Here is a 55,360-nt window from a genome sequence, read left to right as displayed (position 1 = left end):
CTATGCCGAGATGCACCGCAACCGCGAACGCCTCGTTAATGCCCGTGCGGAAATCGCCACGGGCGCGATCTCCGGCGCCGTCGGCACCTTCGCCAATATCGACCCGCGCGTTGAAGAACATGTCTGTGCCAAGCTCGGCCTCATCCCCGAGCCGGTCTCCACGCAGGTCATCCCGCGTGACCGCCACGCCATGTTCTTCGCCACGCTCGGCGTCATCGCCTCGTCGATTGAAAACGTCGCTATCGAAATCCGCCACATGCAGCGCACCGAGGTTCTGGAAGCGGAAGAATTCTTCTCGCCGGGCCAGAAGGGCTCGTCCGCCATGCCGCACAAGCGCAACCCGGTTCTGACCGAAAACCTGACCGGCCTTGCCCGTCTGGTGCGCATGTCTGTCGTCCCGGCCATGGAAAACGTTGCGCTCTGGCACGAGCGCGATATCAGCCACTCCTCCGTTGAGCGCGCCATCGGCCCCGACACCACTGTCACTCTCGATTTCGCGCTGAACCGTCTGGCCGGCGTCATCGAAAAGCTGGTGATCTACCCGGACAACATGCTGAAGAACATGAACAAGTTCCGCGGCCTCGTGCATTCGCAGCGCGTTCTCCTGGCGCTGACGCAGGCTGGCGTATCGCGTGAAGACGCCTACCGTCTGGTACAGCGCAACGCCATGAAGGTCTGGGAACAGGGCGCCGATTTCCTTGAGGAACTGCTGGGTGACGAGGAAGTGCGCGCCGCACTTCCCGAAGAGGTGATCCGCGAAAAGTTCGACCTCGGCTACCACACCAAGCATGTCGACACGATCTTCACCCGCGTCTTCGGAAACGCCTGAGACTTGAACTGAGTTTGAGACCTTGAAGTTAATGCCGCCGCGACCTTGATCGCGGCGGCATCACAACACAGATATGGGCGCATGAAAGTTTCAGAAGCAGATATCCTGATCGTCCCCGGTTATACCAATTCCGGCCCCGACCACTGGCAGAGCCGCTGGGAGCGCAAGCTTTCCACCGCACGCCGCGTCGAGCAGGCCGAATGGTCCAAACCCGTGAAGGAAGACTGGGTCGCCCGGCTGGTGGAAGAGGTCAATGCCTCCACCAGACCCATCGTCCTCGTCGCCCATTCGCTTGGCGTGCCAACCGTCATCCACGCCCTGCCGGAAATCGGCAAGAAGGTGTCCGGCGCGCTGTTCGTCGCGCCGCCCGATGTCGCCAATCCCGATATCCGGCCGAAGCACCTGATGACCTTCGGGCCTTACCCGCGCGACCCGCTGCCTTTCCCGGCGATCACCATCGCCAGCCGCAACGATCCTTTCGGCTCCTATGAACATGCCGATGACATTGCCGCCGCCTGGGGCTCGCTTTTGATCGACGCCGGCATGTCCGGCCATATCAACACCGAGTCGGGCCATGGTCCGTGGCCGGAAGGGGGTATGGTCTTCGCGCAGTTTTTGAGCCGGCTGAAGGCTGTCGAGCCCTGACGGCGCCGGCACTGCGGACTGCCTCCCCTTCGATCAGCCCCGGAAGCCTAATTTCAGGGCGCAGCGGTTTCCCCGGCCTGTCACAAGAATTGAAGGGAAATATGCGAGCCGCATTGTAGAATGCACTCTTTTCCTTTATGGGACCGCTTCAAAGACCAAACGCAACGCCACCAGAATCGGCGTCAACCAAGAGACCTGCAATTATGAACCGTCGCCGCCGTATTTACGAAGGCAAGGCCAAGATCCTCTACGAGGGTCCGGAGCCAGGCACGCTTATCCAGTTCTTCAAGGACGATGCGACCGCCTTCAACAAGAAGAAGCATGAAGTCATTGACGGCAAGGGCGTGCTGAACAACCGTATCTGCGAATACGTCTTCACGCATCTGAACAAGATCGGCATTCCCACGCACTTCATCCGCCGCCTCAACATGCGCGAGCAGTTGATCAAGGAAGTGGAGATGATCCCGCTCGAAGTCGTCGTGCGCAATGTCGCTGCCGGCTCGCTGTCGAAGCGCCTCGGCATCGAGGAAGGCGTGGTTCTGCCGCGCTCCATCATCGAATTCTACTATAAGTCCGATGAGCTCGAAGACCCGATGGTCTCCGAAGAGCACATCACGGCTTTCGGCTGGGCCAACCCCGCCGAGCTCGATGACATCATGGCGCTCGCCATCCGCGTCAACGACTTCCTCTCCGGCCTGTTCCTCGGCGTCGGCATCCAGCTTGTCGATTTCAAGATCGAATGCGGCCGTCTTTTCGAAGGCGACATGATGCGCATCATCCTCGCCGACGAGATTTCGCCCGATAGCTGCCGCCTGTGGGACATCGAGACCCAGAAAAAGATGGACAAGGACCTGTTCCGCCGCGACATGGGCGGGCTTCTCGAAGCCTATTCCGAAGTCGCGCGCCGTCTCGGCATCATCAATGAAAACGAACCGATCCGCGGCACCGGTCCAGTCCTGGTAAAGTAATATCGGCCTCGTGAAGTAATATTGGCCTAACAAGGTAAAATCAGGAGAAGATCAGGTGATCAAGGCACGGGTGACTGTTACGCTGAAGAACGGCGTTCTCGATCCGCAGGGCAAGGCAATCGAAGGCGCGCTCGGCAGCCTCGGTTTCGGTGGCGTTGGCCATGTCCGTCAGGGCAAGGTCTTCGACCTGGAGCTGGAAGGCGCCGACAAGGCCAAGGCCGAGACCGACCTGAAGGCAATGTGCGAAAAGCTTCTGGCCAATACGGTCATCGAAAACTACGCCATCGCCATCCTCTGAAGCCCAGGAGCCGCTCCGATGAAATCCGCTGTCGTCCAACTTCCCGGCCTCAACCGCGACCGCGACATGATCGCGGCGCTGACGAAAATCTCCGGAAGCGCGCCCGTCACCATCTGGCAGACGGAAACGGATATTCCCGACGTCGACCTGATCGTCATCCCGGGCGGCTTCTCCTATGGTGACTATCTGCGTTGCGGCGCCATCGCCGCCCGCATGCCGGTCATGCAGGCCATTCGCGAAAAGGCCGAAAAGGGCGTCAAGGTTCTCGGCGTCTGCAACGGCTTCCAGATTCTGGTCGAGGCGGGCATGCTGCCGGGCGCGCTGATGCGCAACGCCTCGCTGAAATTCGTCTGCCGCGAAGTGAAGCTCGAAGTCGCCAACAACGACACGGATTTCACCCGCGCTTACGACAAGGGCCAGATTCTGCGCTGCCCCGTCGCCCATCACGACGGCAACTACTTCGTCGAAGCCGACGAGCTGAAGGCGATGGAAGACAACGGCCAGGTGGTGTTCCGTTATGCCGACGGCACCAACCCCAACGGTTCGCTGAACGACATCGCCGGCGTCATCAACGCCAGGGGCAATGTCCTCGGCATGATGCCGCATCCGGAAAACCTGATCGAAGCCGCCCATGGCGGCAATGACGGTCGCGGCCTCTTCGCTTCGGCGCTCGGCGTCGTCGCAGCCTGATAGACCGGGCGGGCCTCGAGCCCGCCTTTTTTGATGCCGGCTTTCGGCGCCGTTTCGGCCTCTCTTCTGGATGACCTGATGCCCCGTCTTCTTCGACACAATGCCTACAAGGCCACCGGACTGATCCTCGCTGCCGCCGCACTCGCAGCCTGCCAACCGAAACCGCAGCCTTCCTCCTCCGTCTCCCGCGCGGCCCTGCCGACCATGGAACGGATCGCGCTTGGCGCGAATGCCTGCTGGTTCAAATCGGGCGACGCGGCGTTCAAGGCCTATCGCCTGGCGCCGGAACTCAACTCCTTCTCCGGCCGTCCGCGCATCCTGCTCGTGCCGCGCAACAGCCCGGAATCGCGCCCCATGCTGGTGGTTCAGGCAGAAGGCAACCCGGCAAAGCTCGATGCTTTCGGCCCCGTGATGAACGAAGCCCTTTCCGGCCGCATCGCAACCGACGTCAAGCGCTGGGCGACCGGCGGCAAAGGCTGCTGATCGACAGGCACCGGCACCCCGTGAGAACGCGGCCGGCATAAAAAAACCCGCCAGCGCCGGTTGGGATTGGCGTGGCGGGTTGCCGAATGGCTGCTTGGCGCCGGGGAAAGAAGGCGCCGCTCTCCGACAAAAAATCAAAGCGGCCGCGGCGGCCAGGAAAACAGCCGGGATTTCGCCGCCTCCTTCAAGGCTTCATCCCGCGTAACGCCGATATCGTCCAGCAGATCGTCCGAAAGTTCCCGCAGGGCAAAACGTCCCTGACGTTTCCGCTGCCATGAGGACACGCCCGCAATCAGGCGACCAATAAGCGTGTGGGCGATCCTGGCCGGAAAGGGCGCCGGTGCGACCATGTCGCCAGCATCGCGGAACACGCGTTCCCGTTCGTAGCCGTCAGGATAGAGTGTATCCGCTGTCGAAAGGTATTGATCCATCTTGCGCATATTGCACCTATTGTCTCCGTGCGTTTGGCCTCATTCAATGCAGACAATAAATACAATTGACTTGAGAGTAGATACAATGCATAAATTGTCACCATGACAAATTGGCTTCCCGACATTACCGAGGGCGATGGCCCGATTTACCTGCGCCTCGCCGACAGTATCGAAGGCGCGATTTCCGACGGCATCCTGCAGGCCGGTTCGAAACTGCCGCCGCAGCGCAATCTTGCCTACGATCTCGGTGTGACAATCGGCACAATCAGCCGGGCCTATGCGCTGATCCATGAGCGTGGCCTCGTCAGCGGTGAGGTCGGACGCGGCACCTATGTCAATGAGCGCAAGACCCCTGCCCCGTCATTGCCCATGGAGCCGACAACGGCCGCCTTCGGCAGCACGCGCCACGCCGTCGACACCAGCGCCGAATTCCGGTTGAACACCACCGCCGCGCCGGATGTCGGCCAGAGCGGGCTGATCGCCCGGCACATCGAGGCGGTGACCAGAGAGCATCCCCACGACATTACCAATTATGCCCGCTCGTTTCCCGACAACTGGTGTATGGCGGGCGTTCGCTGGCTTTCCCAGAACGGCTGGTCGCCGAAGCCGGAAAACATCGTTTCGACGCTTGGCGCCCATGCGGCGGTGATGAGCGTGATGTCCGCGATGACCGCGCCGGGCGACCGCATCGTCTTCGAACCCGTCACCTATTCCCACATCAGCCGCAGCGCCGCCCTTGCCGGCCGGCGGGTGACGCTGGTGGAGGTGGATGAGAACGGTATTGTCCCGGATGATTTCGAACGCGTCTGCGCCCAGCAGCATCCCAAGATGATCTTCCTGATGTCGTCCGGCCAGAACCCGACCTGCGCCACCCTGCCGGAAGAGCGCCGCCGCGCGATTGCCGATATCGCGCGCCGCTACGGCGTGTGGATCGTCGAGGACAATCTTTATGGCGCGATGACGCGCGATGCGATCCCGCTGATTGCCGAATTCGCGCCCGACATTACCTTCGTCGTCGGCGGCCTGTCGAAATCCGTCGCCGCCGGCGTACGCGGCGGCTGGGTCGCCTGTCCCGCGCAATATTCCTCGCGCATCCGTATTTCCCACTCGATGATGACGGGCGGCCTGCCCTTCATGCTGGCCGAACTGAATGCGCGCCTCGTCAATAGCGGCGACGCCCACGATATCCGCAAGGATTGCATCGCCGAACTGAACGGGCGCGAGGCGATTGCCCGGCGCGTCTTTACCGGGCTGGACTTCAATTCGCTGCCCGATATCGCCTTCCTGTGGCTGAGACTGCCCGAACCATGGCTTTCCGGCACCTTCCGCAGCGCAGCGATGAAGGAAGGCGTGCTGATCGATGACGAGGACGAGTTCAAGGCCGGCCGGACGGACAAGGTTTTCCACCGCATCCGCATCAGCTTTTCCGGGCCCTCCACCCGCGAGGAGCTGACCCATGCCTTCGGCATCCTCCGCCACCTGCTGGATAACGGCTCCGCCGGCTATGAAAGCGTGGCCTGATACGGGTCGCAGCGTTGCGGGCACCGCCCGCAACGGGTGAATAACCGCATAAACCACCAATTAGCCGGCAAAGCGGCGCATTTTCCTGTCGCACCATGGAGCCTCTTGCGCTAAAGAACCGGAAACTTTCCTCGGCTCGAACCGCGTGAGACCTATGTCTATCTCAAACTCCATCAAGATCACCCCGGAACTCGTTGCATCCCACGGGCTGAAGCCCGACGAATACCAGCGTATCCTCGACCTGATCGGACGGGAGCCGAGCTTTACCGAGCTTGGCATCTTCTCGGCCATGTGGAACGAGCACTGCTCCTACAAGTCCTCCAAGAAGTGGCTGAAGACCCTGCCGACCAAGGGTCCGCGCGTCATTCAGGGCCCTGGCGAGAACGCCGGCGTGGTCGATATCGACGATGGGGACTGCGTCGTCTTCAAGATGGAAAGCCACAACCACCCGTCCTATATCGAGCCCTATCAGGGTGCGGCAACCGGTGTCGGCGGCATCCTGCGTGACGTCTTCACCATGGGCGCCCGCCCCATCGCCGCCATGAACGCGCTCCGCTTCGGCGCGCCCGACCATCCGAAGACCCGCCACCTCGTGGCCGGCGTCGTCGCCGGTGTCGGCGGTTACGGCAATTCCTTCGGTGTGCCGACCGTTGGCGGCGAGGTGGAATTCGACCCGCGTTATAACGGCAACATCCTCGTCAACGCCTTTGCCGCCGGTCTTGCCAAGTCCAACGCGATCTTCCTTTCGGAAGCCAAGGGCGTCGGCCTGCCGGTCGTTTATCTCGGCGCAAAGACCGGCCGCGACGGTGTCGGCGGTGCGACCATGGCGTCCGCCGAATTCGACGAATCCATCGAGGAAAAGCGCCCGACCGTTCAGGTCGGCGACCCCTTCACCGAAAAGTGCCTGCTGGAAGCCTGCCTCGAGCTGATGAAGACCGGTGCGGTCATCGCCATTCAGGACATGGGTGCGGCCGGCCTCACCTGCTCGGCTGTCGAAATGGGCGCCAAGGGCGATCTCGGCATCGAGCTTGACTTGAACGCCGTACCGGTGCGCGAAGAGCGGATGACGGCTTACGAAATGATGCTCTCGGAAAGCCAGGAGCGCATGCTCATGGTTCTCGAACCTTCCAAGGAAGAGGTCGCCAAGGCGATCTTCGTCAAGTGGGGTCTGGACTTCGCTATCGTCGGCAAGACCACCGATGATCTGCGTTTCCGCGTGCTGCACAATGGCGAGGAAGTCGCCAACCTGCCGATCAAGGAACTGGGCGATCAGGCCCCGGAATATGACCGCCCGTGGACACCCGCCAAGGTGCCCGCGCCGCTGGCGGAAAACGACGTCCCCGCCGCCGATATCGCCGATGCGCTGGTGTCGCTGGTCGGTTCGGCCAACAATTCCTCGCGCCGCTGGGTTTACGAACAGTATGACACGCTGATCCAGGGCAATTCGCTGCAGCTTCCCGGCGGCGACGCCGGCGTGGTTCGCGTCGAAGGCCATGACAAGAAGGCGCTCGCCTTCTCCTCCGACGTGACGCCGCGTTATGTTGAGGCCGACCCGTTCGAAGGCGGTAAGCAGGCCGTCGCCGAATGCTGGCGCAACATCACCGCAACCGGCGCTTTGCCGCTGGCGGCAACCGACAACCTCAATTTCGGCAACCCGGAAAAGCCCGAGATCATGAGCCAGCTGGTCCATGCCATCAAGGGCATCGGCGAAGCCTGCCGTGTGCTGGAATTCCCGATCGTTTCCGGCAACGTCTCGCTCTATAACGAGACCAACGGTCAGGCGATCCTGCCCACCCCCACCATCGGCGGCGTCGGCCTCCTGAAGGACTGGGGCCGCATGGCGCGCATCCGTTTCGCCGCCGCTGACGACGTGGTGCTGCTGGTCGGCGCCCCTGCCGGCCTCGGCACGCACATCGCCCAGTCGGTTTACATGCGTGACATTCATGGCCGCATCGATGGTCCGGCGCCGCATGTCGATCTGGCCGCTGAAAAGAACAACGGCGATTTCGTCCGCAGCCTCATCACCGACGGTCTTGCCACCGCCGTTCATGATTGCTCCTCGGGCGGTCTGGCACTTGCAGTCGCCGAAATGGCGATTTCGTCGGGCATCGGCGCGACCATCGACGCGGTCGAAGGCCACAACCCGGTCCTCACCTTCTACGGCGAAGATCAGGGCCGTTACGTTCTGACGGTCAAAAAGGCCGATCTCGACGAGGTGCAGACAGCGGCGAAGGCGGCGGGCGTTTCCTGCCCGGTCATCGGCGTTACCGGCGGTTCCACCGTAAAGCTGGGCACGGCGCGGGCTGTCGAGATTAAAGAATTGCACTTGGCCTATGAATCGTGGTTCCCTCAATTCATGGACGGCGAAACTTTGCTCGCCGCAGAATGAATTAAGGAGAAACACCATGCCCATGAAACCCGGCGACATTGAAGACATGATTAAGGCGGGAATTCCCGGGGCAAAGGTCACGATCCGCGATCTGGCCGGTGATGGCGATCATTACGCGGCGGAAGTCGTTGCGGAAGCATTCAAGGGCAAGACCCGCGTGCAGCAGCACCAGATGGTCTATGACGCGCTGAAGGGCAATATGGGCGGCGTTCTGCATGCCCTTGCCCTGCAGACCTCGGCTCCCGAATGATTGCGCCCGTGAAAGCGGTTCCGGCAACAGACCGTCTCTGTCCCGCCTGCGGCAGAGCGTGAAACCTGCGGAATAAATCAAGGCCCGCGTGATACTCTCACGCGGGCCTTTTTTCATGTCCGGCCGAATGGGTCGTCGCCGCTTACAAGGCGGGCGGCGTCTGCGAATCCAGAGCGGCGAAGGAGGCGGCAGGCAAAGGCCCCGCCGTCAGCAGGGTAAAATCGTAACCGGATCTGCGGTCCGGCCCCAGCACATATTGCCGGTGCATGCGCAGGAAGTTGCGCTTGTTCTTCTTATAACGATCCGGCGAGAGCGAATGCTTGAAACGGATCGGTACGATCTTCGGCTGCGGCGCATCCCTGTGACCGGTCAGGCCCACGGTATTGCACCGGTAAAGATGAATCGGATCGGTCAGGCATTGGATATCGAACCATGTCACCTCCGGGTGACGCGCAATCGAACCGACGCTCTCGCGAAGCCGGTCCGCGCTCGACAGGAACGCACATTGCAGCGCCGCGCCGCCCAAGGTCGCAAAGGACAGTTTCCGGCCATCCAGCGCATCCGGCTTCAGTTCCAGCACACGGCCAATCACGGCGAGCGCAAGGCTGGCGCCCATGCTGTGCGACACCACCAGAACCTCATCCGCGGGCTGCTCCAGCGCTGTCAGAACGAGCGCTGCCCTCTCCTCGATCCAGTCACGGGCCATCGGCTCATCGCGGCCGACCGCGAGCGCGAACCGCCAGTCCGCATAAAGATGCAGGGTATGAAACCGCTCCGCAAATGGCAGGAAAGCCTTCACGAAAAACAGGGCGGCGACGGGAAGGCTGATCGCCAAGAACCAGAGAGGTAGAGCGAAAATTAAGGGCACCAGGGCAATAGCCGCCGCAAGCGCACCGCCGACAAGCATCAGCAGAAACGGAAAGATGAAGAACAGGCCAAAACGCCAGGCGTGGCGGAAGTAACGCGCCGCACCGCCCTCGGCGATGATGCCGGCTCCGGCCTTGAAACCGAGCCAGATCTGCCGCCAGACGGGCTCATCCCGCAATTGCGATATCACCGCATTATGGTCGTAAACGAAAATGTCGGAGCGCGTCCGCCAGTCGCCCGCCGAGGCCTCCACCGTGAATGTTTCGCCCCCGGGCGCATTCTCCAGCGGCCCCACGGCATAATCGACATCCCATGTCTTGCCGGAGAGCGCCGCCGCCCGCTGGTAACGCAGATGATGGGCGGCCGCATCGAGCGGATCGAAACCGGGGAAATAAAGAACAAGTCGTGATTTGACGGCTGGCATGCATGAACCTTCGGCCGGAGCATTTCCAGTAAAAGCGCAATCGCTTTTACGTCAGGACAATGCGTAAAAACAAAGAGATAGCGCGCTTTTGCGTTTCGGAAGAAAGCAAATGCGCGCTAGAGACACCCGAAAGGATCGCTTGATACAGCGGGCGATGCACGTATAGTAAAAATCGCGACGGAAATGTGATTTATTTATCGGTGAGGGAAATTTGTCTGGCATCGTCGATCAAGTACTCAACGGCGTCGTCAAGGGCGCGCTGTCTGAAATACTCACCAAGACTGGCATCCGCAAGACCCGCCGCACGCGTCGGACGAAAAGCACCGGCTCGCTGGCCGGCGGCATCGTCGGCTCCGTTCTGGAAGCCGCGATCAACGCCGCCGTCAAACCCAAGCCAGCCAAGAAACAGGTGAGCAAAAGACGCACGGCCGCTGCCCGCAGCCGACAGAGATATAAATGATGCGTCGTCTCCGCCTGCTCCCCATTTTTTCGCTACTGGCGATTTCGGGACCGCTGCAAGGCAATGCAGAGGTTGAAGACGGCAAAGACGTTAAAGTCGGCTTCATCGTCACGCTTGCTAGCGCTGAGAGGATATCGGGCACAGCGCTGTGCAAAACCGGAAAAACTTGCCGGCTCGTAGAACAGGAAAACCCAAAATTAATTATCGATCTTAAAGCGGGTCGCTCCTATAGCGAGATCGAAATCCAGTGCGAGAATGACTGCTCGTTTAACAGCGGCCACGAAACCGTGATATTCGAGAACAAAAAGGAACTTGATTTCTACAACGGCAAAACAGGTGCCATAGTGAAGTCAGTCTGGAGGCGACGGGAGCCGATTGGAAAGATCATGCTCAACTTTTCTGATCCGTCTGGGATGACGCGCTGGTAGCCCGAGCTTCGAGCTGCAATCAGCAATGCCACATCAGTGTATTTTTTACGCTTTCCGGGTGGAAATCGCGCCGCGACATGTTATTTAGAGGCTAACAGAAAGCAGCGGCCTTGAACCGCATGTGAAAGGAATAGGCCTATGAGCGGCATTCACGACATGATCGACAGCGAAGTGAAGAGCAACGATATCGTTCTTTTCATGAAGGGCACCCCGCAATTTCCGCAGTGCGGTTTTTCCGGCCAGGTGGTACAGATCCTCGATTATCTCGGCGTCGACTACAAGGGCATCAACGTGCTTGCCGATGCAGATATCCGCCAGGGCATCAAGGACTACTCCAACTGGCCGACCATCCCGCAGCTCTACGTCAAGGGCGAATTCGTCGGCGGCTGTGACATCGTAAGAGAGATGTTCCAGTCCGGCGAACTTCAAAACCACTTCCAAGAACAGGGTATCAGCGTCCGCGGCGCGGCCTGATTTCGGCCGGTTCATCCGGCCCACCCTGATTGTCAGAAATTTATGCCAGGCGTTGCTTCATGCAACGCCTTTGCCGTTCTTTTTGGGGCAATCCTGTGACAAATCTTTCACAATCCACCGCTTCGCGCGCAGGCTCGATGGGGCGCACGGAATTCATCGCGCTTGCCGCGATGCTGATGGCGCTGAACGCGCTCGCCATCGACATCATGCTGCCCGGTCTTCAGGAAATCGGCGCTTCGCTGGGCGTCGAGAACGAAAACCACCGCCAATATGTGATTTCCGCCTATCTTCTCGGCTTCGGCATCGCCCAGCTTCTCTACGGACCGATTTCGGACCGCTTCGGACGCCGTAAGCCGATGTTCGTCGGGCTTGCCATCTACATCGTTTCAGCCATCGCCGTGGTCTTCGTACCGTCCTTCTCCGGGCTTCTGATGCTGCGCTTCATTCAGGGCATCGGTTCGGCGGCCACGCGTGTCATCACGGTCTCCATCGTGCGTGACATCTATGGCGGACGGCAGATGGCGGAAGTCATGTCGCTGATCATGATGGTCTTCATGGTCGTGCCGGTCATTGCACCCGGCACAGGCCAGATCGTGCTGTTTTTCGGTGACTGGCACCTGATCTTCGCTTTCATGGCGGCCATTGCCGCCGTGGTGACGGCCTGGATGTATTTCCGCCTGCCGGAAACCCTGCATCCGGACGATATCCGCCCCCTGACCGCAAGCTCGATCCTCGGCGGTTTCAAGATCGTGCTCACCAACCGTATCGCGCTCTGCTATACGCTCTCCAGCACCTTCATCTTCGGGGCGCTGTTCGGCTTCATCAACTCGGTCGAACAGGTCTATAAGGGCATTTACGGGCTCGGCGCATGGTTTGCGGCAGCCTTTGCGGGCGTGGCGCTGTTCATGGCCTTCTCGTCCTTCGTCAATGCAAGGCTGGTCGGCCGGTTCGGCATGCGCAAGCTGTCGCACGGCTCGCTGCTTGGTTTCATCGCCATCACCTTCGTCTGGCTGCTGGTGCAGGTGCTGGGGCCGGAACCGATGCCCTTCGCCATCTTCATCGTGTTCTTTGCGCTCGCCATGTTCCAGTTCGGCTGGATCGGTTCGAACTTCAACTCGCTGGCCATGGAGCCGCTCGGCCACGTCGCCGGCACCGCATCGTCCGTCATGGGCTTCATGGGAACCGTCGGCGGCTCGCTGATCGGCGCGGCCATCGGCCAGTCTTTCGACGGCACGGCGCTGCCCATGGTGGCGGGCTTCTTCGCCGTCTCCATCGTCGGCCTCATCTTCGTGCTGATCGGCGAAAAGGGCGTGTTGTTTCAGGCGCATAACAAGCCGACCCGCTGAGGGGCAATAGAAAAATAAAAGGGCGCGGAATTCTGTTCCGCGCCCTTTTTATTGATTGACGGTTCAATTTATCCAATGTCACTCCGGACTCAAACCGTAAAAATCTTCTCCCGCAGCAGTTCCCACGTCTCCTGATCCGGCGCGAGCAGCAGCCCGCCATCCACATGACTCGGCAGATAGGGCGAGCCGTCGAGGCGTGCCGCGTAAGCGCCCGCCTCCTGCGACAGCAGCGTGCCGGCCAGATGGTCCCAGGGCATCAGCTTGTTATACATCAGGAAATGCATGTGGCCGCCGCAGAACAGGCGATATTCATGCGCCGCGCAGCGATAGCTGGTGAAGAGCCGCACATCGGCGAGGTTCGTCAGGATCTTGCGCCGTGTTTCCACGTCGAAATAGCCGGTATTGGCGATGCCGACCATCTGCGACAATTCCGGGGCCGGCACGACCGACATCTGGGTCTGCGAACCGTCGGCGCTGCAAAGCCAGGCGCCGGAACCCTTTTCGGCAATCGCCCAATCATTGCCCATCGGATCGAAGATCAGGCCGGCAACGGTCTCACCCTTGGAGATGACGCTCATCATCACGCCGAAAAGCGGCAGGCCGGAAGCGAAATTATAGGTGCCGTCGATGGGATCGACCACCACGGCAAGATCGGCATCGGCAAGCTTGCCCAGCAGCGACGCATCCGCCGCCACCGCCTCTTCGCCAATGAACAGTGCATCCGGCATAATGTCCTGCACACGCGCACGGATCAGCCGCTCGGCGGCCTCGTCAGCCTCGGTGACGAGGTCTATCGCCTCGGTCTTGATCCGCACATCGCCTTCGCCCAGATTGCGGAACCGCGGCAGGATTTCCACTGCCGCCGCCTCCTGAAGCGCATTGGCAAGAGAGGCGATGTCGAGTTCGAGAGCCATGGGCGATATCCTTCTTTCTGAGCGTAACGACTATAAAGCGACGATTTCCCGTCGCAGCATCTTCCAGCTTTCCTTGTCGGGAGCAGACAGAATGCCGCCCTCCGTTTGCCCCGGCCGATAGGGCGTATTGTCGAAACGGGCCGTGTAACCGCCCGCCTCCTGATGAATCAGCACGCCGGCGAGATGATCCCACGGCATCAGCTTTTCATGGCCGATGAAATGCAGCTTGCCAGCCGAGGCGAGCCAGTATTCATGTGCCGAGCAATTGAGCGACAGCGCCATCTTGATCTTCGCCATATTGGCGGCAATCACCGGCCGGCGATCCTGATGGCTGTGGCCCCAGGAAAAGATGCCGACCATGTCGGATAATGGCGCGGGATCGGCAACCCTGAGCTTCGCCTGCGAACCGTTCCTGCGGTTGAGAAACGCGCCCTCGCCTTTCAGGGCAACGATGGTATCGCCCATCACCGGATCGTGGATGATGCCCGCCACCGTCTCGCCCCTGACGGTGACCGCAAGCAGCGTGCCGAAAGCGGGAAAACCGGAAGCATAATTGAAAGTGCCGTCGATGGGGTCGATCACGAAGGCAAGCGGCGCATCGGCAAGTGCGGGAATGACGGATTGGTCCGCCTCATAGGCCTCTTCGCCGACGATATGGGCCTTCGGAAATCGCTGAAGGAGAGCAGCTGTTATCGCCTTTTCCGCCAGAACATCGGCCTCGGTGACCAGATCGACGGCGGAGGTCTTTTCGGAGATCGCATCGGCGCTCAGGTTTCGGAAGCGGGGAAGAATTTCATTCGCGCCGGCAGCGGCAACGGTGGAAACGAGGAAGTCGATATCTTTGTCGGAAAGGGTCATCGGACGGGGCACTTCTTCATAAGGGGGAGTTGGCCTCCCTACGCTCTTCAGGTGACGCCCCGGTGACAGAAAGCGCCGAAAAATCAAAAAGCTTCGGATCGAGCAGATGTGACGGATTGACATGGGCAAGCGCCCGCAGCATCACGTCCTTGCGGCCCGGCATACGCCGTTCGATGTCGGCCAGCATCTCCTTCATGGCATTGCGCTGAAGCCCATCCTGCGAGCCGCAGAGGTCGCAGGGAATGATCGGGAATTCCATCGCCGCCGCAAATTTCGCCATATCCTCTTCGGCGCAATAGGCAAGCGGGCGCATGACCATCAGGTCGCCCTCGTCGTTCAAAAGCTTCGCCGGCATTCCGGCCAGCCGGCCGCCGTGGAAGAAGTTCATGAAGAAGGTTTCGAGAATATCCTCGCGGTGATGGCCGAGCAGCAATGCGTCGCAGCCCTCCTCCCGCGCGATGCGGTAGAGATTGCCGCGCCGAAGCCGCGAACAGAGCGAACAGTAGGTGCCGCCGGACGGCACCTTTTCCTTCACCACGGAATAGGTGTCGCGATATTCGATGCGATGGGGCACACCAATCTTCGCCAGATAGTCCGGCAACACGTGTTTGGGAAAATTCGGCTGGCCCTGATCGAGATTGCAGGCCACCAGTTCCACCGGCAAAAGGCCGCGCCATTTGAGATCGAGCAGCAGCGCCAGCAGCCCATAGCTGTCCTTGCCGCCGGAAAGGCCGACAAGCCATCGCTTCTGGCCGTTCAGCATGCCGAAATCTTCAAAGGCCTGGCGCACATTGCGCAGCAGCCGCTTGCGCAGCTTGTTGAACGAGACCGACCGCGGCGCATTGTCGAACAGGGGATGCGAGCTGCCGTTTTCCCCGGGCGCGTCCTGATCCGCCCCGATCCGGTCGGCCCCGGCCTGATCTACAAAATCATCGATCTTGGTGAGAATGTTCATCATCAGCTCGCTCCGGCACGACTGCCGTTCTTAATGCAGGCAATGCCCCCATCCGCCGGCAATATCAAGCCCCGAATACCGACCAGCCTGTTTTCGTCGCCAGCATTTCCAGCGCCTGTGACCCGAGCGCCGAATTGCCGACCTTGTTGAGCCCCGGCGACCAGACCGCAATCGATGCATTGCCGGGCGCCACCGCCATGATGCCGCCGCCGACGCCGCTCTTGCCCGGCAGGCCGACATGATAGGCGAAATCGCCCGATCCGTCATAATGGCCGCAGGTCAGCATCAGCGCATTGATGCGTCGCGCCCGCCGGTCCGAAACGACCGTGTGGCCGGTCAGCGGATTGCGGCCGCGATTGGCGAGGAAAAGGCCAGCGCGGGAAAGCTGAGCGCAGGTCATGGAAAGCGCGCACTGGTGGAAATAAACACCGAGCGTATATTCGACGGGATGGTGCAGATTGCCGAAGGAACGCATGAAATTGGCGAGCGCGAAATTGCGGAACCCCGTCGCCTGCTCGGATTTCGCCACCGTATCGTCGATGCTGATCGTGTCATCGTCCGCGAGGTAACGCACGAAACGCAGAAGCTCACCGATTGCCTCGCGCGGCTGGTGGCCGGCAAGCACGATATCGGTGACCACGATCGCTCCGGCATTAACGAAGGGATTGCGCGGGATTCCGTGCTCATGCTCAAGCTGGACGATGGAATTGAAGGAGGAGCCTGAAGGCTCGCGCCCCACCCGGTTCCACACCGTTTCCCCCGCCTTGCCGAGCGCCAGCGTCAGCATGAAGACCTTGGAGATACTCTGGATCGAAAACGGCGTCAGCGCATTGCCGGCCGTATAGGTGGTTCCATCGACAGTGGTGATGGCGATGCCGAACTGATTGGGATCGACCTTGGCAAGTTCGGGAATGTAATCCGCGACCTTCCCCTCGCCGAGCCTCGGCGCCATGCTGTCGTAAATGGCATCGACGATCGCCTGAATGTCCTGCATGCAAAGCCTTCCCCGCAAACAAAAAAGCCGCCCCGAAGGGCGGCTTCCTGAATACTGAAACGCGTCGATTAACGCGAGTAGAATTCGACGACCAGATGCGGTTCCATGACGACCGGGTACGGCACGTCGGAGAGAGCCGGAACGCGGGCGTAGGTCGCAACCATCTTGTTGTGGTCAACTTCGATGTAGTCCGGAACGTCGCGCTCAGCGAGCTGAACGGCTTCCAGAACGGTTACGAGCTGCTTGGACTTCTGGCGAACTTCGATAACGTCGCCCGGCTTGCAGCGGTAAGAACCGATGTTGACGCGAACGCCGTTAACCGTGACGTGGCCATGGTTGATGAACTGGCGCGATGCGAAAACGGTCGGAACGAACTTGGCGCGGTAGACGATGGCGTCCAGACGCGACTCGAGCAGGCCGATCAGGTTCTCGGAGGTGTCACCCTTGCGACGGTTTGCTTCGTCGAAGGTGGCGCGGAACTGCTTTTCGCGCAGTTCGCCGTAGTAGCCCTTAAGCTTCTGCTTGGCGCGCAGCTGCGTGCCGAAGTCGCTCATCTTGCCCTTGCGGCGCTGGCCGTGCTGGCCCGGGCCGTATTCGCGGCGGTTGACCGGGGACTTCGGACGGCCCCAGATGTTTTCGCCCATGCGGCGGTCAATTTTATACTTAGCCGATTCGCGCTTGCTCATCGTATTTCCTTCTCAAAGGTTTATGCCGGCCTGTTGCCAGACCGGTTTAAGGAAACACGCCCTCCTCTGAGGCCCGTTTCAGGGCCTCTGACAGGCTTCTCACATGCAAATGGAGAAACCACGGGACATGTCGGTGATATTGACCGCCGAACGTCAGTTCTTAAACTGCAGGGCAGTCAACAAAACACACCGGACATCACTGCCCGGCGTTGGGGCGGCTTCTACAGAGCTTTCACGGTTTTGTCAAACAAGGCTTTTCGCTTTTTTCTGAAGTCTCCTCTTGAAAAGCGAAAGGGCCCACCCATCTCTCCATCGTGATCAGAACTCGGGCCCCTCTGGCGTGTTACCGGACAACACGTGATGTCGAGTTTGTTAAGGTTGGGGGCCACGTATATTCTTGACACACGTTCCCCATCCGTAAAGCCAACCTCGTCCGGCTAAAGGTTGACTGATGGACTTTCTTCTATCGGATTTTCTCGGCACCCCCACATGGATGTGGGCGGTCTTCATTTCTCTCGTCCTTGGCCTCCTGGCGCTCGATCTCGGCGTGCTGCACAAGAATTCCAAGGAAATCGGCATTCGTGAAAGCCTGCTGATGTCGGGCTTCTACATCGCCATCGGCTTGGCCTTTGGCGGCTGGATCTGGTATCAGTCCGGCCAGCAATCGGCGATGGAATATGTCACCGGCTTTGTTGTCGAAAAAAGCCTGGCGATGGACAATATCTTCATCATCGCGATGATTTTCTCCTATTTCGCCATTCCCCGCCAATATCAGCACCGCGTGCTGCTCTGGGGTATCCTCGGCGTCATCATCCTGCGCGGCATCATGATCGCCGGTGGTGCGGCCATCGTGGAAAACTTCCACTGGGTGCTTTATCTTTTCGCGGCCTTCCTCGTCTTTACCGGCCTCAAGATGCTGTTTTCGTCCGACCATGACGAGAACGACATCGGCAATAACCGCATCCTGAAGTTCCTGCGCAGTCGCCTGCCGGTAACGGAGAAGCTGCATGGCGAAAAATTCTTCGTCAAGGAACCGGATGCAGCCACCGGCAAGCTGAATACCTTCGTGACGCCGCTCTTCCTGGCGCTCATCATGGTCGAAATCGCCGACCTGATCTTCGCGGTCGATTCGATCCCGGCGATCTTCGCGATCACCACCGATCCGTTTATCGTCTACACCTCGAATATTTTCGCGATCCTTGGCCTGCGCGCCCTCTATTTTGCGCTCGCCGCCCTGATCCACCGCTTCGCTTATCTGAAATATGCATTGGCTGCGGTTCTGGTCTTCGTCGGTTCCAAGATTTTCGTGGCCGACATGCTCGGCATCGCCAAGATCCCGCCGGCCGTCTCGCTTGGCGTCACGGTCGCCATCCTCGCAACCGGCATCATCGGTTCGCTGATTGCGACGCGGAAAGAAGTGAAGGCCGTCGAGTAATGATGAGCAAGACGAGGAGGCGGTGACGCCTCCTCACACGCCGTCACCCCGGACTAGATCCGGGGTCCAGCGCGATCAAGTCCTTGATCGCAGGAGACTCTTCTCACGGCGCAGACGCGCCGCGGCTGGATGCCGGGTCAAGCCCGGCATGACGGAGAGGTATGCCTACGCAAGCAGCAGGGAAACCTGCCGCAACCTCACTCCGCCGCAAGCCGCGTATCATCCTCAGCCGCATCCGCATCGCCGGGTGCGGTTTTTGCATCGAGATCGGGAAACGCCACGATGCGCTTGCCGGAGAAATCGGCATGCACCACCACAAGCTCCTTCTCTTCGAAGTAACCGAGCAATCGCCGCGCGCGGCGCGCGGAATGGGTGCCATAGGCCCGGGCGATGCGGGCGTCCGATGGGCAGGGTTCTTCACCCAGCGCTGCCTTGACCAGCAGCAGGAAAACGCCCTGCAGGTCATCTGAAACCGACGTCGACAGTTCCAGCGCCTTTTCCCAGCCTTCGCTCGCCGCCATCGCCGCATCCACACCGGAGCGGGCAATCGCCACCTGCCGGCGGAATTCCGCCAGCGTCATCGGCGTGCCGGGAATGCGGCGCATACGGACGCGCACCAGAAAATCCTGATAAAGCACGGCATCCGTGCGATAGGCTGATTGCGGATCGTCGAGAATTTCAACGAGAACCGCACCGATCTTTTCCTCGCGCTCTTCCGGCGTCAATTCCGGCTGACCTGCACGCGGCGACTGCTCCGGTGTAGGGCCGACGGCGGCGGGTGTGGAACGGGAGAGCTCTGCCAGAATATCCGTGGTCGGGCGTGGTGCTGGCGGTGTGCGGCGCACGGCAGGCCGGGTAAACTCTTCCGGATCCGGCGTGAAAATCAGGTCTTCCACATCCTGAGGCGCATCCGGCAGCGGCATCAGCTTCGGCGAGGAGGAACGCGCCGAGGTTTCCACCGGGCCAATGACGATGGGTAGCGGCCGGCGCGACAGCGCCGGGCCAAGCGCCACGAAATTGCCGCGCTGCAGATCGCGGAACATTTCCGCCTGCCGCCGGTCCATGCCGAGCAGATCGGCCGCGCGCGCCATGTCGATATCGAGGAAGGTGCGGCCCATCAGGAAGTTGGAGGCTTCCGCCGCGACATTCTTGGCGAGCTTGGCAAGACGCTGCGTGGCGATGACGCCGGCAAGACCGCGCTTACGGCCACGGCACATCAGATTGGTCATGGCGCCCAGCGACGCCTTGCGGGCATCTTCCGTCACCTCGCCGCCGACGGAGGGCGCAAACATCTGCGCCTCGTCCACCACGACAAGCACCGGATACCAGAATTCACGATCCGCATCGAACATGCCGTTGAGGAAGGCGGCGGCGGCCCGCATCTGCTGTTCGATATCGAGGCCCTCCAGCGTCAGCACGCAGGAAACGCGGTGCTGGCGAATGCGGTTGGCAATGCCGGCAAGTTCCGCCTCGGTACGCTCGCCATCCACCACCACATGGCCGAACCTGTCGGAAAGCGTGACGAAATCACCCTCGGGATCGATGATGACCTGCTGCACCCATTGCGCCGATTGCTCGAGCAGCCGGCGCAGAAGATGCGACTTGCCGGAACCGGAATTGCCCTGCACCAGCAAACGCGTCGCAAGCAATTCCTCGATATCGAGCTTGGCCTGCTGCCCGCCCGAGAGGGTTCCCATGTCGATACCGACCTGCAATGTTCCATTCCTCGTGCTGCATGTCATCCGGCCGATTCCCCTGGCGGCGGCCGAACATGCTCTTTACCAAAAAATCGCCGGTTGCGTCTGCCCCATGCCGGTAATGCACAGGCAATTGCGCCGCATCTATGCGGCCCCGGACGAGACTCGCAAAAACGAAAGCCGTCTGCCGAACACGTTCAGCATCAGCCCGATGATGACCAATGCTGCACCGACCACTTCGAAGACGGTGATATGCTCCGCAAAAGCGAGATAGGCGCTGATGAAACCGACAACAGGCACCAGTAGCGAAAACGGCGCAACCGTTCCGGCCGGATACCGCAGAAGCAGGTAACTCCAGATACCCGCACCGACAATGGTTGCACCATAGGCCATGTAGATCACCACAAAAGCCATCGTCGGCGTCGCATTGCGCAGGCCTTCCGCAATCGCCTCAGGTCCTTCCACCACCAGCGAAAGCAGGATCAACGGCAGAACCGGCACAAGGCTCGTCCACGCCACAAAGGAAACCGCGTTCACCTGGCCGATGCGGCGGTTGACGATGTTGCCGCAGGCCCAGGCAATGGCCGAGCCGACCCCCATCAGCAGCGGTATCAACGCTGCCGCCGTCATGCGCTCCACGCCGATGACCGCGAGCCCGCCAAAAGCGATGATCGCGCCGAGGATCTGTGAGGGCAACGGCCGTTCGCCAAGAAGCACCGCGGCAAGCGCCAGCGTGAAGAAGGCCTGCGACTGCATGACAAGCGAAGCAAGCCCCGCCGGCAGGCCGAGCTTGATGGCCGGGTAAAGCAGACCGAACTGCACGAAGCCCATCGCCATGCCGTAAACGATCATATGCCGCCACGGCACATTCGGTTTCGGCAGGAAGAACACCAGCGGCACGGCCGCAAAAAGATAACGCACCCCGGTCAGAAACAATGGCGGCATATCGGCGACGCCCACCTTGATCACGACGAAGTTGAAGCCCCACAAAAACACGGTGATCAGGGCGAGAAGTATATGCGGCAATGCCATTTTGTTGTGTCCGAATTTCAGGCGATCGAGAGCTGCTTACGGCGCGACCGCCCTCTTCCAGCCAAAGGCTATGAGACCGGCGCCGATCAGGAGACCGCCGCCCGTGCGGTTGACGATGCGCTGAACCGTCGGTTTGCGGATCGTATTGCGGGCGGCACTTGCCAGAAGTCCATAAAGCGCCGCATTCACCGTGGCAAGCACGAGGAACGTGACTTCAAAAATCAGCACCTGCGGCCAGAAGGGCAACGTCGGCACCAGAAACTGCGGCAGGAAGGCCACGAAGAACACGATGCTCTTCGGGTTCAGCGCGGTGACAATATAGGCATGCAGGAAGATTTTGAGCGGCCTTTCGCGGCCGGTCACGCCCGTCCCTTGCCGACCCTCACCGCTGACCGGCGAACGCCACAGCTTTATGCCGAGATAGATGAGGTAAGCCGCACCGATCCATTTAAGCCCGGTGAAAAGCGCCGCCGATGTGGCAAGCAGCGCGCCGAGACCGAGCATGGAAGCCGTCATTGCGGTGAAATCACCAAGCGCCACGCCCGTCACCGTCGCCGTGCTGGCCTTGCGGCCATGGCCCAGCGCATAAGAAATCACCAGCAGGATCGTTGGTCCTGGAATGGCAAGCATGATGGCGGATGCGGCCACGAAGGCCAGCCAGTTCTCCAGCGGCATGGTGAATCTCCTTTGTCCCTAGTCTCGAGCAAGCCACGGAAAACGCTCCGCATCAAGCCGGATTTTTCGCAGATCGCGCCGCGGCCGCCTGCGTTTCGTGGTTTGTCAGAGGTCGTAACTCGACAACGATGCCTCCCCGACATTTCTTGGCCGGAGAGGCCTTTGCCAATCAAAACCGGGGTGCCCAGTAAGGAACCTCCCAATCCCGCCGCCGCTTCACCCGCGAAGGGTCAAGGCCGATATCGACCAGAAGGCGCTCTGGCAGATCGGCAGGATCGGTCGGCGGTGCGCGCGGCACCACTGCGGCAACGAGAACCGCTTTCAGGGTTTTCCAGACACCGAATGTGACGAACAAGCGATCGACCGCATCCGGCAGCGCATATGCTACCAATGGTTGATTTTTCTGCATGGGAAATCCATCCCGGCGCGGCAAAGCGGCCAGGTCCTTTATCGATGGAAAACGACATGCCGGAAGCGCGGACGCAGCAGCAAGGGCCACGCGGACGCACGATCACATGTCGAACGAAGTGAAAATGCCAAACGGCAGGGAAATCAGGCCTTAAGCCTTATCGGAGGGAGATGCCTCGGGTCACGTAGCCGCAGGACATCATGCCGGAAAGGCCTGACATGCCGTTAAGGCGCATATTGATGTCATTGGTCATTCCACGCCTCCATTTATAGCGGTTACAGACAAGATGCATCTTACACAAGAAATCCGGCGCGACAAGTGGTCGCAATCTCGAATTGCAAAAGACGGATAAAGCAGATGCAAAAATACAACAGGCGCTCAGGCCGCCGAAACGCTGAGACCGAAACCCTGCATCAGCCGCCGGGTGGCGAAATCCGGCTTGCCGGAGGTGAAGACGGCAAAATCGAAACCATCCGGATGCTCCGCATCCTGCGGCAGCGGCACGAGGTGGCGCGCGCGCCGCGCAATCGCCTCGGCGGGGTCGAGCCAATCCACCGGCCATGGCGCCAGCCTGCGAAACAGATTGGCCATGAAGGGGTAATGGGTGCAGGCAAGAACGACGATATCCGTGCGTTTTCCCTCGCTGTCGATGAAGCACGGTTCGATTTCGGCAAGCACCGCCTCATCCGAAACCGGCTCGCCCCTGATCCAGCTTTCCGCCATGCGCGCCAGGTTTTCAGAGCCGACGAGGCGGACATGACATTGGCTGGCGAAAGACTGGATGAGATCGCGCGTATAGGCGCGCTTGACGGTGCCCGGTGTCGCCAGCACGGAAACGAGGCCCGAACGGGTGCGCTCCGCCGCCGGCTTGATGGCGGGCACAGTGCCAACGAAAGTCATCTGCGGAAAGCGGGCGCGAAGATCTGCGCCAGCGAGCGTGAAGGCGGTGTTGCAGGCGATGATGCAGACTTCCGGGCTATAGTCGTCCAGCAGCTTGTCGAAGAGCGAGAGAATGCGCGCCTTCAGCGCTTCCTCCTCCCAGCCGCCATAGGGAAAACCCGCATCGTCGGCAACATAGATGAAGCCGCGCTCGGGCATCAACACGCGCGCCTCGCGCAGCACGGTCAGCCCGCCAATCCCGGAATCGAACACCAGCACCGGTTTCAGCACATCGGCCGCCGCCGCCTCACTCGTCTTCAGCATTCTCCCCTGCTCCCCCGGCCGACGGCCCCGCTGCCCTTCCCGCCTGCTTCGGCCACTGCCGTGGAAAGCGGTCGAGCGAATTGATCACGCCACGGAAAACGCTGATTTCCTGCTCGGAAAAACCGCGTCGCGACAGCACGGCGCGCAGATTGTCGACCATTTTCGGCTTTTTTTCAGCGGGATGAAAATAACCCCGCGCATCCAGCGCTTCCTCGATATGTTCGAACAGGCCGAAAACCTGTTCCTTGGTCGAAGGACGCTGCTCGACGGACTGGAAAAGCGTCTCTCCCAGATCGTCCATGCCGGATTTCATCCATTCATAGGACATCAGAAGCACGGCCTGCGCGATATTGAGCGAGGCAAAAGCGGGATTGACCGGAAATGTCACGATCTCGTCGGCCAGCGCCACTTCCTCATTGGTCAGCCCCCAGCGCTCGCGGCCGAAGAGGATACCGGTCTTTTCGCCAGCCTTGAATTTTGCCCTGAGCGTATCGGCGGCGGCGACGGGCGCACGCACCGGCTTGAAACCGTAACGCTCGCGCGCGGTCGTGGCATAGACGAAGTTCAGGTCCTTGATCGCCTCTTCCAGCGTCTCGAATACCTTCGTGGCGTCAATGACGTGATCGGCCTTGGAGGCTGCGGCGCGCGCCTTCTCGCTCGGCCAGCCGTCACGCGGATTGACCAGACGCAATTCGGCCAGGCCGAAATTGGCCATGGCCCGCGCCACCATGCCGATATTTTCGCCGAGCTGCGGTTCGACGAGAATGATCGCCGGGCCTTCCGCCACAAGTTCGAGATCGCTGTTTGTGCCTGCCATCGTCTTTTGTCCGTGTGTTGAAGCGTCGCATCGATTTTCAGCCCGACGCGCTAAAGCGCGCTTCACTGGCACAGATCGGCGCCAAAATCAAAGCCGGCGCGGAGAAAGCCTGGCTCCACCCCGCTGGCAAGACGCCCCTTATTGCTCTCCCTTGATGATCGTCGCCATTTCTTCGCGCAGCGAATCCCTGCCCTCATCGCCGACCCGGTGAATATCGCTGATGACCGGGCGGCCGTCTTCCTCGACGACGTCGAAATGCACTTCGTCAACCGTCGCCTTCATTTCCGCCTCGTCCATGCAGGCCCAGAGCTTGAACTTTGCGGTCACGTCCGTCACGCCGTCCTTCACCGCGCCCGGCGTCACGGAAACATCGGCCAGCGGGCAGCCATCCTGCGAGTTCGTCACGACATCGTAACCGAAGGGATCGCCGGTCTCGCCGCTTTCGGCCTCATACGCCGGCTTCTTGGAGGCTTCGCGATATTGCGCGACGAAATCCTTGCTGAACAGGCTGGTCAGCATGTCCTCGTCGAAAACGTATTTCCAGTTTTCCGCCTCGCCCGACCAGTTCTTGACGGTGATATCCATCACCTTCTGGACGGGATCGGCAGGCCCGGCGGCGAGCGCGCTATGCGAAAAGAGGACGGCGGCAGTCAGAAGCAGAATATTCCGCATGATGTGATCCCGGGATAGGCCCGACAGGCGGGCGAAGCGATTCGCCTGACTGTATTCCGGCATTATGGTTTGGCAATGCGCAAAGCGTTATTGCGCTGCGCCAAAAAAGCGCCCCCCATGGCTTTGCCTCAGGCGCGCGCGATGCTATAGCCGCACCGGATATTTTTCCGGATACCGGCGCCATCCGGCGCCACAGCTTCGAAGGTGAGGAATTCATGGCAAAGATCAAGGTAGCCAATCCGGTCGTCGATCTCGACGGCGACGAAATGACCCGTATCATCTGGCAGCTCATCAAGGACAAGCTGATCCTGCCATACCTCGATCTCGACATCGAATATTACGACCTCTCGGTTGAAAACCGCGACGCCACCAATGACCAGGTCACGGTTGATGCGGCGCATGCCATCAAGAAGCACGGCGTCGGCATCAAGTGCGCCACCATCACCCCGGATGAGCAGCGCGTCGAGGAATTCGGCCTGAAGCAGATGTGGAAGAGCCCGAACGGCACCATCCGCAACATTCTGGGCGGCGTCATCTTCCGCGAGCCGATCATCTGCAAGAACGTTCCGCGCCTCGTTCCCGGCTGGACCAAGCCGATCGTTGTCGGCCGCCACGCTTTCGGCGACCAGTACAAGGCAACCGATTTCAAGTTCCCCGGCAAGGGCAAGCTGACCATCAAGTTCGTCGGTGAAGACGGCCAGGTCATCGAAAAGGACGTCTTCGACGCCCCGAGCGCCGGCGTGGCGCTTGCCATGTACAACCTCGACGAATCCATCCGCGAATTCGCCCGCGCCTCCATGAACTATGGCCTGATGCGCAAGTGGCCGGTTTACCTCTCCACGAAGAACACCATCCTCAAGGCCTATGACGGCCGCTTCAAGGATATCTTCGAAGAAGTCTACCAGACCGAATTCAAGAAGCAGTTCGACGAAATCGGCATCACCTATGAGCACCGCCTGATCGACGACATGGTCGCTTCCGCGCTGAAGTGGTCCGGCGGCTACATCTGGGCCTGCAAGAACTATGACGGCGACGTGCAGTCCGACACGGTTGCTCAGGGCTTCGGCTCGCTCGGCCTGATGACCTCGGTTCTCCTGTCTCCAGATGGCCGCACGGTCGAAGCCGAAGCCGCACACGGCACGGTGACGCGCCATTACCGCCAGCACCAGAAGGGTCAGGAAACCTCGACCAACTCGATCGCCTCGATCTTCGCCTGGACCCGTGGCCTTGCCCACCGCGCCAAGCTGGACGACAATGCCGAACTGGCGAAGTTCGCGACGACGCTCGAAACCGTCTGCGTCGACACCGTCGAAAGCGGCTTCATGACCAAGGATCTGGCGCTCCTCATCGGACCGGACCAGCCGTGGCTCTCCACCACCGCCTTCCTCGACAAGATCGACGAAAACCTCAAGAAGGCGATGGCGGCTTAAGCCAGTCTTCTCAACGACGTCAAAACCCGGCCTCAGCGCCGGGTTTTTTATGTGCACGGTATAGACGAACTACCTGTTCAATAGAAACGAAATCGACAACCAGATAGCGAACAAATATCGTTAAGTGTCGAGTGGTTGAGTCAAGAAAAAAAGTCTGCCACCCTGCCGGTTTGTTTTTGTTCACGGTATCTTGATTAGCCGTTGCACTAGGCGCAGAATTTGATTCTGCGTGTCCAGGGCCGGCAGAACAATAAGACCAAGATTAAACCGCATCTACTTGCACATAACTCGCCCGACACAGTCAAACGTTCATCATAGCATCCACGCGATCTTGGAAAGAACGCTGGGGATGTCGCGGTCTTTAAAAATGTGAAACGCAGGCCGGAAGCCCTGGGTTTTTGCGCAGTGCTTCGACGATTTTGCTTGGGGAGGCAAGAAAGCATGAGTGAACTGATCTTTTACACCAACCCCATGTCGCGCGGACGCATCGCGCGGTGGATGCTGGAAGAAGTGGGCGTTCCATATAAAACGGAAATACTGGGCTTCGAAACCTCGATGAAGTCGCCCGCTTACCGGCTGATAAATCCGATGGCGAAGGTGCCCGCCATCAAACACGGTGACACGATCGTCACCGAGGCGGCGGCGATCTGCACCTATCTGGCCGATGCCTTTCCCGGCGCGAACCTTGCGCCCACGCCGAAATCGCGCGGACTCTATTACCGCTGGATGTTCTTTGCCGCAGGCCCGCTGGAAATGGCGGCGAGCATGAAGGCGATGGGTTTTGAAGTGCCGAAGGAAAAACTGCGCATGGCCGGCTGCGGCAGCTATGCGGATGTGATGAACACGCTTGAACGGGCCGTTAGCGAAAACCGCTTCATTGCCGGTGATCTCTTTACGGCCGCGGACGTCTATGTCGGCGCCCATATCGGTTGGGGCCTGCATTTCGGCACCATCGAAAAACGCCCGGCCTTTCTGGAATACATGGCGCACCTCACCGACCGCCCGGCCTTCAAGCGGGCTGCCCAGCTTGACGATGAGGCGGCAAAGGATTTGCAGGCGACGGGCTGAAGAACGCAAGGCCTGCACGGACACGCTGTTCTGCGTCCGGGGCTTGAACCGGAATCAAAAGGGCGGGTTTTACCCCGCCCTCAATTCACGCCGATCAGGCAGCCAGCGCCGCCGCCACCGCTTCGATGGCATCCTGCGCCCTGGCACCATCCGGGCCGCCGGCCTGCGCCATATCAGGGCGACCGCCGCCGCCCTTGCCGCCGAGTGCTGCGGAAGCGGTGCGGACGATATCGACGGCGCTGAAACGCGACGTCAGGTCTTCGGTCACGGCAGCGACAGCACTTGCCTTGCCGTCTTCGGAAACGGCGATCAGCAGCACGACGCCCGAGCCGAGATTGGCCTTGGCCTCATCGGCAAGTCCCTTGAGGTCCTTGGCATCGATGCCGGACATGGATTTTGCCAGGAAGTTGACGCCGGCAACCTGCTTGACGTCGCTTGCGCCGGCATCCGCCGAACCGCCGCCCATGGCAAGCTTCCGGCGGGCATCGGCAAGCTCGCGCTCAAGCTTCTTGCGCTCATCGAGCAGACCTTCGACACGCGACAGCACATCGCCCGGCTGCACCTTCAGCGAAGAAGCAAGCGCCTTAACCCGCTCATCCTGTTCGGCCAGATAGGCAAGCGCGCCCTGCCCGGTCACGGCTTCGAGACGGCGCACGCCCGCACCGACGGCGCTTTCGCCGAGAATGCGGATGAGGCCGATCTGGCCGGTGGCCGCCACATGCGTGCCGCCGCAAAGCTCGACGGAATAGGGACGATTGGCTTTTGCGCCATGCAGGCCGGTGCCCATGGAGACAACGCGAACTTCGTCGCCGTATTTTTCACCGAACAGCGCCATGGCGCCCTCGGCAATGGCGTCGTCGACGCTCATCAGGCGGGTCACGACCGGCGAGTTCTGCAGAACGATTTCGTTCGCCATTTCTTCAACAACCTTCAGCTCCTCGGCCGACATCGGCTTCGGATGCGAAACGTCGAAACGCAGGCGCTCGGGCGCAACCAGCGAACCCTTCTGGGCAACGTGTGTGCCGAGCACTTCGCGCAGCGCCTCGTGCAGCAGGTGGGTGGCGGAATGGTTGGCGCGCAGGCGCGAGCGGCGGTCATGATCGACCGTCAGCTGAACGGCATCGCCAACTTTCAGACCGCCCTTGGAAACCGTGCCCAAATGCACGAAGAGGCCTTCGCCCTTCTTCTGGGTATCGGAAACGGCAAAGGCGCCATTGTCGCCGGAAATCACGCCGGTATCGCCCATCTGGCCGCCGGACTCGCCATAAAACGGCGTCTGGTTGACGACGACCTGCACCGTTTCGCCATCGGCAGCGCTATCCACCGACTTGCCGTCCTTGACGATCGCCTGGATGACGCCTTCGGCGGTTTCGGTGTCGTAACCGAGGAATTCGCTCGCACCGAGCTTTTCCTTGAGCTCGAACCAGACGGTCTCGGTCGCCTTGTCGCCGGAACCGGCCCAGTGCGAGCGGGCTTCCGCCTTCTGGCGCTCCATCGCATCGGTGAAGCCGGAAATATCGACGCCGATTTCGCGGGCGCGCAGCGCATCCTGCGTCAGGTCCAGCGGGAAACCATAGGTATCGTAGAGCTTGAAGGCGGTTTCGCCATCCAGCATGTCGCCCTTGTGCAGCGTCGAGGTGGCATCGGAAAGCAGCGACAGGCCGCGTTCCAGCGTCTTGCGGAAACGGGTTTCCTCAAGCTTCAGCGTCTCGGAAATCAGCGCCTCGGCACGGACCAGTTCCGGATAGGCGCGGCCCATCTGCTGCACCAGCGCCGGCAGCAGCTTGTAGATCAGCGGCTCGCGCGCGCCGAGAAGTTCGGCATGGCGCATGGCGCGGCGCATGATGCGGCGCAGGACATAACCACGGCCCTCATTGGACGGCAGAACGCCATCGGCAATCAGGAAGGCGGACGAACGCAGATGGTCGGCGATGACGCGGTGGCTGGCGCGCTTTTCGCCTTCGGCCGGAACGCCGGTCGCTTCCACGGAAGCGGCAATCAGCGCGCGGAAGAGATCGGTGTCGTAATTGTCATGCTTGCCCTGCAGCAGCGCCGAAATACGCTCAAGACCCATGCCGGTGTCGATTGACGGACGCGGCAGGTCGATGCGCTCTTCCTTCGTCAGCTGCTCATATTGCATGAAGACGAGGTTCCAGATTTCGATGAAACGGTCGCCATCTTCTTCCGGCGAGCCGGGCGGGCCGCCCCAGATATGATCTCCATGATCGTAGAAGATTTCCGAACAGGGACCGCAGGGGCCGGTATCGCCCATCGCCCAGAAATTGTCGCTGGTCGGAATGCGGATGATGCGGTCGTCAGAGAAACCGGCGATCTTCTTCCAGAGGTTAAAGGCCTCGTCGTCGGTGTGGTAGACGGTGACCAGCAGACGATTGCGGTCGATGCCGAATTCCTTGGTAATCAGGTTCCAGGCATGGGTGATCGCCTCTTCCTTGAAATAATCGCCGAAGGAGAAATTGCCGAGCATTTCGAAGAAGGTGTGGTGACGGGCGGTATAACCGACATTGTCGAGGTCGTTATGCTTGCCGCCGGCGCGCACGCATTTCTGCGCCGAAGCGGCCGTGGAATAGGGACGGCTTTCAAGACCGGTGAAGACGTTCTTGAACTGCACCATGCCGGCATTGGTGAACATCAGTGTCGGATCGTTGCGCGGCACCAGCGGGCTGGAGGGCACGATCTCGTGTCCGTTCTTCTTGAAGTAGTCGAGAAAGGTCGACCGAATTTCATTCACACCGCTCATGCCCACACACCGCTCACAGCTGGAGTCCATCACTTCCACCCCGAAGGATGGCTATATTGCAAAATCACTGGCTTTTATCGTCCGCACCCGGCCCTGTCCAGCCATGGAGGCCCGCGAAGGCGCGCCGACAAACAAAAAGGGCCATGCGAGGCAAATCGCACGGCCTTTTTGTTATGCCAATTCATGTCGAGCGCAGCAGCCGGGCGGAAAACACCCCGCGGCGTCACCCAGATCAGCCGTCGTCACCGTCGCTGTCACCGGCTTCCGGGCCGCCATTCTGCAGGAAGCGATCGGCGATCAGGCCGGCATTCTGGCGCAGCGCCAGTTCGATCTCATTGGCCGTTTCCGGATTGTCGCGCAGGAAAATCTTGGCGTTTTCACGCCCCTGCCCCAGACGCTGGCTGTTATAGGAGAACCATGCACCAGACTTCTCGACGATGCCGGCCTTCACGCCGAGATCGACAAGCTCACCGGTCTTGGAAACGCCTTCGCCATACATGATGTCGAATTCCACCTGCTTGAAGGGCGGCGCCATCTTGTTCTTGACGACCTTGACGCGCGTCTGGTTGCCGACAACCTCTTCGCGCTCCTTGACGGAGCCGATGCGGCGAATGTCGAGACGAACGGACGCATAGAACTTCAGCGCGTTACCGCCCGTCGTCGTTTCCGGCGAACCGAACATGACGCCGATCTTCATGCGGATCTGGTTGATGAAGATCACCATGCACTTGGACTTGGAGATCGACGCGGTCAGCTTGCGCAGCGCCTGGCTCATCAGACGGGCCTGAAGACCCGGCAGGCTGTCGCCCATTTCGCCTTCGATTTCCGCCCGCGGCGTCAGCGCCGCAACGGAGTCGACGACCAGAACGTCGACCGCGCCGGAACGCACCAGCGTATCGGTAATCTCGAGTGCCTGTTCGCCCGTGTCGGGCTGCGAGATCAGGAGGCCCTGCAAATCCACACCGAGCTTGCGGGCATAGACCGGATCGAGCGCATGTTCGGCGTCCACGAAGGCGCAGATGCCGCCCTTCTTCTGGGCTTCGGCAATGGTCTGCAATGCCAGCGTCGTCTTACCGGAGCTTTCCGGGCCATAAATTTCAATGATGCGCCCCTTCGGCAGACCGCCGATGCCGAGCGCGATATCCAGGCTGAGCGACCCCGTCGAAACGGTCTCCACTTCAACCACGTTTTCATTGGAACCGAGCTTCATGATCGATCCCTTGCCGAACGACCGTTCGATCTGGGAGAGCGCCGCTTCCAGTGCCTTGCTTTTATCCACCGATTTATCCTCTACGAGACGCAAAGAATTTTGTGCCATCCGAACCACCTTTAGGTTATTGAAGCCGCACAGGCAATGAAGCAGTATGGAAACGGTATGTACTCTATTTGTTCTCATTTCGCAAGGCTGAGCCAGCATATTGAAAACAAATAGCGATAAGTCGTTTGTTCTGCTTTCGTTTTTCCGTGCCCGGCCCATGGCCGCAAACCGGATGCGAGGTCAGGAAGACGTCAGTTTAGGCCGAATCGTCCGGTCTTTCCATCCGCCAAAGAGGGAAACGCAAGCGTGAAGAAAATACTCGTTCTGGGCGGCGCGCATATCGACAGGCGCGGTATGATCGAGACTGAGACCGCGCCCGGCGCGAGCAACCCCGGCTCGTGGATGGAAGAGGCCGGCGGCGGCGGTTTCAACGCCGCGCGCAATCTTTCCCGCCTCGGTTTTCAGGTCCGCATCATCGCCCCGCGCGGCGGCGACGCGACCGGTGAGGCGGTGGCGGAGGCCGCACGGCAGGCGGGCGTGGAAGACACGCCCTTCACCTTCCTGGACCGCCGCACGCCGAGCTACACCGCCATTCTGGAGCGTGACGGCAATCTCGTCATCGCGCTGGCCGATATGGACCTCTACAAGCTCTTCACCCCGCGCCGCCTCAAGATACGCGCCGTGCGCGAGGCGATCACGGCGAGCGATATCCTGCTCTGCGATGCCAATCTGCCGGAAGATACGCTGACGGCGCTCGGCCTCGTCGCCCGCGCCTGCGAGAAACCGCTGGCGGCCATCGCCATATCCCCCGCCAAGGCGGTGAAGCTGAAAGCGGCGCTCGGCGATATCGACATCCTCTTCATGAACGAGGCGGAAGCCCGCGCGCTGACCGGCGAAACGACGGCCAATGTCCGCGACTGGCCCGACATCCTGCGCAAGGCCGGGCTTGCCGGCGGCGTCGTCACCCGCGGCGCGAGCGAAGTGGTGGCCTTCAGCAGGACGGAGACGGCGATCCTCCATCCGCCCCTCATCCGCGAGGTGAAGGACGTGACCGGTGCGGGCGACGCCATGGCGTCGGGTTATCTCGCCGCCATTGCCGAGGGAAAGACGATTGCGGAAGCGTTGAGGCAAGGCGCGGCGGCGGCAGCCATTACCGTGCAATCGCCCTTCGCCACCTCCCACGAACTATCAAAAGACAGTGTCGGAGCCATGTTGGGGCTTGTTCCCCGGGCTGAAATGCTGGCATGAACCCGCTTTTAAAAACTGGAACAGATGAAATGACCCGCCCTATCTCCCCGCTCCTGCCCATCGTCTATTCTCAGGAAGTCGCCGCCGCCAAGCAGCGCGGTGCGCCGATCGTGGCGCTTGAATCGACCATCATCACCCACGGCATGCCTTACCCCGGCAATATCGAGATGGCGGAAAGCGTCGAACAGATCATCCGCGATCAGGGTGCGGTTCCGGCCACCATCGCGGTCATTCACGGCACCCTGCATATCGGCCTTGAGAAGGACCAGCTCGAGGCGCTGGCCCAGACCACCGACGCCATGAAGGTCTCGCGCGCCGACATCGCCTTCGCGATCGCCGAGCGCCGCACGGGTGCTACCACGGTGGCCGCCACCATGATCGCCGCCGCCCGCGCCGGCATCCGCGTTTTCGCCACCGGCGGCATTGGCGGCGTACACAAGGGCGCGGAAGAGACCTTCGACATCTCCGCCGATCTGACCGAGCTTGCGAAGACCGGCGTGATCGTCGTCTGCGCCGGCGCCAAGGCCATTCTCGATATTCCGAAGACGCTCGAGGTTCTTGAAACCAATGGCGTACCGGTCGTCACTTTCGGCTCGGAAGAATTCCCGGCTTTCTGGTCGCGCTCCTCCGGCCTGCCGAGCCCGCTCTCGCTCAACAGCCCGGCGGCAATCGCCAATTTCCAGACAACCCGCGAACAGCTGGGTATCGATGGCGGTATGCTGGTGGCCAATCCCGTGCCGGAGGAAGACGAAATCCCGCGTGAAGAGATGGAAATCTACATCAACCGCGCCATCTCCCACGCCGAACGCGACGACATCACCGGCAAGGAAGTCACCCCCTACCTGCTTGGCGACATCTTCCGCCTGACGGATGGCCGCAGCCTGGAAACCAATATCGCGCTGGTGCGCAACAATGCGCAGCTTGCGGCGGAAATCGCGGTGGCGCTGAACTGAGGGCACACATCTCCTCTTCGGGCCGTTCGGCAGCGGCCCCCAAAGAGATTGCTGTCGGAGCTTTGGAAGCTGGAACAAACACGTCCCCCGTCATGCTCGGGCCTGTCCCGAGCATCTACTACGTCTCGACCGGAGGAAACGTGATTAGATTCTCGCCACAAGGGCGAGGATGACGTCGCGTATTTGGAAAGCCTGTCCCAACAAAAAAGGCCCGGAGAGCTTGCGCTTCCGGGCCTTTGTTTTTCCTGTCGAACCCGATCAGTTCTGGGCGACCGGCTTCACCAGCGGCGTCACGCGGCGGATCGTGACGCGGCGGTTCTGCTGTTCCGGACCGAGCGTCTGGACCTTCAGATAACGCTCACCATAGCCTTGCGTCGCGAGGTTTTCCGGCGGAATGCCGTAAACATCGGTCAAGACATTGGCGACGGAAGCGGCGCGCTCGTCGGAAAGAACGAGGTTGCTTTCATCCGAACCGACGGCGTCGGTATGGCCCTCGATCAGGAAGGTTTCACCCGGGTTCTTGTCCAGCGCCTTGTTGATCGCATCCGCTACCTTGCGCAGCGAACGGGCCTGCGTCATCGGGATTTCGGCGCTGCCGGTGGCGAAGGTGATGGTATCGAGGTCGATACGGCGCACCTTGTCGCGGATACGGGCCGAATAACGCACTTCATCCAGTGAATAGACACGCTCCACCGGCTCGACGGGCGGCTGTTCCAGGAAGCGGTAATAATCGCGGTCCGGATCGCTCGAAGTGTCGATGATGTAGTCCGTTACGGGAATGCGCAGGCGCATCGGCGGCAGGTCGAGGCCCGGATCGCGATAGACGTAGTCGCGGTCGGGATCTTCCATCAGCTCCGGTGCATAGAAAAGCACATATTCGCGGCCGCGATCGTCGATGCGCGAGCGCTGGATCACGTCGCCATATCGGTTGCGGATGGTCACCACCTGCGTTCCGTCACGACGCTCCACGGTTTCGCGGACACGGCCGCCGGGCAGACGCTCGTAATAGGGCTCGCCGCCATCGCGGATGAAGCGCTGGTTGTCGTCGCCGCGCACCACAACGCGGTCGCCGAATTGCAGGATGATCGGCGCATCGCGGTCACGATCACGCGGACGGCCTTCGCGCGGCTGCCATTCGCGCACGCCTTCCGGCCGCTCATATTGCGGGCGGCGGTCGACACGCTCGCCCTGCTGCGAGGTGATGGCTTCCATCTTGACGGGCGGCGGCGGGGCCTTGCCTTCGGCGGCGCCGGCGCGCTGCGCCTCGGCGTCGGAGGTCGGGACCTTCACGTCACCGGCCTGTTCGCGTTCACGACGGCGCTCCTCGCGGGTCTGGCGGTTACCGGAACGTTCCACTTCCTTGTCGCTGTCGAGAACGGCGGCGCCCTTGTCGACCGGCAGAATGACGGTATCGGCGGTCTTGGACGGGTCCTTAGCGATTGCCTTGGCCTTATCCAGCTCTTCCTTCGTCATCGGCGGCGCTTCCGTCTGCGGAACAGCGACCTGATTTGGAACGGGTTCACCGGCCGGCGCCTGTCCGGTTGTCGTACCGCTCGGCGGCGGCGTCGGCGCGCCTGGCAGCGGGGCTGCAGGTTCGGTTCTGCCCTGACCCTCTACCGGCGGCTGTTCCGAAGGCTGACGACCCGGTGCGGGGTTTGGCTGGGCTTCAGGTGCCGGCGGACGCGCGGGCGTCGGCGCTTCGGTCGGAACCGGTGCCTCCTTCGCGGCGGGCTCGGGGGCGGCCGGCTTTTTCTCCGGAACGGCTTTTTCGGCCGGCTCGGCTTTCTGTTCCGGGGCCTTTTCCTCTACCGGTGGCTTTTTGGCAGGTGCTTGTTCGCGGGGCTTGGACGGCTCACCGGCTTTTTCAGGGCTTGCTGCGGGCTCCTGTTCGGCAGCAGGTTCCTTCGCGCGCTCCTTGCGGGGACGCTCGGGACGCTGCTCGCCCTCACCCGCGGGCTGCTCGGCCCGTTCCGGCTTGCGCGGACGTTCCTTTGGCTGCTCTTCGGCAGGCGCGGCTTCGGGTGCGGCCTCGCGCTGGCGTGCGGGGCGCTGTTCGCCCTCGCCCTGCGGCTCCTGCGCGCGTTCGGGTTTGCGGGGACGCTCCTGCGGCTGCTCGGCCGGCGCGGGCTCAGGGCGAGCCTCGCGCTGCTGCGGTTCCCGCTGGGGTTCGGGCTGCGGCTCCCTTTGGGGTTCCCGTTGCGGCTCAGGGCGCGGTTCGGCAGGCGCGGCTTCGCGCTTGGGCTCCGGTTCGCGCTGCGGCTCCGGCGCACGCTCCTGTCGTTGCGGCTCGGCCTGCGGCTGCGCCTCTTCGGCCTGCTTGCGGCGTTTGCGCAGTTCCTCTTCCGGGTTCGGTTCTTCCGGCTGCGCCTGCGCCAGAATCATCCGGCCGGTCGCAGCATCGCCGGGAAGCGCCTGCGACACCGGCGTCTGCGCCCGCGCAGCACCGGCAAAACCGGCCGCTGCCGGCTCCACCGCAATCGCCAGCGACATGAGGGGGAAAACCACCCCCGTCAGCAATGTGTTCTTCTTCAGCATCGGTGTTTCCTCATCTGCCATTATTGGTCGCCAGTCTTGCGACATCTTGATTCCGGCTGCGCGTGCAGGCGCTGGTCAACGCCTCGCACACGCTTCGGTTCCCATGATGGACAAAGCCTTCTGTACCGGAAATGAACAGATCAAGGCGTTTTCGTGGAAGCTCTGCGGCACAATCGCGGTCACTAATATTGCAGTTGCATTTTTTGACCAACCGGATGAATAATCGCATCCGCGCTGAAGGCTACAGGCGGTATCATCCGCTGCGCCCTGCGCCCATGGCGTCCGCACTGAAAACAACAACAGACCGCGGATGAACGACCAAAAGAGAGGATCGAAATGCCTATTTCCACCCGTCTGCTCGCAGCCGTATCGATTGCCGCCATCTCGCTGTTTTCAGGTGCTGCCCTCGCGCAGGACAAGATCGTCATCGGCACCGAAGGCGCTTATCCGCCCTTCAACAATCTCGAAGCCGACGGCACGCTGACCGGCTTCGACATCGACATCGCCAAGGCGCTGTGCGAACAAATGAAGGCCGAATGCACCTTCGTCACCAATGACTGGGACGGCATCATCCCCGCCCTTCAGGCCAAGAAGTTCGACGCCATCATCGCGTCCATGTCGATCACGCCCGAGCGTCTCGAGAAGGTCGACTTCTCCAAGAAATATTACAACACCCCGCCGGCCATCGCCGTGCCGAAGGATTCGCCGATCAAGTCCGTCGACGATCTGAAGGGCAAGTCGCTCGGCGCGCAGGGTTCCACCACCCACTCCAACTATGCCGAAAAGCATTTCCCGGATGCCGACGTGAAGATGTATCCGACCGCCGACGAATATAAGCTCGACATCGCCAATGGCCGTATCGATGCCGTCATCGACGATATCGTCGTTCTGTCGGAATGGCTGAAGACGGATGCGGGCGCCTGCTGCAAGATCCTGACGCCGCTTCCGGTCGATGTCGAGATCAACGGCAACGGCGCGGGCGTCGCCGTCCGCAAGGGTGACACGGCGCTTGCCGACAAGTTCACCGCCGCCATCGCCGGCATTCGCGCCAGCGGCAAGTATCAGGAGATCAACAAAAAATACTTCGATTTCGACGTTTACGGCGAGTAAGCCCGTTCGATCTGTTGAAATCTCGTGGCGGAAGGCTTGCCCTTCCGCCATTTTTGTTTGAAAACGTCACGATAACAATCACGGCGGCTTAAGACCGCAGGGGAAAATTGGCATGAGCGGAGCATTTTCCGCCATAGGTGCGTTCTGGACCTATGTCTCGACACTTCTCGATCCCTTTTGCGGGCCGGTCGGTCTCTTCTCGCTTTTCGGAAACGGCACCCTTGTCGCCTGCGGCGATGCGGGCTGGGGCGATGAAATCGCCTTCGGCGTCAAGGTCACCATCTCGCTGGCGCTCGCCACCCTGCCCGTCGGGCTGCTGATCGGTTTCCTCATCGCGCTCGCCGCGCAATCGGAAGAAAAATCGCTGCGGCTGGCGACCGGTATCTACACCACCATCTTCCGCGGCCTGCCGGAACTGCTGACGCTCTTCATCGTCTATTACGGCATCCAGATGCTGCTGCAATCGGTGGCCGGTTATGTCGGCATCACCGGTCCGGTCGAGATCAACGCCTTCGTCGCGGGCATGGTGGCGCTGTCCGTGGTGTTTTCGTCCTATGCGTCCGAAGTGCTGCTCTCCGCCTTCAAGGCCATACCAAAGGGGCAATATGAGGCCGGCGCGGCACTGGGGCTTTCGCGGGGCCGCACCATGGTGCTCATCATCATTCCGCAGCTGGTCAGGATCGCCCTTCCCGGCATGACCAATCTCTGGGTCATCCTGCTGAAAGACACATCCTACGTCTCGATCATCGGCCTTGCCGATATCGTTCGCCAGACCGGCATCGCCGCCCGCGTCAGCAAGGAAGCCTTCTTCTTCTACAGCATCGCCTGCCTGCTCTACCTCATCCTCGCGCTGCTTTCGTCCATCGGCATCGGCTTCATCGATCGCTGGTCGCGCAAGTCGGAGGTGAGCCGATGAGCCATATTCAGGAACTCATTCCCCCCCGCCCCGCCCCGGCCGTTGCGGACAAGCCGCTCAATATTTCGCGCATCGTCGGCATCGCCGTCATCACGCTCTGGCTGCTGCTCGCCGCCGGGCTGATCTTCGCCATGATCGAGGGCTGGGACTGGGACAAATTCCAGCGTTACGGGCCGCGCTATATCGACGGTCTCATCACCACCATCACCCTCGTCGGCAGCTCGATCATTCTCGGCGCCATTCTTTCCGTGCCGATCGCCTTCGGCCGCATGTCGGAAAACCGCATCATCGGCGCGCTGGCCTATGCCTATGTCTACGTCTTCCGCAGCACGCCGCTTTTGGCGCAGCTTTTCCTGATCTATTACGGCCTCGGCAGTTTCCGCCAGGGGCTGGAAACCGTCGGCCTGTGGTGGTTCTTCCGCGAGGCCTGGTATTGCGGCCTGTTGTCGCTCACCCTCAACACCGCCGCCTATCAGGCCGAAATCCTGCGCGGCGCGATCCGCAGCGTGCCGCGCGGCCAGCATGAGGGCGCCGCCTCGCTCGGCCTGTCGAAACTCGTCACTTTCCGCAAGATCATCCTGCCGCAGGCGCTGATCGTGGCGCTGCGTCCCTATGGCAACGAAATCATCCTGATGATCAAGGGTTCGGCGGTGGTCTCCATCGTCACGGTCTTCGACCTGATGGGCCAGACCCGCTACGCCTTTTCCCGCACCTTCGATTATCAGGCCTATCTCTGGGCCGCGATCTTCTACCTGACGATCGTCGAAACGCTGCGGCATGTCTGGGCATGGCTGGAAGCCCGCCTGACGCGGCACCTCAAGCGCTAGTCGCAACATTGGCAGCACTCATCAATGAAGGCTGCCAACATTTTGAAAAATATAAATATTTTGTGACAACCCATGTCTTTGGCAAGCTTGGATTAACCATGACGTGTTCCCATATTCGATACAGCGGTAACGCTGTGATCGGCAATCATGGAAACGGGAACCGCCGTCATGAACAAGGACATGGAAATGATGCTGAGAGGCTACGGCCTCACCACCGCCCAGATATTTTATCGCCTGCCGGATCATCCGCTGGTTCTCCAGACCTATGTCTGGCAGGACTATGATCTTGCCCCGGACTTCCCTGAGATGCATGGCTTCCTCAAATTCTGGAAGGAAAAGCTCGACGGACCGCTGCACTCCGTCCGCTACGTGCACCGGCAGGTCATTTCGGCGCAGGAATGGCGCGCGCTCAAGGGGGAGTTCATCATCCACTGAGCCGTCGCACCACATAAACATTGCGCCCGTCCCCGATGCGGCTTACAGCAAACTCAACTGAAGATGCTGACGGATAAGGCACGATGACGAAGAACCAGAAAATCGACGAAGAGGCGCTTGCCGAAGCCTATAACCGCGCGCTCGCGCTTGAAAAAGCCGGCGATGTGGACGCGGCGGTGAAGGCCTATGAAGAGGTTCTGGCCATCGATCCCGACGATCACGGCGGAGCGGCCGTGCGCATCGCCGCCATGGGCCGGGGCGAAACCCCGCCAAAGGCGCCCGACGCCTATGTCGAAACCCTGTTCGACCAGCATGCCGAAGCTTTCGAGGATATTCTTGTCGAACAGCTCGGTTACGCCGTACCGATGATGGTACGCCAGCGGCTGCAGACGCTGAACCTCGGTCCCTTCAAGCGCCTGCTCGATCTCGGCTGCGGCACCGGCCTCACCGGCGAAGCGCTGCGCGACATGGCCGACGATATCACCGGCATCGATATTTCCGAAAACATGGTCGAAATCGCCCATGAGAAGGACCTCTACGAGACGCTCTACGTCGCCGAAGCCGAGGATTTTCTTGAGGACAATGACGACGAGCCTTTCGACATCATCACCGCCACCGATGTGCTGCCCTATCTCGGCGCGCTCGAGCCGCTGTTTTTCGGCGCCGCCGAAAACCTCAACGCCGGCGGCCTGCTGATCTTTTCGTCGGAAACCCTGCCCGAAGAAACCCTGGCCGGACGCCCCTATATGGTCGGCCCGCACCAGCGTTTCGCCCATGCGGAAACCTATGTCCGCGAAAGACTGGCGGCGACCGGTTTCGAGGTTCTTGAGGTGACCGACATCAACGTGCGCATGCAGGACGGCAATCCGACGCCCGGCCATCTGGTGATCGCCAAGCTAAAGGGCTGATGCCCTAACATTGCGGCAGATTTCTTCTCCCCGCCGGGGAGAAGAAACAAGCGGGACATGCTTGCCCTACGTTTAAGGAACATTGCTGAATCAACCTCTCAACAACACCCGCCAGCGGGTTGAAGAGACTCACCTTTCCGACCCGCTCAGCTCGCCTTCGGCCGCCAGACGATATCCGCCACGTTGAGTTTCTTCGGCACGATCTTCAGATCGTAGAACTCATCCGCAAGCGCCTGCTGATAGGCGATGGCCTCATCCGGAACCAGCGAAACCCGCCCGAGATCGGCGCCCGGCCGCGTCAGCGAGACTTTGGTGACATCCGCGGAAACGCCGGTGATCGACGCCAGCGACTTTGCCGTTGCATCGATATTGGCCTGCGCTTTCGCACCCACATTCGCCAGCTCCTTGAGGATCAGCGGCACGAGATCGGGATTGGTCTCGACGAAATCGCCATTGGCAAGGAAATAACTCCACGGATCGACGATGCCTTCGGCGGTCGAAAGAACCCGCGTCGTCGGCTCTTTTTCCGCCACGGCAAAATAAGGATCCCAGATCGACCAGGCATCGATGCTGCCGCTGCGGAAGGCGGCGGCCGCATCCGGCGGGGCAAGATCGACCGGCGTAATGTCGTTCAAGGTCAAACCAGCCTTTCGCAACGCCTTGACGGTGACATTATGAGCGCTGGAGCCGCGCTTGAAGGCGACCTTTCTGCCTTTCAGGTCTTCCAGCGTCTTCAGCGGCGAATCTTTCTGCACAAGGATTGCCGATCCGCCGGCCGCCGCTTTGTAAGTGCCCACATAACGCAGATTGCCACCGGCGGCCTGCGCGAAAAGCGGCGGCACATCGCCGGTCGGGCCGATATCCAGCGCGCCGGCACCCAGCGCTTCAAGAAGCGGCGGCCCGGAGGAAAATTCCGACCATTTGACCTCGATGCCGCGATCCTTCAGCAACGCTTCAAGCGCGCCCTGGCTTTTCGCGAGCGCTATCACGCCATTCTTCTGCCAGCCAATCCGCAATGTGGTGGTTGCGGCACTCGCCCGCCGGATATGCGGCAGAAACACCGCCCCGGTCGCACCTGCAATCAGTCCCAATGTTCCGCGTCGTGTAAGCATATGGATATCCCTCGCTATTCCATCCTTCGACGGTAAAAGCGTAGATATTCGAGCGATTTTATCAAAATCGCAGTTTGCGCGCAGACAGCCCCGGGAGAATTGAATGTGCGAATTTGCCACGATGGGCGGAATAGAATTGTCGTGCCCCGGCGGGGCTACCGGGATGGACCTTCTGGCTGGATCAGCCCTTGGCGGGCCAGATCGACGGGAAAAACGACCCGCAAATGAAAATGCCCTCCCCGGCAACCGGAAAGGGCATTGGTCGAAAAACTGACCGGCGGCGGATTACTCCTCGCCGGATTTCGGATTGTCCAGCAGCATGTAATCGAGCGGCAGCTCGGTCGTATATTTGATCTGCTCCATCGCGAAGGCGGAGGACACGTCGCGAATTTCGATCTTGGCGATCATGCGCTTGTAGAAGGCGTCATAGGCCGCAATGTCAGGCACGACGACGCGCAGCAGATAATCGACATCGCCGCTCATGCGATAAAATTCGACGACTTCCGGAAACTCGGAAACCACCTCGGAGAAACGCTTCAGCCATTCGATGGAATGGGAGGCGGTGCGGATGGAGACGAAAACCGTGACCTTGGTGTTGACCTTGACCGGATCGAGCAGCGCCACGCGCCGGCGAATAACGCCGTCTTCCTCCATCTTCTGGATACGCCGCCAACAGGGCGTCGTGGAAAGGCCGACCTTTTTCGCCAGATCGGCAACGGCCAGCGTGGAATCCTCTTGCAGAATGCGCAAAATCTTACGGTCTAGGCGATCCAATGCGTCTGTCCTCCTGAATTAATTTCCTTTCAATACACTAATTTTTGCAGAAAAACAGAAAATTGTTTCACTAAAGCCGCATTTCCACATGTTGTCGCAGAACCGGCAGCAGTTCCTCCGTGAACCATGGGTTCTTTTTCAGCCAGCCGGTATTGCGCCAGCTTGGATGCGGCAGGGGAAAAATGCCGGGGCCGGAATTGGCATGGAGAAAGCCGCGCCAGTCCTGCACCGTTGCCGTCATTGTCTTGCGCCGCCTTTCACCCAGATGAAAAGCCTGTGCATATTGGCCGATGGCGAGGATCAGCTCCACCTGCGGCATCGCCATTATTACCCGCTCACGCCATTGCGGCGCGCATTCGCGCCGGGGCGGCAGGTCGCTGCCTTTGTCGTCATAACCGGGAAAACAGAAGCCCATGGGCACGATGGCGAAACGATCCGGATCGTAGAACGTCTGCCGGTCGACGTTCAGCCATTGGCGCAGCCTGTCGCCCGAGGCATCGTTGAACGGCAGCCCTGTTTCATGCACGCGAAGCCCCGGCGCCTGCCCGGCAATCAGGATGCGCGCCTTGGTCGACATGACGACCACCGGCCGGGGTTCGTGCGGCAGGCGATCGGCCATTCCCCTGAGCGGCTTGTCGCGACAGAGACGGCAGCGGGCGATTTCGCCGCGTAATCCTTCCAGCCCGTCATCACGCACCGGCACTGGCTCAACCATGATCCCACCCCAGAAGATGACGGACAATGGTGAGGAAACCCGCCGCCGGCGTTTCCAGATCCGCGGCGCGGTGTTCCCGCCGCCACTGCGACGGTTTCTCGAATTCTCCCGCCCAGATGCCGCGTGCCTGTCTGCGCGCCGCCGCCTGCTCGCTGGAGAACTGGAAATAACCGGATGCGACGGCAAAACCCGCCGACACCATTTCCGATGAGACATCCCTGCCGCCGGCGGAACAATAAACCAGCAGCCGCCCGTAACGGTCCCTGGAACTGCCGGAACAGGAGAAATCCTCAGCCCCGGCCAGCCTTTGCAGAACACGGCGCGCTTCCTCGCCGCACGGCCAGCTTTCGTTGCCGCGCAGGCATGTCTGCGCAAGCTCCGGCGCATCGATGCCAAGCAGCCGGAAACGTTCCTCACCCTTCGACAACGTATCGCCATCGATCACGAAGAAGCGGCCGCTATAGGTTTCGCTGTTGATCTGGTCGAGCTTGGCCGCGATCAGAATGCCGAGAAAAACCGTGGCGAGAAAAAGCCCGCCATCGCGAAATGCCGAAAACCGCCTGCCCCTGCCTCCATTTCGTCTCATGTAACAACAAACCCTTGTCAGAAATGGCAAACAAATCCTTTCACGGCAGCATCTTCTTAAGATTTTGCGCGTAGTCTGCAAGGGTTCATGTCACCCTGCGTTGTAACAATGAGTAAAAGCGTCAGCACGTCCACCGACAAGATCATCGTCGACCGGTCGAAAAAGCACCGCAACAAGGCGGTCTTCGACACGGTGAAGACGACGCGTGAACGCCTGCAGCAGGGGGCTGGCGCAAGCGACGCCTATGAACGCGAAATGCTGACCATGCACATCGCCGAAACCCTGCAGGGCGCGATGATCATGCCGCTTTTCATCCTGCTCGCCTCCATCATCGGCCTTTATATTACCCGCGACATCAGCCTGATCATCTGGTCGCTGATTGCGCTGAGCTTCCACGCCTTTTCTCTGCTCTTGGCCAAGCGGGCGGCAAAACAGGAGATCACGGCCGACAATCTTCAGCACTGGAAAAGTCTCTTCCTCGGCATGCAGATCCTCATCGGCTGCGCCTGGGCGATGTTTGCGCTGGCCGAACCGGTGCGCAACGACCCGACGCTCGTGCTTTTCTTCAAGGGCTCGACGCTGCTGATCGCGCTTTCGCTCACCGCCATGGCCAATTTCATGCTGCGGCGGGCGACCTTCATGACCTTTTTGCCGGTGCTGGCGGCTCTCTGCATGACATCGGCCATTTCGCGCAATCCTTTCGATGTCGGTCTCGCGCTGATGTTCGGCATGGCCATCCTCTTCTGTCATCGCATTACCAGCCGGCTTTACCAGACCAGCATCAAGCTCCTCTCCTCGCAAACGGAAAAGGACGACCTGATCGCAGAACTCGAAGTCGCAAACTCGGTTTCGGACGAGGCGCGGCGGCGCGCGGAAGAAGCCAATCTGGCGAAATCGCGCTTCCTCGCCTCCATGTCGCATGAGCTCAGAACCCCGCTCAACGCCATTCTCGGCTTCTCCGAGGTCATGTCATCAGAGGTGCTCGGTCCGCTCAACAATCCGCTCTACAAGGAATATTCCGGCGATATCCATCGCTCCGGCCAGCATCTGCTTGATCTCATCAACGAAATCCTCGACCTGTCGCGCATCGAGGCCGGCCGCTATGACCTGAACGAAGAAGCGATCTCGATGCTGGAAATCGCCGAGGATTGCATCGGCATGATCCAGCTTCGCGCCCGCGCCAAGAACATCAAAATTTCCCAGCAGTTCGAAAACAGCCTGCCGCAGGTCTGGGCCGATGAGAAATCCATTCGCCAGGTCATCCTCAACCTGCTGTCCAACGCCGTGAAATTCACGCCGCAGGGCGGTGAAATCCTTGTTAAAGCCGGCTGGACGGCAGGCGGCGGCCAATATGTCTCGATCAGGGATAACGGTCCCGGCATTCCCGAAGATGAAATTCCCGTGGTGCTGTCCGCCTTCGGTCAGGGATCGATCGCGATCAAGAGCGCCGAACAGGGGACCGGCCTCGGCCTGCCCATCGTTCAGGCCATTCTCGCCAAGCATGACGGCCAGTTCATCCTGAAATCGAAACTGCGCGAGGGCACCGAAGGCATCGCCATCCTGCCGGCCAAACGCGTGCTGCAAAGCCTGCCGGCCGTGGAAGAAACCCACGCCATCCAGCCACGCCGCCGGTCCTTCGCTTAGGGCATTTCCAGGAAAAGTGGCCCCCGGGTTTTCCGCCCTGAAATGCCTTGAGGCTTAGAACTTCAGAAGAACAGCGTCGTTACCAACGAATACAGCACGAAAAATCCGTTCGCCATCAACAGGCAGAAGACGGCGAAGGAGCCGAGGTCCTTGGCATGCCGCCCGACCGAGGAGATTTCCGGCGAAATGCGATCCACCAGCTCTTCGATGGCGGTATTGAGCGCTTCCACCGAAAACAGCAACAGCATCAGCACCGTAAAGACGAGAAGATGGGCAAAGGGTGCGCCGACGACCAGAAGCAGGGCAAGCCCGACGCCGAAGGCGAGAACCTCATGCCGGAACGCCGCTTCCTGCCACAGCCGGCCAAGCCCCTGCACGGAATAGCGCGCGGCGGCAAAAAGATGCCGCCAGCCTTTTTCCTTGCGAAAGGTGGGTTCCGGTTGCTTCTTTTGCGGCGTCACGTCCATCTTAGGCCTCAATGGTCGGTGCGGGAGCTGATGCGGGTGTCCACACCCGCCGCTTCGAATGTCGCCATGCCGGAATGGCAGGCGGCGGCGGCCTTGACGATGCCGGCGGCAAGCGCTGCCCCCGTGCCTTCGCCGAGACGCATGCCGAGCGCCAGAAGCGGCGTCTTGCCGAGCTTTTCGATGGCGGCCAGATGGCCCGGCTCACCCGAGACATGGCCGATCAGGCAATGGTCGAGCGCCGCAGGATTGGCAGCCTTGAGGAGAGCGGCAGCGGCCGTCGCCACATAACCGTCGATCAGCACGGGAATGCGTTGCACACGGGCGGCAAGGATGGCGCCGGCAATCGCTGCGATTTCGCGTCCGCCGAGACGGCGCATGATCTCCAGCGGATCGGAAAGATGATCCTTGTGGAACTCCACCGCTGCCTTCACCGCCGCGATCTTGCGGGCCATGACTTCGCCTTCCGAACCGGTGCCCGGACCGGTCCATTCTTCCGCCGTGCCGCCATAAAGCGCGAGATTGATCGCCGCCGCAATGGTGGTGTTGCCGATGCCCATTTCGCCGACGCAGAGAAGATCGGTGCCACCGGCAATCGCTTCCATGCCGAAGGCCATGGTGGCGGCGCAGTCGCGCTCGGAAAGCGCCGGCTCGCAGGTGATGTCGCCGGTCGGGTAATCGAGCGCCAGATCGAAAATCTTCAGGCCAAGATCGTTTGCAACGCAGATCTGGTTGATCGCCGCACCGCCTGCCGCGAAATTTTCCACCATCTGCTGGGTCACGGATGTCGGATAGGGCGTAACGCCGTGCCGGGTGACGCCATGATTGCCGGCGAAGATCGCCACCAGCGGGCGGGTGACGGCCGGAGAACGGCCGGACCAGGCAGCCAGCCACATGGCGATTTCTTCGAGACGTCCGAGCGAACCGGCAGGCTTGGTCAGCTGCGCATTGCGCTCCTTGGCCGCCACAAGCGCGTGCGTATCCGGGCCGGGAAGCTCGCGCAGCAGCGCGCGGAAATCGTCGAAGGGCAATCCGCTCATGCTCATGATATCTGTCTTTCTCGTCGTCGGGTTGGTTGTCGCATCGGCTCATGCGTCCGGAACTTGTGTTTTCCGGCAAATCGGTCTTTGTTGCGCCTCTCATAATCGCGGATGCGCCGCGGAACAACCGGAAATGCAGCGACTGCAACGGAGAGAGCATGAAGGCCGGGGATTTTATAACAGATGTCATGCATTCCCTCGCCTTTCTGAGCCGCCTGCCCGTTCCCTCGCGGTTTTTCGATGATGCCGACGGCGTGTCGATGCGCCGCACCGCCCGCGCCTTTCCCGCCGCCGGCCTGCTGATCGCCCTGCCCGCCGCTTTCCTTGTTGTGGTTTTCGCAGCCTTCGACGCCTCTCCGCAGCTCACCGGCTGGCTCGTCATCGGCCTGACGGCGCTCATCACGGGCGCGCTGCACGAAGACGGCCTCGCCGACATGGCCGATGGTTTCGGCAGCGGCAAGGAGAAGGCCCGCATGCTTGAGATCATGAAGGACAGCCGCATCGGCAGCTATGGCACGATTGCCATGATCCTTTCCTTTGCGCTTCGCGCCACCGCACTCGCCTCGCTCATTGAGACGCTGCCGGCAAAAACCGCCGCCGCCGCCCTGATCGCCGCGCTTGTCCTGAGCCGCACCCTGATGGTGTGGCACTGGCAATCCCTGCCCGCCGCAAAAACCTCCGGCATCGCCGCCGGCGCCGGTCAGCCGGGCTCAAGCGAGCGCAACATCGCGCTGGTGATCGGGCTGCTGCTTTTCACACTCTTCACATTGCACGCCCTGCCGCTCCTGTCGATTGCCCTTGTGCTGGCGGCAGCCTTTCTGGCAGCCGTCCTTTTCGGCAGGCTCTGCGACAGGAAGATCGGCGGCCATACCGGCGACACCATCGGTGCCTGCCAGCAGATCACGGAGATCGTGATTCTCATCGCCCTTGCCCTTGCGGCGTGACAGCCTGATATAAATCATCATGGAAACACCCTGCATCCATATCTGCCGCCTCGATGAAACCAGCAGCCTCTGCATCGGCTGCGGGCGGACGCTGGATGAAATCGGCGGCTGGGCCGGGTATAGCGACGAGAAGCGCCGCGAAATCATGCGGTTGCTGCCGCAAAGACTGGCAAAACTGCCCGAGACCGCCAAGGAGACGCATACCGCATGAACAGGCTGACCATCGTTCTCCTCCTGCTGGCCGTCGGCCTTGGCCTGCTTCTCATCAATCACGACGGCGGCCGAACGCTCGGCATCGATAACGATCAATTCGCCCACGTGCTTTATCTTCTGCCCATTGCCGGTCTATTATCGGCCGGCATTCTGGCGGGAAGACGCGGCAGCCTCAGTACCGTCATCCGTCAGCTCGCCGTCTGGCTCGTCATCATTCTCGGCCTCGTCTCGCTCTATCTCTATCGCTACGACCTGCAATCCTTCGGAGACCGGCTGCTGGGCGGCCTGATGCCCGGCCGCGCCGTGGTGGTGACGACGGCTGGCGGCGAACAGGAAATCGTCCTGCATAAATCGATGAGCGGCCATTTCGAGGCGAATGTCGGCGTCGAGGGCAAGACGATCCACATGCTCGTCGATACCGGTGCAAGTTCTGTAGTCCTCGCCAATGCGGATGCGGCCGCAATCGGCATCGACACCGCAAATCTCCGCTATACCGTACCGGTGATGACTGCGAATGGCCGCACGGCGGCAGCCCCCGTCACCCTTTCGGAAATCAGCATTGGCCCGATCATGCGACGCAACATCCTCGCCCTCGTCGCGCAGGATGGCCAATTGGGCCAGAGCCTGCTCGGCATGAGCTTCCTGTCGACGCTCGGTTCGCTGCAGATGCAGACCGATGAATTGCGGTTACGGGATCGATAAGCTCCTCTCGGAGAAGGCGTCTTATCTTGCTATCAAACGCCCCCAATCACAATATATGTGAAGTAACGAGGAAAGGGTTGGTCAACGCTGACCTGCTGAAAGCAGTGGCTTATCTCGAAAAATACCGCCACTTCGGCAAATCATTGACATGCCGCACTGACCATGAGACAAGATTACATACTCAACGCAGGGGTTCTCAACATGATCGGTCCTGATCCTATCCTACTTTGATCTAAACGTCTTTCCACTGTGAGAAGCGAAGCGTCGAACTATGGTTTCGGCGCTTTTTGGTTTTTTGAGATGCCCGGCGAACGGATTTTTCGCTTTAGTTTGTATCCCCTGTATTTTCCTTCCATTGTCTGCAAAAGCTTCTCGCCAGTTTTCTTTGCCTCTTCCGCGTACTCGTAGAGGCTACGAATGGCGCTCTCCCGACCCTCGAGTGAAATATTGGTAAAACTCTTACGGTATATTCCATCTATCTTGGCGCGGATTTTATCCAGAACACCATAGAAATAGACCACATCTCCAATATACTCTCTTCCAGTGGCCGATATGGAATCGATATTCTTCAGATAGAAATGGGTGTGACGTGCATCTGTAATATGCGGAACGAAATCTTTGTTTTCCTTGATGCGCTCCCTGAAAGTCACATAGGAAATAGGTGCCGCAAGGAAGATTGCCATATCGGCTGTATTAAAGTCGATTTCCGCATACAGGGATCGAATAAATTTCTCTTTTTCTCGCGATTTTTTCCAGAATCCTACGCCCACCGCTACAAATTGTCCAAGTATCCACAGCGTGAAGGCTGTGGAAGCCGCGACCAACGCGGCGAGCAATTGCGGGCTTTCAGATATTTGCTGCGTCGCTGACATGCAACAATTCCCTTAAATATAAGAAAATACATATTGTAATAACGACAATATAAAAATCATAAGATTCCAATATTAACAACATAAATACGATACTTCAGATGGCGAGCGGGCGACGATTTGCGCCGCCAATATCAAATCGGTCTCGATGGAAAAACACGGTAGGAACTCGACCTAAAACGGGCGGAACTAAAATACTCGTAGAAACGCCTTTCCGAGAGATTTCTTTCTGCCCGGCCCTCGCCCAACGAACCATTGCCCCTTGATTCCTTCCCATTTGATAATTTATGTTGGTTTCGTTCTCAGGGCGGGGTGCAATTCCCCACCGGCGGTATCGGGATTTTTCCCGGAGCCCGCGAGCGCTTCCGGTCTCCAAAGCCGGAAGGTCAGCAGATCCGGTGAGAGGCCGGAGCCGACGGTATAGTCCGGATGGAAGAGGACAAGGCATAGGACGCCCGCGCGTGAGCGGGCTTCGCATTGCATTGTTCGCCCAAGGGATATTTGGCGCTTCTCGAAGCGCGAAAATGCCGCAAAACGGCATAACCCTTGAAAGGCTTGAAAGAAAATGACCATTGCTAAAATTGAAGACGCGATCGAAGCCATTTCCCGTGGCGAGATGGTGATCGTGGTTGACGACGAAGACCGCGAAAATGAGGGCGATATCATCGCCGCCTCCGACAGCATTACCCCGCAGCAGATCGCCTTCATGATGAACCATGCGCGCGGGCTGATCTGCGTCGCCATGCCGGGCGAGCGTCTCGATGCGCTCGATATTCCGCTGATGGTGTCGCGCAATACCGAATCCCTCAAGACAGCCTTCACCGTCTCGGTGGACTATATTCCGGGCACTACCACCGGCATTTCCGCCGCCGACCGGGCAAAGACCGTGCGTGCGCTGGTATCGGAAGAATCGCGCCCGGAAGATTTCGCCCGCCCCGGCCACATCTTCCCGCTGCGCGCCAACCCTGAGGGCGTTCTCGGCCGCACCGGCCACACCGAAGCAGCCGTGGACCTCTGCCGCCTTGCCGGAAAATATCCCTGCGGCACCATCTGTGAAGTCGCCAATGACGACGGCACCATGGCCCGCCTGCCCCAGCTCGAAGTCTTCGCCGAACGTCACGGTCTGCTGGTCGTGACGATCAAGGACCTTGTTTCCTACCTCAAGGGCGAGGTTGTCGAGGATGTGGCGCAGAAGCAGGTTGCTTGATCTGCCAAATCCTGTGGTGCGAATACTAAAACGCCCGGCGAAAGCCGGGCGCGAAATTGGCGACAACGTCTGATGTCCTCTCTTCCGTCATGCCGGACTTAATCCGGCATCCAGCCACGGCGCGTCTGCGCCGTGAGGATGTCACGCTTGGACCAGACGCTTGAGGTTTACCGCGCCGGGACCGAAAACCCTACCAGCAGCAGAAACCGCCATCCACCAGCAAGTCCACGCCCGTCACGAAGCTCGCCGCATCGGAGAGCAGGAAGATCGCCGGGCCGACCATTTCATCCACGCCCGCCATGCGCTGCATCGGCGTTTGCTCTTCGAACAGCTTCGTCTGGTGCACCATTTCCGGCCGCGTATTCATCGGCGTCGCCGTGTAACCCGGCGAGATGGTGTTGACGCGGATGCCGCGACCCACCCACTCCATCGCCATGGATTTCGACATGTGGATGACGCCCGCCTTCGAGGCGTTGTAATGGCACTGCATCAGCCCGCGATTGACGATGACGCCGGACATGGAGGCGATGTTGACGATTGCACCACGACCGTTCTTCAGCATGGCATTGGCTTCCGCCTGACAGGACAGGAAAACGCCCTTCAGGTTAATGTCCATCATCGTCTGGAACTGGCTTTCCTCCATCTCCTCGGCCGGATTGGCATTGGCGATGCCGGCCGCATTGACGGCGAGTGAAAGCGCGCCAAGCTCGGCCTCAGTACGCGCAACCGCTTCAGTCAATGCCTGCTTGCTGGTGACGTCAGCCGCAATCTGGATCGACTTGCGTCCGGCCTTTGCAATAAAATCGGCCGTCTGCGCCAGACCGTCATCGGTGCGGCGATCGAGCAGCGCGACATTGGCGCCGGACTGGGCAAGCCCCATGGCGATGCGCTGGCCGATGCCGGAACCGGCGCCGGTGACGAGCGCCACCTGGCCGGAAAGATCGAACAGTTTCGGCGCGTTGAGCGTGATGGTGGACATCTCTGTTTCCTTCTTCAGATAGTTGCCAGTTCCATGACCGAGACGTCGTTCGCTTCGTCGCGGTTGAGGATGCCGGCCTGTTTTCCCTGCGCGAGCACGAGGATGCGGTTCGAAACGCCCAGCACCTCTTCCAGATCGGAACTGACGACGATGACGGCCACGCCGCTTTTCGCCAGATCGACAATGATATCGTAAATGCCCGCCCGCGCGCCGACATCGATGCCGCGGGTCGGCTCGTCCAGCACCACAACGCGCGGATTGCGGGCAAGCCATTTGGCAATGACCACCTTCTGCTGGTTGCCACCGGAAAGATCCGATGCCGGCTGTTCGCTGCGGCCCTTGACCCCGAATTTGGCAATGGCCTCCCTGGTAAAGGCACGCTTGATGCGCGGCGTGATCCAGCCGGTGCCGACGCGGTCGAGATTGGCATAGATCAGGTTCTCACCGATCTCGTGCTCCACCACCAGCCCCTGCAATTTGCGGTCTTCCGGCACCATGACGATGCCCTTCTCTATAGCGTCCGCCGGGCTTTTCAGCGCCAGCACCTTGCCATCCAGCAGCACCTCACCCGCACTCGTCGGATCGGCACCGGAAATAGCGCGCACCAGCTCGGTGCGTCCCGCGCCGATAAGACCGGCAATGCCGAGGATTTCACCGGCGCGGACGCCGAAGCTGATGTCGCGGAAAGCATTGTCCGCGCCGGTCAGCCCTTTCACTTCCAGCACCATCTTGTCCTGCGGCTCCGGCAGCGTCGGAAACAGGCGCTCCAGCGAACGGCCGACCATGCTTTCAACGATGGTGCGAACCGGTGTCGCGCTATCGGCAAATTCATGCACGCGCTCGCCATCGCGCAACACGACGATGCGGTCGGTGATCTGTTTGATCTCTTCCATGCGGTGGGAAATATAGATGATGCCTACGCCCTCGGCGCGCAGCTTGCGCACCTGCTCAAACAGCGCCTGCGTTTCCGCGCCGCCAAGTGCCGCCGTCGGCTCATCGAGGATCAGAAGTTTGGCGTCCAGCGCCAGCGCCTTGGCGATTTCGATCAGCTGCTGGTTGGCGGTCGAAAGGCCGGCCACCTTGCGGGTCGCGGGAATGTGAAGGTTGAGGCGCGCCAATTGCTGCTGGGCTCTGCGCACCATCTCGGCACGGTCGACGACGCCGTTCTTCATCGGCCAGCGGCCAATGAACACGTTTTCGGCGATGGAAAGTTCCGGCAGGAGCTTCAATTCCTGATGGATGAGGACGATACCCTTATCGATCGCCTCGCGCGGCGATGCAGGTGCGTAAGGCTGTCCAAGCCATGTCATCTTGCCCTCGGACGGCTCACGCGAACCGGCGATGATGCCTGACAGCGTGGACTTGCCCGCGCCGTTTTCACCCAGCAACGCCACCACTTCGCCCGGATAGACATCGAGATCGACGGCTTTCAGAACCTCGAGCGGACCGTAACGTTTGCTGATGCCACGGAGCGAAAGAACCGGCTCGCGCATGACGGGACCTCCCAGGACACGATCGCGGCGGCGATACGCCACAGCCTTGTGTCCAAATTGCATAAAGACAAACCAATGAGAGCCCCGCGCATCCCAGCGGACGCGCGGGGCGGATGCATCAGGGATGGTTGGCGATGAAGCCTTCGACATTTTCCTTGGTGGTCAGCGTCGCATCGGAAAGCTGCACGGCCGGAACCTTCTCGCCGCCGACGATCTTGACGGCCATCTCGACAGCCGTGCGGCCCATCTTCTGGGTCTGCTGTGTTGCGGTCACGTCGAAGACGCCGTTCTTCAGTGCCTCAAGCGCCGCCGTATCGCCATCGAAGCCGCCAACGACGATCTTCTGCGAGGGATTGGCGACCTTGATCGCCTGCGCCGCGCCAAGCGCCAGACCGTCAGCCTGCGCAAAGACGATGGAAACATCCGGATTGGCCTGCAGCATATTCTGCATGATCTGGAAGCCTTCATCCTGGCTCCACATGTTGGACCACTGTTCGGCAACGATCTTCACGCCGGAATTGGCCTTCACCGATTCCATGCAGCCCTTGGTGCGGTCCACTTCCGGTGTCGTGCCCTTCTGGCCGTGGATGATGACCATCTTGCCCGCACCACCGGCCTGCTTGATGATGTAATCGCAGACGCTCTTGGCGGAAGCGACGGAATCGGTGGCAAGGAAGGTGTCGCCCGGCGCGCCATCGGCATTACGGTCGATGTTGATGACGGGAACGCCGGCGGCCTTGGCAAGCTTTACCGGAACGGTCGCAGCGGCGGCACCGGCCGGAATGTAGATCAGCGCGTCGATGTTCTGGGTCAGGAGATCCTGAATCTGGTTGACCTGCGTCGGGCCATCGCCCTTGGCGTCAACGGTGACGACGGCAATGCCGCGCGTCTTGGCTTCGGCTTCAACGGCCTGCTTGATCTGGTTGAAGAAGTTCGCCTGCAGATTGGCGACGGCAAGGCCGATCTTCTTGACTTCGGCGGCATTGGCCTGGCCGAGCGACATGGCGAGAAGGGCGGCGGATGTCAGCAGAATGCGTGAAAATTTCATGATTATTCCTCCATTTGTTGATTGTTGACCTTCGGGCAGATCAAACCTCCTCCCCTCCGGCCGTTTTTCACGCCTCCCATGCCGGGAGGGTCGTTTATTGCGCGGACGGCTCTTCGCCATCCGCAGGCAAATTCAGCTTCTGCGGCGACGCAAGGTTTCAGCGCCCACGGCCAGCACGATGACCACACCGATGATGACCTGCTGCAAAAAGGGAGAAACGTTGAGCAGATTGAGGCCGTTGCGCAGCACGCCGATGATCAGCACGCCGATAAGTGTTCCGCCAATGCCGCCCGCACCACCGGAAAGCGAGGTTCCGCCGATGACGACAGCCGCAATCGTATCCAGCTCGTAACCGAAGCCGCTGGAGGGCTGCACCGAGTCGAGACGTGCCGCAAGAACAATGCCGGCCAGACCGGCCAGAACCGCACAGGCGACATAAACGCAGATGGTGACCAGCGGCACGTTGATGCCGGCAAGACGCGCCACTTCCGGGTTGCCGCCAACAGCATAGACCGTGCGGCCTTCGGAGCGGAAACGCAGGAAAATCCAGGTAACAAGCACCACAACGAGCATCAGCAGCACGGTTGCAGTCAACACGCCGAAATGACGCTCAATCGCCAGCATCATGAACCAGTCGGGAAAGCCGACGATCTGCTGTCCATCGGTGATCATATTGGCGAGCCCGCGCGCCACCGACATCATCGCCAACGTGGCAATAAAGGCAGGCACCCGGAAGGCCGTCACCAGAATACCGACCACAAGGCCGCAGGCGGCAGAGGCGACAAGCGCCAGTACGATGGCCATGCCCATCGGCATGCCCGCGACATTGGCCGTCCAGCCCATGATCATCATCGACAGCGCCAGCACCGAGCCGACAGACAGATCGATGCCGCCAAGCAGGATCACGAAGGTCATGCCGACGGCCATGATGCCGAGCACGGTGATCTGGTCGAGAATGTTGAGCCCGTTTCGGAGCGACAGGAAGTTCTCGCTGGCGAAAGTCAAAAAGACACACAGCAGCAGCAGGCCCAAAAGCGGTCCGGTCGCACCACTCAGCCAGGCAAGCGGGCTCCTGGTGTGCGTGACCCCCTCATTGCGTTCAAGCGCGGACATGGCTCCTCCCGATGACTGTCTTGCATTTTTTAAACCGATTAGAATAATTATTCATCATCGGTGAAACATGCATAAGCCAGTTGAGAGAAGCTTGTCAATAGGGTGTTAATGGCGGGACGGACCCTGCGGAGGATGGGATGGCTGGCGACTTACGTTCCCAC

Annotated in this window: 56 protein-coding genes and 1 riboswitch (1 of these 57 only partly in view); of the genes, 28 read left to right on the top strand and 28 right to left on the bottom strand. The window is 60.5% G+C overall.

What is annotated here, in order from left to right; translation table 11 throughout:
- The 6 genes from purB to ACQZ5K_RS09695 form a co-directional block, all read left to right on the top strand.
- On the top strand, nt 1-829 hold the 3' portion of the coding sequence (gene purB, locus ACQZ5K_RS09720; protein ID WP_003520443.1) for an adenylosuccinate lyase. Its footprint begins 479 nt before the window's first position; 829 of the gene's 1,308 nt are visible here — the last part of the coding sequence; its start codon lies off the left edge, out of view; the stop codon is at nt 827-829.
- 81 nt (nt 830-910) lie between these two features.
- The gene (locus ACQZ5K_RS09715; RefSeq protein WP_003520442.1) at nt 911-1,474 is read left to right on the top strand and encodes an alpha/beta hydrolase; all 564 of its coding nucleotides are present in this window, start codon (nt 911-913) and stop codon (nt 1,472-1,474) included.
- A gap of 203 nt (nt 1,475-1,677) precedes the next feature.
- On the top strand, nt 1,678-2,442 hold the full coding sequence (gene purC / locus ACQZ5K_RS09710) for a phosphoribosylaminoimidazolesuccinocarboxamide synthase (RefSeq protein ID WP_003520440.1): 765 nt from the start codon (nt 1,678-1,680) through the stop codon (nt 2,440-2,442).
- Between the two features lie 55 nt (nt 2,443-2,497).
- Complete coding sequence (gene purS, locus ACQZ5K_RS09705) at nt 2,498-2,740, top strand: phosphoribosylformylglycinamidine synthase subunit PurS (protein WP_003507918.1); 243 nt, start codon at nt 2,498-2,500, stop codon at nt 2,738-2,740.
- A gap of 18 nt (nt 2,741-2,758) precedes the next feature.
- Nucleotides 2,759-3,430 (top strand): phosphoribosylformylglycinamidine synthase subunit PurQ, encoded by a 672-nt coding sequence (gene purQ / locus ACQZ5K_RS09700; protein WP_003520438.1) that lies wholly within the window; start codon nt 2,759-2,761, stop codon nt 3,428-3,430.
- A 33-nt stretch (nt 3,431-3,463) separates the two neighbouring features.
- Nucleotides 3,464-3,913 (top strand): hypothetical protein, encoded by a 450-nt coding sequence (locus tag ACQZ5K_RS09695; protein WP_448740234.1) that lies wholly within the window; start codon nt 3,464-3,466, stop codon nt 3,911-3,913.
- Between the two features lie 134 nt (nt 3,914-4,047).
- On the opposite strand, the gene ACQZ5K_RS09690 is transcribed toward ACQZ5K_RS09695, so the two are convergent.
- The gene (locus tag ACQZ5K_RS09690) at nt 4,048-4,353 is read right to left on the bottom strand and encodes a DUF1127 domain-containing protein (RefSeq protein ID WP_080816742.1); all 306 of its coding nucleotides are present in this window, start codon (nt 4,351-4,353) and stop codon (nt 4,048-4,050) included.
- Between the two features lie 93 nt (nt 4,354-4,446).
- On the opposite strand from ACQZ5K_RS09690, the gene ACQZ5K_RS09685 reads away from it, so the two are divergent.
- The 3 genes from ACQZ5K_RS09685 (at nt 4,447) to ACQZ5K_RS09675 (ending at nt 8,504) form a co-directional block, all read left to right on the top strand.
- Nucleotides 4,447-5,865, top strand: a complete 1,419-nt coding sequence (locus ACQZ5K_RS09685; RefSeq protein WP_448740233.1) for an aminotransferase-like domain-containing protein — start codon at nt 4,447-4,449, stop codon at nt 5,863-5,865.
- A gap of 154 nt (nt 5,866-6,019) precedes the next feature.
- Complete coding sequence (gene purL / locus ACQZ5K_RS09680; protein ID WP_448740232.1) at nt 6,020-8,254, top strand: phosphoribosylformylglycinamidine synthase subunit PurL; 2,235 nt, start codon at nt 6,020-6,022, stop codon at nt 8,252-8,254.
- A gap of 16 nt (nt 8,255-8,270) precedes the next feature.
- Nucleotides 8,271-8,504: a BolA/IbaG family iron-sulfur metabolism protein gene (locus ACQZ5K_RS09675; protein ID WP_003507909.1), complete on the top strand. Its 234-nt coding sequence runs from the start codon at nt 8,271-8,273 to the stop codon at nt 8,502-8,504.
- A gap of 142 nt (nt 8,505-8,646) precedes the next feature.
- On the opposite strand, the gene ACQZ5K_RS09670 is transcribed toward ACQZ5K_RS09675, so the two are convergent.
- The gene (locus ACQZ5K_RS09670; protein ID WP_448740231.1) at nt 8,647-9,795 is read right to left on the bottom strand and encodes a hypothetical protein; all 1,149 of its coding nucleotides are present in this window, start codon (nt 9,793-9,795) and stop codon (nt 8,647-8,649) included.
- A 211-nt stretch (nt 9,796-10,006) separates the two neighbouring features.
- On the opposite strand from ACQZ5K_RS09670, the gene ACQZ5K_RS09665 reads away from it, so the two are divergent.
- The 4 genes from ACQZ5K_RS09665 (at nt 10,007) to ACQZ5K_RS09650 (ending at nt 12,503) form a co-directional block, all read left to right on the top strand.
- A complete protein-coding gene (locus tag ACQZ5K_RS09665) occupies nt 10,007-10,255 on the top strand; it encodes a hypothetical protein (protein WP_448740230.1) in 249 nt (82 codons plus the stop codon).
- Entirely contained in the window at nt 10,252-10,683 is a 432-nt protein-coding gene (locus ACQZ5K_RS09660) for a hypothetical protein (RefSeq protein ID WP_448740229.1), read from the top strand. Before ACQZ5K_RS09665 ends, ACQZ5K_RS09660 begins: the two co-directional genes overlap by 4 nt.
- A gap of 138 nt (nt 10,684-10,821) precedes the next feature.
- A complete protein-coding gene (grxD, locus tag ACQZ5K_RS09655; RefSeq protein WP_003520429.1) occupies nt 10,822-11,157 on the top strand; it encodes a Grx4 family monothiol glutaredoxin in 336 nt (111 codons plus the stop codon).
- Nucleotides 11,158-11,294: 137 nt separating this feature from the next.
- Nucleotides 11,295-12,503: a multidrug effflux MFS transporter gene (locus ACQZ5K_RS09650; RefSeq protein ID WP_065655211.1), complete on the top strand. Its 1,209-nt coding sequence runs from the start codon at nt 11,295-11,297 to the stop codon at nt 12,501-12,503.
- A gap of 89 nt (nt 12,504-12,592) precedes the next feature.
- On the opposite strand, the gene ACQZ5K_RS09645 is transcribed toward ACQZ5K_RS09650, so the two are convergent.
- The 5 genes from ACQZ5K_RS09645 to rpsD all read right to left on the bottom strand — a co-directional run bounded on the left by ACQZ5K_RS09645 (nt 12,593) and on the right by rpsD (nt 16,910).
- The gene (locus ACQZ5K_RS09645) at nt 12,593-13,417 is read right to left on the bottom strand and encodes an inositol monophosphatase family protein (protein ID WP_174039360.1); all 825 of its coding nucleotides are present in this window, start codon (nt 13,415-13,417) and stop codon (nt 12,593-12,595) included.
- Nucleotides 13,418-13,447: 30 nt separating this feature from the next.
- A complete protein-coding gene (locus ACQZ5K_RS09640; protein ID WP_448740228.1) occupies nt 13,448-14,275 on the bottom strand; it encodes an inositol monophosphatase family protein in 828 nt (275 codons plus the stop codon).
- Nucleotides 14,276-14,291: 16 nt separating this feature from the next.
- On the bottom strand, nt 14,292-15,233 hold the full coding sequence (ttcA, locus tag ACQZ5K_RS09635) for a tRNA 2-thiocytidine(32) synthetase TtcA (protein WP_448740227.1): 942 nt from the start codon (nt 15,231-15,233) through the stop codon (nt 14,292-14,294).
- 61 nt (nt 15,234-15,294) lie between these two features.
- Nucleotides 15,295-16,224 (bottom strand): glutaminase, encoded by a 930-nt coding sequence (locus tag ACQZ5K_RS09630; protein ID WP_448740226.1) that lies wholly within the window; start codon nt 16,222-16,224, stop codon nt 15,295-15,297.
- Between the two features lie 68 nt (nt 16,225-16,292).
- The gene (rpsD, locus tag ACQZ5K_RS09625) at nt 16,293-16,910 is read right to left on the bottom strand and encodes a 30S ribosomal protein S4 (RefSeq protein ID WP_003520423.1); all 618 of its coding nucleotides are present in this window, start codon (nt 16,908-16,910) and stop codon (nt 16,293-16,295) included.
- 451 nt (nt 16,911-17,361) lie between these two features.
- Between rpsD and ACQZ5K_RS09620 the strand changes: the two genes are divergently transcribed.
- Nucleotides 17,362-18,345 (top strand): TerC family protein, encoded by a 984-nt coding sequence (locus ACQZ5K_RS09620; RefSeq protein ID WP_448740225.1) that lies wholly within the window; start codon nt 17,362-17,364, stop codon nt 18,343-18,345.
- Between the two features lie 197 nt (nt 18,346-18,542).
- On the opposite strand, the gene ACQZ5K_RS09615 is transcribed toward ACQZ5K_RS09620, so the two are convergent.
- From ACQZ5K_RS09615 to ACQZ5K_RS09585, 7 genes are all read right to left on the bottom strand, one after another.
- Nucleotides 18,543-20,060 (bottom strand): helicase HerA domain-containing protein, encoded by a 1,518-nt coding sequence (locus ACQZ5K_RS09615; RefSeq protein WP_448740275.1) that lies wholly within the window; start codon nt 20,058-20,060, stop codon nt 18,543-18,545.
- Between the two features lie 126 nt (nt 20,061-20,186).
- Nucleotides 20,187-21,074 (bottom strand): EamA family transporter, encoded by an 888-nt coding sequence (locus tag ACQZ5K_RS09610; RefSeq protein WP_448740224.1) that lies wholly within the window; start codon nt 21,072-21,074, stop codon nt 20,187-20,189.
- Nucleotides 21,075-21,110: 36 nt separating this feature from the next.
- Nucleotides 21,111-21,749 (bottom strand): LysE family translocator, encoded by a 639-nt coding sequence (locus ACQZ5K_RS09605; protein ID WP_448740223.1) that lies wholly within the window; start codon nt 21,747-21,749, stop codon nt 21,111-21,113.
- Nucleotides 21,750-21,918: 169 nt separating this feature from the next.
- Nucleotides 21,919-22,158: a hypothetical protein gene (locus tag ACQZ5K_RS09600; RefSeq protein ID WP_196378686.1), complete on the bottom strand. Its 240-nt coding sequence runs from the start codon at nt 22,156-22,158 to the stop codon at nt 21,919-21,921.
- A 378-nt stretch (nt 22,159-22,536) separates the two neighbouring features.
- Entirely contained in the window at nt 22,537-23,361 is an 825-nt protein-coding gene (gene murI / locus ACQZ5K_RS09595; protein ID WP_304981342.1) for a glutamate racemase, read from the bottom strand.
- Nucleotides 23,345-24,178 carry an RNA methyltransferase gene (locus ACQZ5K_RS09590; RefSeq protein ID WP_448740222.1) on the bottom strand — a complete coding sequence of 278 codons (834 nt, stop codon included), beginning with the start codon at nt 24,176-24,178 and terminating at the stop codon, nt 23,345-23,347. The genes murI and ACQZ5K_RS09590 overlap by 17 nt, the downstream gene beginning before the upstream one ends.
- A gap of 138 nt (nt 24,179-24,316) precedes the next feature.
- Complete coding sequence (locus ACQZ5K_RS09585) at nt 24,317-24,850, bottom strand: hypothetical protein (RefSeq protein WP_003520412.1); 534 nt, start codon at nt 24,848-24,850, stop codon at nt 24,317-24,319.
- A gap of 215 nt (nt 24,851-25,065) precedes the next feature.
- Between ACQZ5K_RS09585 and ACQZ5K_RS09580 the strand changes: the two genes are divergently transcribed.
- A complete protein-coding gene (locus ACQZ5K_RS09580; RefSeq protein WP_448740221.1) occupies nt 25,066-26,280 on the top strand; it encodes an NADP-dependent isocitrate dehydrogenase in 1,215 nt (404 codons plus the stop codon).
- Nucleotides 26,281-26,721: 441 nt separating this feature from the next.
- Entirely contained in the window at nt 26,722-27,348 is a 627-nt protein-coding gene (locus ACQZ5K_RS09575) for a glutathione S-transferase family protein (RefSeq protein WP_448740220.1), read from the top strand.
- A gap of 94 nt (nt 27,349-27,442) precedes the next feature.
- On the opposite strand, the gene alaS is transcribed toward ACQZ5K_RS09575, so the two are convergent.
- Both alaS and recA read right to left on the bottom strand, forming a co-directional pair.
- Nucleotides 27,443-30,106: an alanine--tRNA ligase gene (gene alaS / locus ACQZ5K_RS09570; protein WP_448740219.1), complete on the bottom strand. Its 2,664-nt coding sequence runs from the start codon at nt 30,104-30,106 to the stop codon at nt 27,443-27,445.
- A 232-nt stretch (nt 30,107-30,338) separates the two neighbouring features.
- On the bottom strand, nt 30,339-31,424 hold the full coding sequence (gene recA / locus ACQZ5K_RS09565) for a recombinase RecA (RefSeq protein ID WP_003525161.1): 1,086 nt from the start codon (nt 31,422-31,424) through the stop codon (nt 30,339-30,341).
- Nucleotides 31,425-31,670: 246 nt separating this feature from the next.
- Here recA and ACQZ5K_RS09560 point away from each other — a divergent pair, with 246 nt between their 5' ends.
- Nucleotides 31,671-32,612, top strand: coding sequence for a carbohydrate kinase family protein (locus tag ACQZ5K_RS09560; RefSeq protein WP_448740218.1), 942 nt, complete (start codon nt 31,671-31,673; stop codon nt 32,610-32,612).
- A gap of 29 nt (nt 32,613-32,641) precedes the next feature.
- Nucleotides 32,642-33,565, top strand: a complete 924-nt coding sequence (locus ACQZ5K_RS09555; RefSeq protein ID WP_065655925.1) for a pseudouridine-5'-phosphate glycosidase — start codon at nt 32,642-32,644, stop codon at nt 33,563-33,565.
- Between the two features lie 258 nt (nt 33,566-33,823).
- Here ACQZ5K_RS09555 and ACQZ5K_RS09550 read toward each other — a convergent pair whose 3' ends face one another.
- Complete coding sequence (locus ACQZ5K_RS09550; protein WP_448740217.1) at nt 33,824-36,100, bottom strand: OmpA family protein; 2,277 nt, start codon at nt 36,098-36,100, stop codon at nt 33,824-33,826.
- A gap of 336 nt (nt 36,101-36,436) precedes the next feature.
- Here ACQZ5K_RS09550 and ACQZ5K_RS09545 point away from each other — a divergent pair, with 336 nt between their 5' ends.
- The 5 genes from ACQZ5K_RS09545 to ACQZ5K_RS09525 all read left to right on the top strand — a co-directional run bounded on the left by ACQZ5K_RS09545 (nt 36,437) and on the right by ACQZ5K_RS09525 (nt 40,296).
- Nucleotides 36,437-37,210 (top strand): ABC transporter substrate-binding protein, encoded by a 774-nt coding sequence (locus ACQZ5K_RS09545; RefSeq protein WP_003525132.1) that lies wholly within the window; start codon nt 36,437-36,439, stop codon nt 37,208-37,210.
- Between the two features lie 112 nt (nt 37,211-37,322).
- A complete protein-coding gene (locus ACQZ5K_RS09540) occupies nt 37,323-38,126 on the top strand; it encodes an ABC transporter permease (RefSeq protein ID WP_059760406.1) in 804 nt (267 codons plus the stop codon).
- Entirely contained in the window at nt 38,123-38,953 is an 831-nt protein-coding gene (locus ACQZ5K_RS09535; protein WP_125146936.1) for an ABC transporter permease, read from the top strand. The genes ACQZ5K_RS09540 and ACQZ5K_RS09535 overlap by 4 nt, the downstream gene beginning before the upstream one ends.
- 168 nt (nt 38,954-39,121) lie before the next feature.
- Nucleotides 39,122-39,388, top strand: coding sequence for an usg protein (locus ACQZ5K_RS09530; protein WP_003522173.1), 267 nt, complete (start codon nt 39,122-39,124; stop codon nt 39,386-39,388).
- 83 nt (nt 39,389-39,471) lie between these two features.
- A complete protein-coding gene (locus tag ACQZ5K_RS09525; protein WP_065655920.1) occupies nt 39,472-40,296 on the top strand; it encodes a class I SAM-dependent DNA methyltransferase in 825 nt (274 codons plus the stop codon).
- A 146-nt stretch (nt 40,297-40,442) separates the two neighbouring features.
- Here ACQZ5K_RS09525 and ACQZ5K_RS09520 read toward each other — a convergent pair whose 3' ends face one another.
- The 4 genes from ACQZ5K_RS09520 to ACQZ5K_RS09505 all read right to left on the bottom strand — a co-directional run bounded on the left by ACQZ5K_RS09520 (nt 40,443) and on the right by ACQZ5K_RS09505 (nt 43,483).
- Nucleotides 40,443-41,408 (bottom strand): aliphatic sulfonate ABC transporter substrate-binding protein, encoded by a 966-nt coding sequence (locus ACQZ5K_RS09520; protein WP_448740216.1) that lies wholly within the window; start codon nt 41,406-41,408, stop codon nt 40,443-40,445.
- Between the two features lie 285 nt (nt 41,409-41,693).
- Nucleotides 41,694-42,182 (bottom strand): Lrp/AsnC family transcriptional regulator, encoded by a 489-nt coding sequence (locus tag ACQZ5K_RS09515; protein WP_003507846.1) that lies wholly within the window; start codon nt 42,180-42,182, stop codon nt 41,694-41,696.
- A gap of 70 nt (nt 42,183-42,252) precedes the next feature.
- Nucleotides 42,253-42,897, bottom strand: a complete 645-nt coding sequence (locus ACQZ5K_RS09510) for a uracil-DNA glycosylase family protein (RefSeq protein WP_448740215.1) — start codon at nt 42,895-42,897, stop codon at nt 42,253-42,255.
- A complete protein-coding gene (locus ACQZ5K_RS09505; RefSeq protein WP_448740214.1) occupies nt 42,890-43,483 on the bottom strand; it encodes a thermonuclease family protein in 594 nt (197 codons plus the stop codon). Before ACQZ5K_RS09505 ends, ACQZ5K_RS09510 begins: the two co-directional genes overlap by 8 nt.
- Nucleotides 43,484-43,591: 108 nt before the next feature.
- On the opposite strand from ACQZ5K_RS09505, the gene pdhS2 reads away from it, so the two are divergent.
- Nucleotides 43,592-45,127, top strand: a complete 1,536-nt coding sequence (gene pdhS2 / locus ACQZ5K_RS09500; protein WP_035262217.1) for a two-component system sensor histidine kinase PdhS2 — start codon at nt 43,592-43,594, stop codon at nt 45,125-45,127.
- Nucleotides 45,128-45,189: 62 nt separating this feature from the next.
- On the opposite strand, the gene ACQZ5K_RS09495 is transcribed toward pdhS2, so the two are convergent.
- Together ACQZ5K_RS09495 and cobT are read right to left on the bottom strand one after the other, a co-directional pair.
- Nucleotides 45,190-45,594, bottom strand: coding sequence for a diacylglycerol kinase (locus tag ACQZ5K_RS09495; protein WP_003522167.1), 405 nt, complete (start codon nt 45,592-45,594; stop codon nt 45,190-45,192).
- An 8-nt stretch (nt 45,595-45,602) separates the two neighbouring features.
- Nucleotides 45,603-46,637 carry a nicotinate-nucleotide--dimethylbenzimidazole phosphoribosyltransferase gene (gene cobT / locus ACQZ5K_RS09490; RefSeq protein WP_003522166.1) on the bottom strand — a complete coding sequence of 345 codons (1,035 nt, stop codon included), beginning with the start codon at nt 46,635-46,637 and terminating at the stop codon, nt 45,603-45,605.
- Nucleotides 46,638-46,789: 152 nt separating this feature from the next.
- Between cobT and ACQZ5K_RS09485 the strand changes: the two genes are divergently transcribed.
- Genes ACQZ5K_RS09485 through ACQZ5K_RS09475 form a run of 3 tightly spaced genes read left to right on the top strand, consistent with a single transcriptional unit; the run spans nt 46,790 to nt 48,490 of the window.
- Complete coding sequence (locus ACQZ5K_RS09485) at nt 46,790-47,575, top strand: adenosylcobinamide-GDP ribazoletransferase (protein ID WP_448740213.1); 786 nt, start codon at nt 46,790-46,792, stop codon at nt 47,573-47,575.
- A 19-nt stretch (nt 47,576-47,594) separates the two neighbouring features.
- Complete coding sequence (locus ACQZ5K_RS09480; protein ID WP_448740212.1) at nt 47,595-47,786, top strand: DUF1289 domain-containing protein; 192 nt, start codon at nt 47,595-47,597, stop codon at nt 47,784-47,786.
- Nucleotides 47,783-48,490, top strand: coding sequence for a TIGR02281 family clan AA aspartic protease (locus tag ACQZ5K_RS09475; protein ID WP_448740211.1), 708 nt, complete (start codon nt 47,783-47,785; stop codon nt 48,488-48,490). The genes ACQZ5K_RS09480 and ACQZ5K_RS09475 overlap by 4 nt, the downstream gene beginning before the upstream one ends.
- 269 nt (nt 48,491-48,759) lie before the next feature.
- Here ACQZ5K_RS09475 and ACQZ5K_RS09470 read toward each other — a convergent pair whose 3' ends face one another.
- A complete protein-coding gene (locus tag ACQZ5K_RS09470; protein WP_448740210.1) occupies nt 48,760-49,362 on the bottom strand; it encodes a hypothetical protein in 603 nt (200 codons plus the stop codon).
- A 291-nt stretch (nt 49,363-49,653) separates the two neighbouring features.
- Nucleotides 49,654-49,804, top strand: a riboswitch (FMN riboswitch).
- A 120-nt stretch (nt 49,805-49,924) separates the two neighbouring features.
- Here ACQZ5K_RS09470 and ribB point away from each other — a divergent pair.
- A complete protein-coding gene (ribB, locus tag ACQZ5K_RS09465) occupies nt 49,925-50,566 on the top strand; it encodes a 3,4-dihydroxy-2-butanone-4-phosphate synthase (protein ID WP_448740209.1) in 642 nt (213 codons plus the stop codon).
- Between the two features lie 190 nt (nt 50,567-50,756).
- Here ribB and ACQZ5K_RS09460 read toward each other — a convergent pair whose 3' ends face one another.
- From ACQZ5K_RS09460 to ACQZ5K_RS09445, 4 genes are all read right to left on the bottom strand, one after another.
- The gene (locus ACQZ5K_RS09460; RefSeq protein ID WP_065115987.1) at nt 50,757-51,545 is read right to left on the bottom strand and encodes an SDR family oxidoreductase; all 789 of its coding nucleotides are present in this window, start codon (nt 51,543-51,545) and stop codon (nt 50,757-50,759) included.
- Between the two features lie 14 nt (nt 51,546-51,559).
- Complete coding sequence (locus tag ACQZ5K_RS09455) at nt 51,560-53,038, bottom strand: sugar ABC transporter ATP-binding protein (protein WP_448740208.1); 1,479 nt, start codon at nt 53,036-53,038, stop codon at nt 51,560-51,562.
- A gap of 118 nt (nt 53,039-53,156) precedes the next feature.
- A complete protein-coding gene (locus ACQZ5K_RS09450) occupies nt 53,157-54,086 on the bottom strand; it encodes a substrate-binding domain-containing protein (RefSeq protein ID WP_448740207.1) in 930 nt (309 codons plus the stop codon).
- Between the two features lie 132 nt (nt 54,087-54,218).
- A complete protein-coding gene (locus ACQZ5K_RS09445; protein WP_127758017.1) occupies nt 54,219-55,199 on the bottom strand; it encodes an ABC transporter permease in 981 nt (326 codons plus the stop codon).
- Nucleotides 55,200-55,360 lie beyond the last annotated feature (161 nt).

It is taken from the genome of Agrobacterium sp. 22-226-1 (assembly GCF_053522345.1).
Note: the sequence above shows the minus strand (reverse complement) of the source record. Positions and strands in the feature narration are given on the sequence as shown.

What these genes read in the sequence shown, in the direction of transcription:
- ACQZ5K_RS09715 (WP_003520442.1), top strand. Translation starts at nt 911, where the DNA reads ATGAAAGTTTCAGAAGCAGATATCCTGATCGTCCCCGGTTATACCAAT.
- purC (WP_003520440.1), top strand. Translation starts at nt 1,678, where the DNA reads ATGAACCGTCGCCGCCGTATTTACGAAGGCAAGGCCAAGATCCTCTAC.
- purQ (WP_003520438.1), top strand. Translation starts at nt 2,759, where the DNA reads ATGAAATCCGCTGTCGTCCAACTTCCCGGCCTCAACCGCGACCGCGAC.
- ACQZ5K_RS09695 (WP_448740234.1), top strand. Translation starts at nt 3,464, where the DNA reads ATGCCGGCTTTCGGCGCCGTTTCGGCCTCTCTTCTGGATGACCTGATG.
- ACQZ5K_RS09690 (WP_080816742.1), bottom strand. Translation starts at nt 4,353, where the DNA reads ATGCGCAAGATGGATCAATACCTTTCGACAGCGGATACACTCTATCCT.
- ACQZ5K_RS09685 (WP_448740233.1), top strand. Translation starts at nt 4,447, where the DNA reads ATGACAAATTGGCTTCCCGACATTACCGAGGGCGATGGCCCGATTTAC.
- purL (WP_448740232.1), top strand. Translation starts at nt 6,020, where the DNA reads ATGTCTATCTCAAACTCCATCAAGATCACCCCGGAACTCGTTGCATCC.
- ACQZ5K_RS09675 (WP_003507909.1), top strand. Translation starts at nt 8,271, where the DNA reads ATGCCCATGAAACCCGGCGACATTGAAGACATGATTAAGGCGGGAATT.
- ACQZ5K_RS09670 (WP_448740231.1), bottom strand. Translation starts at nt 9,795, where the DNA reads ATGCCAGCCGTCAAATCACGACTTGTTCTTTATTTCCCCGGTTTCGAT.
- ACQZ5K_RS09660 (WP_448740229.1), top strand. Translation starts at nt 10,252, where the DNA reads ATGATGCGTCGTCTCCGCCTGCTCCCCATTTTTTCGCTACTGGCGATT.
- grxD (WP_003520429.1), top strand. Translation starts at nt 10,822, where the DNA reads ATGAGCGGCATTCACGACATGATCGACAGCGAAGTGAAGAGCAACGAT.
- ACQZ5K_RS09650 (WP_065655211.1), top strand. Translation starts at nt 11,295, where the DNA reads ATGGGGCGCACGGAATTCATCGCGCTTGCCGCGATGCTGATGGCGCTG.
- ACQZ5K_RS09645 (WP_174039360.1), bottom strand. Translation starts at nt 13,417, where the DNA reads ATGGCTCTCGAACTCGACATCGCCTCTCTTGCCAATGCGCTTCAGGAG.
- ACQZ5K_RS09640 (WP_448740228.1), bottom strand. Translation starts at nt 14,275, where the DNA reads ATGACCCTTTCCGACAAAGATATCGACTTCCTCGTTTCCACCGTTGCC.
- ttcA (WP_448740227.1), bottom strand. Translation starts at nt 15,233, where the DNA reads ATGATGAACATTCTCACCAAGATCGATGATTTTGTAGATCAGGCCGGG.
- ACQZ5K_RS09630 (WP_448740226.1), bottom strand. Translation starts at nt 16,224, where the DNA reads ATGCAGGACATTCAGGCGATCGTCGATGCCATTTACGACAGCATGGCG.
- rpsD (WP_003520423.1), bottom strand. Translation starts at nt 16,910, where the DNA reads ATGAGCAAGCGCGAATCGGCTAAGTATAAAATTGACCGCCGCATGGGC.
- ACQZ5K_RS09620 (WP_448740225.1), top strand. Translation starts at nt 17,362, where the DNA reads ATGGACTTTCTTCTATCGGATTTTCTCGGCACCCCCACATGGATGTGG.
- ACQZ5K_RS09610 (WP_448740224.1), bottom strand. Translation starts at nt 21,074, where the DNA reads ATGGCATTGCCGCATATACTTCTCGCCCTGATCACCGTGTTTTTGTGG.
- ACQZ5K_RS09605 (WP_448740223.1), bottom strand. Translation starts at nt 21,749, where the DNA reads ATGCCGCTGGAGAACTGGCTGGCCTTCGTGGCCGCATCCGCCATCATG.
- ACQZ5K_RS09600 (WP_196378686.1), bottom strand. Translation starts at nt 22,158, where the DNA reads ATGCAGAAAAATCAACCATTGGTAGCATATGCGCTGCCGGATGCGGTC.
- murI (WP_304981342.1), bottom strand. Translation starts at nt 23,361, where the DNA reads ATGCTGAAGACGAGTGAGGCGGCGGCGGCCGATGTGCTGAAACCGGTG.
- ACQZ5K_RS09590 (WP_448740222.1), bottom strand. Translation starts at nt 24,178, where the DNA reads ATGGCAGGCACAAACAGCGATCTCGAACTTGTGGCGGAAGGCCCGGCG.
- ACQZ5K_RS09585 (WP_003520412.1), bottom strand. Translation starts at nt 24,850, where the DNA reads ATGCGGAATATTCTGCTTCTGACTGCCGCCGTCCTCTTTTCGCATAGC.
- ACQZ5K_RS09580 (WP_448740221.1), top strand. Translation starts at nt 25,066, where the DNA reads ATGGCAAAGATCAAGGTAGCCAATCCGGTCGTCGATCTCGACGGCGAC.
- ACQZ5K_RS09575 (WP_448740220.1), top strand. Translation starts at nt 26,722, where the DNA reads ATGAGTGAACTGATCTTTTACACCAACCCCATGTCGCGCGGACGCATC.
- alaS (WP_448740219.1), bottom strand. Translation starts at nt 30,106, where the DNA reads ATGAGCGGTGTGAATGAAATTCGGTCGACCTTTCTCGACTACTTCAAG.
- recA (WP_003525161.1), bottom strand. Translation starts at nt 31,424, where the DNA reads ATGGCACAAAATTCTTTGCGTCTCGTAGAGGATAAATCGGTGGATAAA.
- ACQZ5K_RS09555 (WP_065655925.1), top strand. Translation starts at nt 32,642, where the DNA reads ATGACCCGCCCTATCTCCCCGCTCCTGCCCATCGTCTATTCTCAGGAA.
- ACQZ5K_RS09550 (WP_448740217.1), bottom strand. Translation starts at nt 36,100, where the DNA reads ATGCTGAAGAAGAACACATTGCTGACGGGGGTGGTTTTCCCCCTCATG.
- ACQZ5K_RS09545 (WP_003525132.1), top strand. Translation starts at nt 36,437, where the DNA reads ATGCCTATTTCCACCCGTCTGCTCGCAGCCGTATCGATTGCCGCCATC.
- ACQZ5K_RS09540 (WP_059760406.1), top strand. Translation starts at nt 37,323, where the DNA reads ATGAGCGGAGCATTTTCCGCCATAGGTGCGTTCTGGACCTATGTCTCG.
- ACQZ5K_RS09535 (WP_125146936.1), top strand. Translation starts at nt 38,123, where the DNA reads ATGAGCCATATTCAGGAACTCATTCCCCCCCGCCCCGCCCCGGCCGTT.
- ACQZ5K_RS09530 (WP_003522173.1), top strand. Translation starts at nt 39,122, where the DNA reads ATGAACAAGGACATGGAAATGATGCTGAGAGGCTACGGCCTCACCACC.
- ACQZ5K_RS09525 (WP_065655920.1), top strand. Translation starts at nt 39,472, where the DNA reads ATGACGAAGAACCAGAAAATCGACGAAGAGGCGCTTGCCGAAGCCTAT.
- ACQZ5K_RS09520 (WP_448740216.1), bottom strand. Translation starts at nt 41,408, where the DNA reads ATGCTTACACGACGCGGAACATTGGGACTGATTGCAGGTGCGACCGGG.
- ACQZ5K_RS09510 (WP_448740215.1), bottom strand. Translation starts at nt 42,897, where the DNA reads ATGGTTGAGCCAGTGCCGGTGCGTGATGACGGGCTGGAAGGATTACGC.
- ACQZ5K_RS09505 (WP_448740214.1), bottom strand. Translation starts at nt 43,483, where the DNA reads ATGAGACGAAATGGAGGCAGGGGCAGGCGGTTTTCGGCATTTCGCGAT.
- pdhS2 (WP_035262217.1), top strand. Translation starts at nt 43,592, where the DNA reads ATGAGTAAAAGCGTCAGCACGTCCACCGACAAGATCATCGTCGACCGG.
- ACQZ5K_RS09495 (WP_003522167.1), bottom strand. Translation starts at nt 45,594, where the DNA reads ATGGACGTGACGCCGCAAAAGAAGCAACCGGAACCCACCTTTCGCAAG.
- cobT (WP_003522166.1), bottom strand. Translation starts at nt 46,637, where the DNA reads ATGAGCATGAGCGGATTGCCCTTCGACGATTTCCGCGCGCTGCTGCGC.
- ACQZ5K_RS09485 (WP_448740213.1), top strand. Translation starts at nt 46,790, where the DNA reads ATGAAGGCCGGGGATTTTATAACAGATGTCATGCATTCCCTCGCCTTT.
- ACQZ5K_RS09480 (WP_448740212.1), top strand. Translation starts at nt 47,595, where the DNA reads ATGGAAACACCCTGCATCCATATCTGCCGCCTCGATGAAACCAGCAGC.
- ACQZ5K_RS09475 (WP_448740211.1), top strand. Translation starts at nt 47,783, where the DNA reads ATGAACAGGCTGACCATCGTTCTCCTCCTGCTGGCCGTCGGCCTTGGC.
- ACQZ5K_RS09470 (WP_448740210.1), bottom strand. Translation starts at nt 49,362, where the DNA reads ATGTCAGCGACGCAGCAAATATCTGAAAGCCCGCAATTGCTCGCCGCG.
- ribB (WP_448740209.1), top strand. Translation starts at nt 49,925, where the DNA reads ATGACCATTGCTAAAATTGAAGACGCGATCGAAGCCATTTCCCGTGGC.
- ACQZ5K_RS09460 (WP_065115987.1), bottom strand. Translation starts at nt 51,545, where the DNA reads ATGTCCACCATCACGCTCAACGCGCCGAAACTGTTCGATCTTTCCGGC.
- ACQZ5K_RS09455 (WP_448740208.1), bottom strand. Translation starts at nt 53,038, where the DNA reads ATGCGCGAGCCGGTTCTTTCGCTCCGTGGCATCAGCAAACGTTACGGT.
- ACQZ5K_RS09450 (WP_448740207.1), bottom strand. Translation starts at nt 54,086, where the DNA reads ATGAAATTTTCACGCATTCTGCTGACATCCGCCGCCCTTCTCGCCATG.
- ACQZ5K_RS09445 (WP_127758017.1), bottom strand. Translation starts at nt 55,199, where the DNA reads ATGTCCGCGCTTGAACGCAATGAGGGGGTCACGCACACCAGGAGCCCG.